Origin of the sequence: Tateyamaria sp. ANG-S1 (assembly GCF_000814025.1) — a bacterium.
GTDB lineage: Bacteria > Pseudomonadota > Alphaproteobacteria > Rhodobacterales > Rhodobacteraceae > Tateyamaria.
Genome location: NZ_JWLL01000003.1, coordinates 507,004 through 562,548, shown reverse-complemented (window position 1 = coordinate 562,548; position 55,545 = coordinate 507,004). Strand labels below are relative to the sequence as shown.

The window sequence follows — 55,545 nt, the reverse complement described above, 5'->3', positions numbered from 1 at the left end:
CGGCGATTTTGGTACGGGTCATGGGCGCCTCTCGTGCCGAAACAGAAGAAATTTTGTGAGCCAAAACAGGCCAGCACCACCCGTACACCAGCCGTGCACCATGCGTACACCCCCTATGCACCCCCACCGCGCGCTGAGGTGGGGCAAGGCGCAACGGATGCCCTTTTGTGCATCGGTGGCAGATGGCTCAGCGTCCCTGCACCGGCGTTGCCAAAGTCACGTCACACGGTAGAAAGATGCCACGCTTGAGACCGGCTTTGGGGCCGGTCTCTTTTTCACACCAAGACGCAATCACGGCGGAGGTCATCGATGCGAGACCCGGATGAGAACGGATGGCAGTCCTCGGCTCCGGCTTGGATCGACCGGATGTCGGACCGGGGGGATTTTTCGCGGTTGCATGTCCTTGATACGCCGATGCTGGCGCGGGTCACGGCGTTGCGACCCGAAACCGCGCTGGATGTCGGATGCGGTGAGGGTCGTTTTTGCCGGATGATGGCGAAGATGGGTGTGGCCGCGGTTGGTGTGGACCCGATCCCCGGAATGGTGGAGGCGGCGCGCAAACGACACCCGGATGGCGACTATCATGTGGGCTTTGCCGAAGCGCTGCCGGTTGCTGATGATGCCTTTGACCTTGTCGTATCTTATCTAACCCTGATCGACATTGATGGGTTAGAAGACGCGGTGGCCGAGATGGCGCGTGTGACGGCGCCGGGTGGCCGGATCCTTGTCGCGAACCTGACTTCATTTTCGACGTCGAGTGCGGTGATGGGGCCACGCTATTGCCGGGATACCGGCGAAAAGCTGAAACCGCTGGGCCGATACCTGTCCGAAGAAAAGCTGTGGTTCGAATGGGACGGGCTGCGGATTCAGAACTGGCACAGGCCGCTTTCGACATACATGCAGGCGTTTCTGTCCCAAGGTTTGATCCTGCGCCAGTTTGACGAGCCTGCGCCCGAGTGCGGGCCACCTGAGCGGGTACGGTCCTATGCCCGGATGCCGTATCTGATGATGATGGAGTGGGAAAAACCTGCATTGTCGTCGGTGTAAGGTCTGACTGGTGCCCTCGTGAACGCGACGTCCAACCGGGCCGGTGCGCGGATCAAGGTGCAAGGATCGTGGTCAGGGGTGCCGTAAGCGCCCGCGGCATGGGGATGGAAAAGCCAAATTCTCTCAATGGCTTGTGCATTGCCTTTTCGGCATACCGAGAAATACCGTGCCATCCTGTCCAAGCCTGCTATGTGCAGCGCACATAACAGCCCCGCGTTTGGTGCAATGGTTTTTAACCCCTTCATGGTTTAGAGGCCACCGATCGCGCGACCACGAGCAGACGGAACCCGTATGGCCTTTCTCGACAACTTCAATGCCAAGACCCGCTTTGGTGATTTTTCCATTGCGCCCGGCGACACCAAACTGACCCCGGGCCAAATCAAGACGGACCTTTTGTCCGGTCTGACCGTGGCCCTCGCGCTGGTGCCGGAGGCGGTCGCCTTTGCCTTTGTTGCCGGGGTGCATCCGTTGGTTGGGCTTTATGCAGCGTTCATGGTCGGCCTCATCACTGCGCTCTTCGGCGGTCGGCCGGGCATGATTTCGGGCGCAACCGGAGCCTTGGCGGTGGTAATGGTGGCGCTGGTGGCGCAGCACGGCGTTGAATACCTGTTTGCCACCGTGGTGCTGATGGGGCTGCTCCAGATCTTTGCGGGTGTCATGCAGTGGGGCAAGTTCATCCGGCTGGTGCCGCATCCGGTGATGCTGGGGTTCGTGAACGGCCTCGCCATCGTGATTTTCCTGGCCCAGCTGACCCAGTTCAAGGTGCCCGGCAGCGCCGAGGCGTCGGGCCATGGCATGGCGGGTGGCGACTGGTTGTCGGGCATGCCGCTTTACATGATGCTGGGGCTCGTGGGGCTGACCATGGCGATCATTTGGCTCGCACCGCGGGTGACCCGTGCGATCCCCGCGCCGCTGGCTGGCATCGGGATTGTCGCGGCGATTGTCATCTTCTTCGGCCTCGACGTGCCGCGTGTCGGCGATCTGGCCAGCATCGAAGGGGGGCTACCGCCCTTCCACATCCCCATGGTGCCGCTGACCTGGGAAACGCTTGAGATCATCCTGCCCTATGCTGTGATCCTGGCCGCTATCGGCCTGATCGAGAGCCTGTTGACCCTGAACCTTGTGGGCGATCTGACCGGCCAACGGGGTGGAGCGTCGCAAGAGTGTATCGCGCAGGGCCTTGCCAACACGGCCACCGGGTTCTTCGGTGGCATGGGCGGGTGCGCTATGATCGGGCAGTCGATGATCAACGTGAAATCCGGCGGCCGCACGCGCATCGCCGGGATCGCGGCGGCGCTGTTCCTGCTGGCCTTCATCCTCGTGGGCTCTTCCATTATCGAGCTGATCCCGCTCGCCGCCCTTGTCGGCGTGATGTTCATGGTGGTGATCGGGACGTTTGCCTGGAACAGCCTCAAGATCCTGCGGAAAGTGCCCCTGACCGACGCTTTCGTCATCGTGTTGGTGACGGTTGTGACGGTGATGGAAGACCTTGCCGTGGCCGTGGTCGTCGGTGTCATCGTGTCGGCGCTGGCCTATGCCTGGAACAACGCGCGCCGCATCCATGCCAAAAGCTACACCACGCCCGAAGGCGCACGGGTCTACCAGGTGCAGGGGCCGCTGTTTTTTGGCTCGGCCACCGGCTTTGTCGAGATGTTCAAGACCGACACCGACCCGCGTGAGGTGATCATCGACTTCGCCGACAGCCGGGTGGTGGACCAGTCCGCGCTGCAGGCGATCGAGGCGGTTGCGGCAAAGTATCAGGAGGCGGGCAAGCGCGTGCAGCTGCGCCACCTGACCCACGATTGCCACAAGCTTTTGACAAAGGCCGGGCATTTGATCGTGGATAGCGACGACGACCCGGACTACGAGATCGCCACCGATTACGGTGTGCGCACGGGTATTCTGGGCGGGCATTGACGGGGCGGACAAAGACCCGTCTTCCGGACACTCTTTGAAATGAAAAATGGGCCAACCTGCAATGCAGCTTGGCCCATATCCGAAACCGTGTCGGTTTCGACAGGATTTTCGCGCCGAAAATCGGCCTGCGGTTTAGTCGGTGATCACGCCGACACCGGCGCCCACGACAGCGCCTTCAACACAGCGCCCGTTGGCCAGCACTTCACCGGCAGCACAGCCGACGGCCCCGCCGACAACGGCGCGCTCCAACGTGCTGTCGCCGCAGGCCGCGAGGCCCAGAAATGCCGCTGCTGCGGTCAATGTAAGCAATTTGTGCATGGCCAAACTCCTGAGCCGTTGATGTCGCGAGAGCCTAGCATGCGGCGGCGTCGGTCTTGAATGGACGGCGCGATCAACAGGTCAATTGCGCGCCTATTCGCCTATGATGAGGGATTGGAGGTGCAGGCATCCCCCCAAACATCCAGCTTGCAAAGTTCGTACCGCATAGGCCATGTCGCCCGAGATGGTGGGGGATGTCGGGTATGGACGTCGGGTTTCAGCGGTCCACCAATGCGGCGACGTCGCCCGCCATCAGGTCGGGCACAGCGGTCGCCACCCGGTCGGCGGGCCAGTCCCACCAGGCCAGAGCGTTCAGCGTGGCGATATCCGCATCTGAAAAGCGCATTCGCACCACCGTTGCGGGGTTACCCGCCACAATGGCATAGTCCGGGACAGTGCCGCGCACGACGGCGCCTGCACCCACAATGACCCCGTTGCCGATGCGCGCGCCGGGGCACACGATGGCACCAAAGCCCAGCCAGACGTCATGGCCGATCACCGTATCCCGGCTGTCCGGCTGGTAGTTGGCCATCTTGGCCGGATCGAAGATCGGAAAGGGAAAGGTCGTCAGCCCGTCCATGGCATGGTTTGCCCCCGACGTGATGAAGCGCACGCCATGCGCGATCTGGCAATAGCGCCCGATCCGCAGCTTTTCGGGCCCGTATCCGAAGAGGTACGGGGCCAGATGGCTGGCCCAGTCCGCGACCGGCGAAAAGTCGGAGGCGTAGGTGTAGTCGCCCACCTCCCATGCCGGGTGGTCAATCACCTGGTTCAGAAACACCGTCCCCTGATGCGCCGACCCATCAGGCAGGGTGACCGGATAGGCGCGGCGCGCGTCGGGGAATGTCATTCGCCGGGCCGCTTGAGGCTGAACTTCTCGCGGATTACGGAATAGTCGCGATAGCCCATGCGTGTGAGCGGGTTGAACTTCAGCACGTCGAACACCCCGTCCACAACGCAATCGTCGCGCAGGTGGATGCCCACCACCTCGCCAAAGACGACATAGTTCGCCTCGCCCTCGATCTTGTGGATCTGGGTCATGCGACATTCAAGCGATGCGGGCGCTGCGGCGACGCGGGGGCAGGTGATCTCGGAACACTCGGCCTTGTCCACGGAGGCGAGAGAGAATTCATCTGTATCTGCGCTCCAATCGCCTGAGGTCTGGTTCATCACGTCCTTCATCGCGTATTCCACGATGTTCACGCAGAAGACGCCTGTGTCGCGGATGTTGGCGACCGTGTCCTTGGTCCCGTCGCGGTCGGGTTTGGCGCTGGTCGACGCAAACATGACCTGTGGCGGCACGTAGGCCGTGGCGTTGAAGAAGGAATAGGGGGCTAAGTTGTCTGACCCGTCGCTGCCGCGCGTGGCCACCCAGGCGATGGGGCGGGGGGTTACAATGGCGTTGAACGGGTTGTGCGGCAGGCCGTGGCCGTCAGCGGGGCGGTAGAACATGGGGCCTCCAATACGTGCGTTTGCGCAAGGGTTAGCGCCATGCTAGGGCGGGGGCCAGCCCTGACGAACGATATGCCCCGCACCACCCATGTACCATCTGCGCACAGAGACGCCCGAGGATCGGTGGGAGGTCGAGGCCCTCTATGATCTGTGCTTTGCGCCGGGGCGCGAGGCGCTGTCGTCCTACCGCTTGCGCGATGATGTGCCGCCCGTGGCGGGTCTGAGCCATGTGGCGCGTGATGTGGACGGCATTCTGGCGGGTGCCATCCGCTATTGGCCTGTGCTGATCGAGGCGCACTCTGCGCTCCTCTTGGGGCCTGTGGCCGTCCACCCGACCCGGCAGGGCGAGGGGTTGGGGGGCGAATTGATCGAAACATCGCTGGCCGAGGCTCAGACGTCTGGTTGGGACCGTGTCATGCTGGTGGGCGACGCGCCTTATTATTCGCGCTTCGGCTTTGTCCGTTTGGCAGATGTGGTGATGCCCCCGCCCACGAACCCCGACCGGGTGCTGGGCCGTGATCTGAAACCGGGCGCATGGGCCGGAATTGCCGGGGATGTTGTCCGTTTCAGTTGATATGGGCGGGGTATCTGCCCATCTTGAGGGTATGAACCAAATCATAGTTGTGCCCGATCCGCTGAACACCGAAGACGAGCTTGAACGCCTTGCCAGGCGCTACAAGGCCGCGGGTGGCATGGGCATCCAGGTGCTCAACACCCTTGGCACGCAGGCTGATGGATTGTTGAACCGCCTGCCTGTGTCGGTGCAGGAACAGTTGACCGACGCGACCCGCGCAGCACTAACGCAGGCGCTGGGCGCTGCCAGCCGGTCGCGCGGCGTGGTGCCGGATCAGGCGGAGTGGCTGAACGCGACCGTGAGTGCCGCGATGGGTGCTGCGGGTGGCTTTGGCGGTCTGCCCACAGCCTTGGCCGAGTTGCCTGTGACCACCACGCTGTTGTTGCGCGTGATCGAAGGCGTGGCCGAAGAACACGGCTTTGACGCCAGCGCGGAGTCGGTGCGCTTTGACTGCATTCAGGTCTTTGCCGCCGCAGGCCCGCTGGAACATGACGACGGGTCGGACATCGCCTTTCTGTCGGCGCGCATGGCGCTGAGCGGTGCGGCCATGCAGGCGCTGATCACGCGTGTTGCGCCGCGTCTCGCCGTTGTTCTGGGCCAGAAGCTGGCGGCCCAGACTGTGCCTGTGCTGGGTGCCGCTGCCGGGGCGGCGATCAACTTCAGCTACACCAAGTACTACACCGACATGGCCCATGTGCATTTCGGCCTGCGCCGCCTGTCGGTCGAAGCGGATCAGCCGCACGAGCACATGGTCGAACGCCTGCGCCGCGAGGTGCTGGCGCTCAAGTAGCACCGCCCGAGATCGCCGACTGCGCCACCGAGGTGGCCTTGATCACCGCAAAGAGTTGCTGACCTTCGACCAGCCCCAGGCTTTGTACGGCCCGGCCCGTCACACGCGCCAGCAGCGCATCCCCACCTGCATCGAGCGCAATGGCAGCCCCCGGTCCGTCGCCCGCGCGGATGGAGCGGATGGTGACGGGCAGGATGTTCTGCGCGCTCAGCCCCTGCGGCTCGGTCAGCGACAAAAGCACGTCCTGCGCCAGTACGCGCAGGCGCACCTCGGCCCCGACCGGTGCCTGCACGCCCAGAAGCTGGATAGTGCCTGCCGCGAGCTGAAGTGTACTCAGCCCATCTTCGTCATGCTCCACGACGCGCCCACGCAACACCGCGCCTGCCTCCCGCACCCCTAACAGGGGCACGGCGGCAGGGTCCGCCATCACGTCAAAGAGCGGCCCCGCCCGTGCGACACGCCCCCCCGCCAACAGCACCATGTGATCGGCCAGCCGCGCGACCTCGTCCACCGCGTGACTGACATAAAGGATCGGCACACCCGTCTCGGCCTTTAGCCGGTCGAGATAGGGCAGGATCTCGGCCTTGCGCGGGCCGTCGAGGGCGGCCAGCGGCTCGTCCATCAGCAAGAGCCGCGGGTTCGATAGCAGCGCCCGGCCGAGGGCGACACGCTGCTTCTCCCCGCCTGACAGGGTGGCGGGGTGGCGGTCAAGCAGCGCGCCGATGCCCAGCATCTCGATGATGCGGGGCCTGTCGCTGGCGCGCGCGCCGTAGCGGCTCGCATAATCGAGATTGTCAGCCACGGTCATATGAGGAAAGAGGCGTGCGTCCTGAAAGACATAGCCAACCCGGCGCTTGTGGACTGGTAACGTGTCGAACCGCGTGCCATCCAGAGTGATCTGCGCATGATCCGGTTGCAAAAGGCCAGCGACGGCGTTCACAATCGTCGTCTTGCCCGCGCCTGAGCGGCCAAACAGGGCCGTAACCCCCGGTCCAGCGTCGAACGCGACGTCCAGATCGAAATCACCAAACCGGTGGCGGATGGATACGGAAAGGCTCATGCGCCAGCAATCCTGCGGGCCACCCGGCGGGCCAGCCATTCGGACAGCGCCACGGCCCCGAGCGCGATGATGCAGGCCCAGATCACCAGCCGGATCGCCGCATCCTCGCCCCCCGGCACCTGCAACAGGGCATAGATGGCCGATGGCAGGGTCTGCGTCTCGCCGGGGATGTTTGCGACAAAAGTGATGGTGGCGCCAAACTCGCCGATGGCCTTGGCAAAGCCCATGACAGCGCCTGCCAGCACGCCCGGCAGGATCAGAGGCAGGGTGATGGAGCCGAAGACGGCCCAGCCGGGCGCGCCGAGGGTGCGGGCGGCGTCCTCGATCTTCGGATCAACCGCTTCGATGGCCAGGCGGATGGCGCGCACCATCAGGGGAAAGCCCATAACCCCAGCCGCCAGCGCGGCCCCGGTCCAGCGGAAGGCAAAGACGAGGCCGAGTGTGTCTTCCAGAAAGCGGCCCACCGTGCCGTTGCGGCCAAAGGTCAAAAGCAGCAGGTACCCGGTGACCACTGGGGGCAGCACAAGGGGCAAATGAACCAGCGCGTTCAACGCGGACTTGCCCCAGAACTCACGCCGGGCCAGCAGCCACGCGATCCAGATGGCAAGGGGCAGTGCCACCAGCGTGGCGGTCACGCCGACCAGCAGCGACAGGCGCAATGCCGTCCATCCCGCTTCGTCCAGTATCATGGGGCCCGGAACCCCGCGGCGACAAAGATGTCGATATGCGCTGCCACATGGTCAAGAAAGGCGGCGCCCAAAGGCGTCAGGGCAAGACCCGGATATGTAATCGTCGGATGCGCTTGGGTCGGCACGTCATAGACCACACTCACATCATCACTGGCCGCGGCGTCAGAGGCATAGACGATGCCAAGCGGCGTCTCGCCCCGTGCGACCAGCGCAAGGGCGGCGCGCACGTTTTCGGTTTCGGCAAGATGGGGTTGCAACGGGTCCCAGACGTCAATGCTGCCCAGCCATGCGCTTGCGTATATGCCTGCGGGCACCGACATGTGCTGTCCCATCGCAAGACGCCCGCCGTCCAAGCGCGCGAGCACCGTGTCGGCGGTCACATCGGACAGCGGCGGGGCGCCACGGGGTGCAACAACCACAAGGCTGTTCGACAGAAGGGGGCGGGCCGTCGCGACCCCGATGCCCCGATCTTCCAACCACGCCGCCCAGTCGGCGTTTGCAAGGATCGCCGCATCGGCGGGCGCGCCCTGGCTGACCTGCCGCGCCATCGCCCCGCTGCCGCCATAGCTGATCACAACATCGCCATCCCACGCTTCGGCCACCTTGTCCAATGGCCCTTGCAACGACGCGGCAGCAAAAAGGCGCACAGGGTCCGCCCACGCGCGTGTCATGCCCGATGCGGCCATGCAAACCAGCACCAAGCCCTTGATCCAGTTCAGGCTTTTCATCGCCCCGAACTATTGGGCAAGCGGCACGGTGCCTCAAGGCTAAAACGCGGCTCCAATGCGAAGGTCGGGGTGGGGCGACGTGGCGTCCCGTCAGTCTCTGGAGGTCCACAAAGCGCCCGATAACTGGTCATTAACCAAAATCAGCGTTATATTACCCATAATTACGGAGGGCAGGGCAGTGACGGCCCCGATGATCAAACAACTCCCGCTGTCGTTAGGGCGGGCAAAAAAAGCGGATGTGCGGACCCAGTTTGCGGCCCTGTGCTACCGTTTGAACAACGACAAGGTACAGGTGCTTTTGGTGACCTCGCGCAGAACGCGGCGGTGGATCATTCCCAAGGGCTGGCCGATGGACGGGCTGACCCCTGGTGACAGCGCCGCGCAGGAAGCCTGGGAAGAGGCAGGGGCCAAGGGCCGTGCCGATCAGCGCCCCTTGGGTATGTTTTCTTACAACAAAGACATGGGCGATGATGCCGGGCTGCCGGTTGTGGCGATGGTCTATGCGCTCAAGGTGAAATCGCTGGAGTCCGACTATCCCGAAGCGTCAGAACGCAAACGCAAATGGGTGAGCCGCAAGAAGGCGTCGCAGATGGTCGATTCCCCGGAACTGGCCCGCATCCTGCGCGATTTCGACCCGCGCTATCTGGCTTGAAGCTGCGGCTTTTATGCCTTTGACCTTCGCCCACTAGCCCCTATGTTCGCGCAGCAATGATCAAGTACGCGCTCAAATGTGCCGATGGGCACGGCTTCGAAAGCTGGTTCGCCAGTGCGGATGCCTTTGACAGTCTCAAGGCGGCCGGGCACGTGTCGTGCGCCGTGTGCGGGACTTCTGATGTGTCCAAGGCGATTATGGCACCGCGCGTCAGCACGACGCAGGCGGATGTCGCGGAACAACCGCTGTCCAAGCCAGCCTCCGAAGTTGAGGCCGCCATGGCCCAGATGCGCGAGGCGGTCGAGAAGAACGCAACCTATGTGGGCGGCAACTTTGCCTCCGAGGCGCTCGCGCAGCACCTTGGCGAACAGCCCGACCGCCCGATCTGGGGCGAGGCGAACCGGGAAGAGGCCAAGCAGCTGATCGAGGATGGCGTGCCCGTGGCACCATTGCCCTTTGTCCCGTCACGTAAAGCGAACTGAGGGTTTCCATGCACATTCTGATCACTGGGGCGACCCGAGGCATTGGGGCCGGGCTGGCGTCTGCCTACCGGGCGCAAGGGCACGAGGTGACGGGCACGGGCCGGTCATCGGGGGCGGAAGTGACGCTGGATGTCACCCAGCCGCAGGATCACCGCGCGATGTCCGCGCAGCTTGCGGGGCGGCCCATCGATCTACTGGTGTGCAATGCCGGCGTCTATCTGGACAAGGGCAATGATCTTGAGACCGGCTATGCCGCCGATCTCTGGGCGCAGAGCTTTGCCGCGAATGTGACGGGGGTGTTCCTGACCGTTCAGACCTTGCTGCCAAACTTGCGCGCGGCATCCGCACCCCGCATCGCGATCATCTCGTCCCAGATGGCCTCCCACACTCGCGCACCCGGCGGCAGCTATATCTACCGTGCGTCGAAGGCCGCGGCGCTGAACCTGGGCCGAAACCTTGCCACGGATCTAGCGGGGGAGGTGGCCGTGGGTATTTATCACCCCGGCTGGGTGCAGACGGATATGGGCGGCGATGCGGCCGACATCACCGTGGACGAGGCGGTGGCGGGATTGATGCAGCGTTTTGCGGCGCTGAGTCACGACACCACGGGCTGTTTCGAGACATGGGACGGGCGCGCGCACGCTTACTGATGTGCACGTGATCCAAAGGTCGCCTTCGGCGGCGCGATCTATTTCTTCTGACGAGGGGGCTGTCTGCCCCCTCGAGCTCCCCCGAAGGTATTTTGAGCCAGAAGAAAGGGAGAGGGTCAGCCCCGTCCTTGCAACTTCTGACATCGGGGGGTAAGGCCGGGCGGACTGAAAATTGGGGCCCTTCATGCCTGTTCTTGTGATGAAATTCGGTGGCACATCTGTGGCCACGCTGGACCGCATCCGCCGCGCGGCCAAGCGCGTCGGCGTTGAGGTGGCCAAGGGCTATGACGTCATCGTCATCGTGTCGGCCATGTCGGGCAAGACCAATGAACTGGTGGGCTGGGTGAATGAGACCTCGCCCCTGTTCGATGCCCGCGAATATGATGCCGTGGTGTCGAGCGGAGAGAACGTGACAGCCGGGCTGATGGCGCTGACCTTGCAGGAAATGGACGTGCCCGCACGCTCCTGGCAGGGCTGGCAGGTGCCGCTCAAGACCAACTCCTCGCACTCCTCGGCCAGGATTGAAGAAATCCCCACCGACAACATCAACGCCAAGTTTGGCGAAGGCATGCGCGTTGCCGTGGTTGCAGGGTTTCAGGGCATCAGCCCCGAGGGCCGCATCACCACGCTGGGCCGGGGCGGGTCGGATACCACTGCCGTTGCCTTTGCCGCAGCCTTCGACGCTGAGCGCTGCGACATCTACACGGATGTCGACGGCGTCTACACCACCGACCCGCGAGTCAGCCCCAAGGCGCGCAAGCTTGAAAAGATCGCGTTCGAAGAGATGCTGGAACTGGCATCGCTCGGTGCCAAGGTGCTGCAAACCCGTTCGGTTGAGCTCGCAATGCGCTACAAGGTGCGCCTGCGCGTGCTGTCGAGTTTCGAAGAACAATCCGACAATGCAGGCACGCTGGTCTGCGACGAGGAGGATATCATGGAAAGCAATGTCGTGGCCGGTGTGGCCTTTTCCCGGGACGAGGCGAAGATGACGCTTGTGTCGGTCGCGGACCGTCCGGGGATTGCCGCCACCATCTTTACCGCGCTGTCGGATGCGGGTGTGAACGTGGACATGATCGTCCAGAACATCTCGGAAGAGGGGCGGACGGACATGACCTTCTCCTGCCCCACGGATCAGGTCGCGCGCGCCGAAAAGGCGATGGACGCAGCCAAAGGCGAAGGGATCATCAATTTTCACGAACTCATCGCCGACACGGATGTTGCCAAGATCAGCGTCGTAGGCATCGGCATGCGCAGCCACACAGGCGTTGCGGCCAAGATGTTCCAATGCCTGAGCGCCGAGGGCATCAACATCAAGGTCATCACCACGTCCGAGATCAAGATCAGCGTGCTGATTGACCGCAAATACATGGAATTGGCGGTTCAGGCCCTGCACGACGCCTTTGAGTTGGACAAGGCGGCCTAAGCCCCCATCTAGAGCGCAACGCGGACGTCAGGAGACGGGTCTATGTTGCGCACGCTTTACGCTTTGCTTCTTGTGATCTGGGCGGTTCCGGCGGCAGCGACCCAGTTGCCGGAGCGGGTGGGTAATGCCCTCTTGCATGTGATTGCGCACGAGGCCGGGCATGCGGTTCTGCGCGAATTCGACCTGCCCGTCCTCGGACCCGAAGAGGACATCGCAGAGGATTTCGCGACCGCCTACATCTACCTGACCCTACCCGACCGGGCCGAAGCCATCATCGAAGCACGCGCAGCCCAGCATCGCGCCGACGGGGCAACCCCTGGCCCGTTTTCCGAATACCGGGCGGACGCGCAGCGGGCAGGGCGGATGATCTGTCTGCTTTATGGATTTGACCCGAACCGCTACTCCGCCTTGGCAGAGCGCAACATGATGAACGACGATGCGCGGGACAACTGCGCCGACCTGGCTCCCGAAATCTTGCGCAGCTGGCGGCGCACGCTTCAGCCCCTATGGATGGACCCCGATGCGCGTGTGACCGAAGTGGGCCTGCGGGTCGACCCGGAACTCGAGCTGATGGCGATGGCCAACCGCGATCTGGTCGAGACGGCGCTGGACCTTCTGACCCGGATTGACTGGCATTCGCGCGTCACGCTCGAACTGGAACAATGTGACGGAACTGCCGGGTGGCAGCGCAATGGGCGCACCATTTTCCTGTGCAGCGCCTATGTGGACAGGATGATTGCCCAATTGGCAAATTGATCCGCTTGGTGCTGCGGATTGCAGCGTATTCACTACTTTTGCGGGAGTAATCCGGTTTGCGACGTCGCTTTGTCGTTTCGCTTTGCGCCCCCCTGTGATCTAAGCTGTCGTCGCAGGATCGAATTGGGGACAGCGCGGCAATGGCCGAACGCCTTGAAACAGAAAGCCGCAAGCTGCTGGGCCGCTTGCGCGACGCCATGGCGGGGGATGACCCGGGCCAGGCGCGGCTGGACAAGATCACCCATCTGATCGCCACCAGCATCGGGTGTGAGGTCTGTTCGATCTATCTGTTCCGGGATGAAGAAACACTTGAGCTCTGCGCCACCGAAGGGCTGAACCCCGAGTCTGTGCACCAGACCCGGATGCGCCTGGGCGAGGGGCTCGTGGGTCGGGTGGCGCAACGCCGCCAGGTCGTGAACACCGCCGATGCGCCGAATGCGCGTGGCTTCCGCTTTATGCCGGAAACCGGCGAAGAAGTGTTTTCCAGTTTCCTTGGCGTGCCTGTGCAGCGTCTGGGTGAGGCGCTGGGCGTGCTGGTCGTGCAATCGAAAGAAGCGCGCGAGTTTTCCGCGGACGAGGTCTATGCCCTCGAAGTCGTCGCGATGGTCTTGGCTGAAATGGCTGAACTCGGTGCTTTTGTGGGCGAGGGCGCGGCCATGGGCGCGCGTCATTCGCAGCCCGTCATGCTGCGCGGCACGGTTGCACAGGAGGGCGTGGCCGAGGGCCATATCTGGCTGCACGAACCGCGCGTCGTCGTCACCAATCCCATCGCCGATGATCCGCACCGTGAGTTGGAGCGTCTGACCGAAGCGGTCGAGGAATTGCGCGTGGGCGTCGACAAGATGCTGGCGCTCGCCGCTGACAAGGAACAGGCGCAAGTCCTTGAAGCCTATCGCATGTTTGCCAATTCCAAGGGCTGGATGCGGCGCATGCAAGAGGATATTTCCAACGGTCTCAGCGCCGAAGCCGCGGTCGAGAAAGAGCAATCGCTCGCCCGCGCCCGCATGGGACAGGCGACCGACAGCTATCTGCGTGAACGCCTGTCGGATCTGGACGACCTGTCGAACCGCCTGCTGCGTATTCTGACGGGGCAGGGGTCCGATACCGGTGCCGAGATGCCCGCCGATCCCATCCTCGTGGCCCGCAATATCGGGCCCGCGGAACTGCTGGACTATGGCCGCAGCCTCAAGGGGATCATCCTCGAGGCCGGATCCGTCGGCAGTCACGCCGCCATCGTGGCGCGGGCGCTGGCCATACCCCTGATCGTTCATGCCGACCGCGCGACGCTTGAGGCGTTGAACGGCGATCACGTGATGGTCGATGGCGAACAGGGCATCGTGCACCTGCGCCCGGATGATACTGTCGTGACGGCCTTCCGCGACAAGATGGCGATGCAGGCGGCCGCGGTGGAACGCTATGCGTCGATCCGTGACAAACCGGCAGAAACGCTCTGCGGGTCGGTCGTGTCGCTGCATATGAATGCGGGGCTGATGGCGGATCTGCCATCGCTACAGGGGTCGGGGGCCGAGGGCGTGGGCCTGTTCCGCACCGAATTGCAGTTCCTGGTGCGCAACCAGATGCCCAAACGATCGGAACTGTCGGCGCTTTACGCCCGCGTGCTGGATGCGGCGGGTGGCAAGCCCGTGATCTTCCGCACGCTCGACATCGGGTCGGACAAGGTGCTGCCCTACATGAAGCCCAATGACGAGCCGAACCCGGCGCTGGGTTGGCGCGCGATCCGCGTCGGCCTCGACAAGCCCGGCGTGATGCGGATGCAGTTGCAGGCGTTGATCCGGGCCGCGAATGGGCGGCCGCTGACGGTGATGTTCCCCTTCGTGGCGCAATACGAAGAATACACGCAGGCCCGTGCCGAGGTGGACAAGGCCATGGAGCGCGAGGCGCGGCTGGGCCATGTGCTGCCCGAAAAGGTCGAAGTGGGTGCGATGCTCGAAACCCCCAGCCTGGCCTTTGCGCCCCGTAAATTCTTTGAAGAGGTGGGCTTCCTCTCTATCGGGGGCAACGACCTCAAGCAGTTCTTCTTCGCCGCCGACCGCGAGAATGAGCGGGTGCGGCGGCGTTACGACACCCTCAACGTGTCGTTCCTGTCCTTCATCGAACGCATCGTAGAGCGCTGCGCACAGACCGACACGGCGCTGTCTTTCTGTGGCGAAGACGCAGGCCGTCCGGTTGAAGCCTTGTGCTTTGCCGCCATCGGCCTGCGCCGCCTGTCGATGCGCCCGGCCTCAATTGGGCCGGTCAAGTCGTTGTTAAGACGCTCAAATCTGGATGAAGTCCGCAAGGTCATTGCCGATGCGCGCCACAGGGGCGATATGAACGTCCGGCCCGCGATTATGGACTATTTGCGCGATCAGAAGTGACACACTGAATCTTGGTTTGGATTCAATGCACTGCCAGACACTTCAAAAGCTTTGCTTGAGAAGATCGCCGGTCAACCTGCCTCGCAGGTTAAGCACATGCGCCGACGAGGCTCATATTGATGCGCGTTATACTGTTATGAATTTTCCATCAAAAATCAGATTTGAACACAGAAATAGCTCCAAAAACATCAAATAGCGCACCTTACCCCAATCCATCCCCAGCGCACAAAAAAGCCGCCACCTGACACACAGATGACGGCCAATCTCGCTTAAAACCTAGCTCACCGCAGCCGCTGCTCGCTTCGCGCATCAAAGAACATCACCCGGTCGTCATCAAAGGACACGGTGACCTCTGTCCCTTCCTCCATCGCCAGGTCGCCCTTCGATTCCACGATCACCCGCTCACCGGTTGGCGTGGTCAGGTAGTCATAAGCCACACCGCCCAACCGCTCGCGAATATCCAGCGTGATGGGCGACGCGCCTTCGGCCAGCGACATGTCCTGCGGACGCACACCCACGATCACCTCGGTCCCCGCCGACGGCAGTCCCACGGATGTCGGCACCAGACGGTCGCCAAGGCCCGGCACCCGCACACCGTTCCCTTCCACGATCCCCTTCACGAAATTCATTGCAGGTGAGCCGATGAAGCCAGCGACAAACTTGTTGTCGGGGTCCTGATAGAGATGCATGGGCGAACCCACCTGCTCGATATGTCCCGCGCGCAGCACCACAATCTTGTCGGCCAGCGTCATCGCCTCGACCTGATCGTGGGTCACATAGATCATCGTGGTGCCCAGCTCCTTGTGCAGCCGGGCAATCTCCACCCGCATATCCACGCGCAGCTCAGCATCAAGGTTGGACAGCGGCTCGTCAAACAGAAACACCTCCGGCCCCCGCACAATCGACCGGCCAATGGCCACGCGCTGACGCTGCCCCCCAGACAGGGCAGCAGGCTTGCGCTTCAAATACTCGTCCAGCTTCAGGATCTTGGACGCCCCATCGACCTTCTTCCGAATGGTCTCTTTGTCGACGCCATTCATCTTCAGGCCAAAGCCCATGTTCTCTTCGACCGTCATGTGCGGATACAGAGCATAGGTCTGGAACACCATCGCCACGCCGCGCTCGGCCGGGTCCATATGGGTCACGTCACGGGTGCCGATGCTGATCTGTCCGTCGCTTGTCTCCTCAAGCCCCGCAATCATGCGCAGCAGGGTGGACTTGCCGCAGCCCGACGGGCCGACAAAGACGCAGAACTCGCCATCATCAATGGTCAGGTCCACACCATGGATGACCTGTGTCGCGCCGTAGCGCTTGATGGCTTTCTGCAATGTCACACCGGTCATGGTGTCCTCCCTTTATTGACTTGGAAACTGCCAGTTGGCAGCGGCACCGGCGATATCGCGCGCGGTGGATTGAAGATGCGGCGCAAGCTGACCCAGATCGGCCAGCGACTTGCGCGCGGTGGATGTGGTGACGCTCAGCGCGCCGATGGACCGGCCCGCATCGGACAGGATCGGGGCGGCGACACAGATGATACCGGGCTCATGCTCTTCACGGTCATAGGCGACGCCCTCGGCTCGAATCGCCTCCAGTTCAGAGCACAAAGATTCGCGGCTCGTATGGGTGTGGGTCGTGTGGGCAAACCACGCCTGTTGCGAAAGGGCGGTGTCCAGCGCGTCGTCCGCCAGAAAGGCCAGCATCGCCTTGCCCACGCCCGTGCAATATCCGGGGCCGACCTTGCCCGCCTGCGAAAACATCTCCAGCGGCTCGGCGGCGTTGCGCTTGTCCACGTACAGAACCTGCCCGCCATCCATCTGGGCCAGGTGCACTGTCTCGCCCACCTGCGCGCTCAGATTGTCAATGAACGGGCGCGCAATCGGGGCCAGCGAACTCTGTCGCCACGCCGCATGGGCCAGGCGAACAAGGCGCAAACCGGGGGCATAGGTCTGGCGTTCAGAATCGTAGCGCAGCATCCCCAGCGACGTAAGCGTCTGCACCAGACGATACAGCGTGGCCTTGGGGTGGGGGGACAGGGCCAGCAATTCGGAAAACCGCACAGGACGTTCCAGCTGGGCCACGAGGTCCAGCACTTCCAACGCCTTGGCAATGGTTCCCTCCCCCGACCGGGGGGCTGCCGTGTTCATCTGTCTCCTCCCAGAGTGGCGCATGAAATCTGTTGACCTGCGCCCCGTGTCCCCGCATAGTTCCAATAGTTGGAAATCGGTTTCACTATGTGGAACTTCCACAAAGCGGGGGCCGGTGTCAAAGAAAATCTGAATTTCGTCGCCGACAGGAAAACTCAGGCTCGGCGGCGGAACGTTATGGAACCAACGGGAGGAGAACCAATGTTCCTTAATCTGAAAACCGCCGTGGCGGCCATTGCACTGTCGGCTGTTGCCGGCACGGCCTTCGCGCGCGATCTGGTCATCAACTTCGATGACCTGAACCCCGGCCCGAAAAAAGGCTTCGAAGACGCGGTCGAGAAGTTCAAAGCGGAAAACCCCGACATCAACGTCATCGTCAACATCAACGACCGCGAAGCGCACAAGACGGCGATCCGCAACTTCCTGACCGCCGACGCGCCCGACGTGACCAGCTGGTACCCCGGCAACCGCATGGCGCCCTTCGTCGATGCGGGCCTGTTCCAGCCCGTCGATGACGTCTGGGAAGAAAACGGCTTCAACGAAGATCTGGCCGCGATCAAGGCCACCATGAGCCGCGATGGCAAGATCTGGGGTGTGCCCTATTCCTACTACCAGTGGGGCATCTACTACCGCAAAGACATCTTTGACCTCTTGGAGCTGGAAGAGCCCCAGACATGGGACGAGCTGCTGGCCGCCTGCGGCAAGATGAAAGAGAACGGCGTGACGCCCTTCACCATCGGCACCAAGTTCCTTTGGACCGCTGCCGGTGTGTTCGACTACATCAACCTGCGCACCAACGGCTATGACGTGCACAACGCGCTGACCGCCGGTGAAATCAAGTACACCGATCCCCGCATCGTCGCCACGTTCGAGAACTGGGAAACCCTGATCAACGAGTGTGGCTTTGTCGACAACCACGCCTCGATGAGCTGGCAGGACGCAATTGCACCCTTTGCCAACGGTGACGCGGCCATGTACGTGATGGGCAACTTCTCGGTCGACGGCTACAAGAACGCTGGCCTGACCGAAGACCAGATCGACTTCATGCCGTTCCCGACGATCAACCCGGACGTGCCGCGGGCTGAAGAAGCGCCTGCGGACGCGTTCTTTATCCCGACGAACGCCAAGAACGTCGAAGATGCCAAGAAGTGGTTGGCTTTCGTTGCGCGCCCCGATGTGCAGACCCAGTGGAACAAGACTATCGGCCAACTGCCCATCAACTCCAAGGCGGACATCTCGGATGACAAGTTCATTCAGCAAGGCTTTGAGTTGCTGAACTCCGCCACCGGTCTGGCGCAATTCTATGACCGTGACGCACCGGCCGCGATGGCCAAGGCGGGCATGGAAGGCTTCCAGGAGTTCATGCTGGACACGTCCAAGAAGATGGACATCCTGCAGCGTCTGGATGAGGTCCAAGCCGAGGTTTACTAAGCCTTGATCAGCGATGCGCCACCCCGGCGCATCGCACGCACTCTGTAGGGTGCGCAGTCACTGCGCACCTTCGTCCAACGCACCCGTTATTGTCGATTAACCTTCTGTAAAGACAAATTAATTCTGTTTTTTCATAAGGTTAAGCAGTGTCCCAGCGTGGGACATGTTCCCTCAGCCCAGGAGGATGCCCATGGCAGACGCCGTTGCCACCGACACCCGCACCCGGTCCGAGCCGGGATTTTTCAGGCGGAACAAGCTGGCCATCGCCCCGTGGATTTTCCTGATCCCCGCGCTGATTTTCTTCGCCATCTACGTGGTCATCCCGATCTTCGAATCCCTCTGGCTCAGCCTCTACCAATGGAATGGCCTCTATGATGCGGATGGCAATTCCACAGCCGTCTGGGTGGGCTTCGACAACTATGTCAGGCTCTGGAGCGACCCCAATTTCTGGACCTCCCTGCGCAACAACATCGCGTGGCTCGTCCTCTACATGTTGGCCGTCCCCGCGGGCCTGTTCATCGCGCTGTTCCTGAACCAGACGGTCACGGGGATGCGGTTCTACAAGTCGATGTTCTTCTTCCCCTTCGTGATCTCCCAAGTGGTCGTGGGCCTGATCTTCGGCTGGTTCTACAACCCCGATTTCGGCGTCGTTGGAACGGTGTGGAAGGCGATCTTCTGCGAGGAAACCACCAACATCCTCGGCAACACCACCTTCCGCTGCGAACGCCCCGTGCCCGACATCCTGTCGAGCGAGCAATGGGCGACCTACGGCATCATCGCCGCCGGTCTTTGGCCGCAGATCGCATACTGCATGATCCTGTATCTTACTGGGCTGAACAACGTCGCCGCAGACCAGATCGAGGCCGCACGTCTGGACGGGGCCAAGGGCTGGAAGATGCTGTGGTACGTGGTTGTGCCGCAACTGAAACCGGCAACCTTCATCGCCGTGGTTGTGACCGTGATCGGGGCGCTTCGGTCCTTTGACATGATTGCCATCATGACGCAGGGCGGGCCGTTTGGCTCCACCAATGTGCTGTCGCACTACATGTTTGAGGTGGCGATCTCCGAATATGGCGAGCGCTATGGTTATGGCTCGTCCATTGCGACCGTGCTGTTCGGTATCATGCTCATCTTCATCAGCTATTTCCTGTGGCGCATGTACCAGGACGAGAAGGGAGGGCGCTGAGATGTTTCCACGTCCCATCGAGAAATCCGGCCCCGCGGCCAAGGCGGCGTACCAGGCGTTCCTACCCGTTGCCCTGATCCTGTGGCTGCTGCCGTTGCTCGCGATCTTCCTGACGTCGATCCGGTCGGCGGCGGACATCAACTCGGGTAACGTGTTTGGCTGGCCATCGGAATTCGCGCTGATTGAGAACTACGCCGCCGTCTTCACCCAGTCAGCTGCGGCGCAGTACATGCTCAATTCGGTGCTCATCACGGTGCCCAGCGTCGTCATCTCCGTGGCCCTTGCGTGCCTCGCCGGATACGCGCTGGCGATCTACCGGTTCCGGGTCGCGCTGCCTTTGTTCTTCCTGTTCGTGGCGGGCAACTTCATTCCGTTCCAAATCCTCATGGTGCCGGTGCGGGATATGTCGGTGCAAACGGGGCTCTATGACACGATCGCGGGGCAGTTCCTTTTCCACGCAGCCTTCCAGACTGGGTTCTGCACGCTCTTCATGCGCAACTTCATCAAAGCACTGCCCTTTGATCTGGTGGAGTCTGCGCGGATCGAGGGTGTCGCGGAGTGGCGCATCTTCTGGTACGTCGTGCTGCCCCTCGTGCGCCCGGCCATCGCGGCGCTTGCGGTGCTGATCTTCACCTTTGTCTGGAACGATTTTTTCTGGGCCAACGTGCTCACGCAGGGCGAAAGCGCCAAGCCAATCACGGCGGGGGTGCGGGCGCTGAATGGGCAGTTCGTGAACAACTGGCACCTCGTGTCGGCGGCGTCCTTGCTGGCGGCGATCCCACCTGTTGTGTGTTTCTTCCTGATGCAACGGCACTTCATTGCCGGTCTGACCCTGGGGGCTGTTAAGTGATAAGATGTTGGCGCCTCGATGACGGGCGTCAGACTTTGGTCCTCGGCTCCGACAGGGGTCGGTTGGCGGAGGTTGTCTATTGGGGACCGCGCCTGCCGGATGAAGAAGATCTGACGACGCTTTATGAGGCTTATACCCTTGATGTGACGGGCGGGATGCTCGATGCGAACCCCGAACTCAGCATCTGCCCGGAGGCGACGCGGTCCTTTCCCGGACAGCCGGGCCTGATCATCCGGCACGGGGACGGGACGCCGTTCCTGCCGAAGTTCTGCCTTGAGCGGTCGGACCTGGCAGAGAACGTGCTGATCCTGACCTATATGGATGAGGACCGCGTGCTGACCTACCGCGCGCGCTTTGCCATTGATCCCGACACGCACATGATCGAGGCGAGCGCGGAGCTGGACGCGCTGGAGCCGATGCACCTGCACTGGCTGTCAGCCCCGGTGTTTCCGGCACCGCAGCTTGCGGACGAGATGATCGACTTTGCCGGGCGTTGGTGTGGTGAGCTCCAGATGAACCGCACGCCCTGGTCGCCCGGTATTCGGTACCGCGAGAACCGGACGGGTCGCACGGGGCACGAGCATTTTCCGGGGCTGATCGTGCCGGTGCAGGGGGCGTCGAATGCGGCGGGTCATGCCTATGCCTTTCACTACGGATGGTCCGGTGGGCACCGTATGGTGGCCGAGGAGCTGCCGGATGGTCGGCGGCAGATCCAGTTTGGGCACGCCGCGCGGGTTGAAGGATCGGCGCAGCATAGGTTTGCGACGGGCAAGCTTTATGCCGTGTTCTCGGATGATGGTCTGAACGGTTGCGCGGTTGCGTTCCAGCGGCATTTGCGGGATCGGATCGTCACCTTTCCGCGCCCGGATGCGCCGCGGCCCGTGCACTACAATTGCTGGGAAGCCGTCTATTTCGACCACAATCTGGATGAGTTGAAAGACATCGCCGAACGCGCCGCCAAGCTGGGGGCGGAGCGGTTTGTTCTGGACGATGGCTGGTTCGGCAACCGGGATGATGACACGCAGGCCCTGAGCGATTGGGAAGTTGATCCGAGGAAGTACCCAGATGGGCTGACCCCGCTGATTGATCACGTGAAGTCGCTCGGCATGACTTTCGGCATCTGGTTCGAGCCGGAGATGATCAACCAGAACTCCGACATCTTCCGCGCCCATCCCGATTGGGCGCTGGGGGGCGAGGATCAGATCATGGGGCGTCAACAGATGGCGCTCAACATGGCGCTGCCTGCGGTGCAATCGTTCCTTTTCGAACGGATCAGCGACATTCTGGGCCGTCACGACGTCGAATATGTGAAGTGGGACCACAACCGGGTGTTGCCGATGCCAGATGCGGCGCAGACGCGGGGGTCTTACACCTTGCTGGACCGGTTGCGGCAGCGGTTCCCGGATGTGGAGATTGAAAGCTGCGCGTCGGGTGGTGGGCGCATTGATTTCGGCATCATGGAGCGGACGCAGCGCGTGTGGCTGAGCGACTCGAACGATGCTGTTGAGCGACTGCGCATCCAGCACAATGCGTCGATCTTTTTACCGATGGCAGTGACCGGGAGCCATGTGGGGCCGCGAACGTGCCATACATCTGGCCGCACGCTCGACATTCGCTTCCGCGCATGGGTCGCCGCGCAGCGGCACATGGGGTTCGAGATGGACCCGCGTGAGTTGACCGATGAAGAAGCCCAAGTGCTGACCGACGTGACTGGCTGGTGGAAGCACAACCGCGACTGGATGTATGGCGCCGATATTCTGCGTCTGGACAGTGCCGACCCTGCCGTCTTTGCCGAGCAGCATCTGGAACTGGGCGGTGGGCAGTTCGTCGTCTTTGCGGGTAAGGCGGCGACCAGCGATCAGATCGCGCCGAGGCCCCTGCGTCTGACCCGGCTGACGCCCGATGCAAAATACCGTGTCGAGCTGATCAATCGCGAGGATGCGAGCCATTTGTCGCGCGGCCAGAACGCGCTGAAGACTGGCCCTGTCGTGGTGAGCGGGGCCTATTTGATGTATCATGGCCTGACGCTGCCATGGAGTTTCCCGGAACGGATGTGGGTGATCAAAGGCGACCTTGCCTGAGCCCCGAATTGAGAGTGATGCCATGAAAGAGACAGCCACATTTCACGACCTAAAGGGCGCATCGGTGTTCATCACCGGCGGTGGCTCGGGCATTGGGGCGTCGCTGACGGATGGGTTCATGGATCAGGGCGGGCAGGTTGCTTTTGTCGGGCGGTCGGATGCGACGGCGTTCTGTGATGAGATGGAGGCGAAGCATGGCGTGCGCCCGCTGTTCATGCAGTGCGATATCACCGATACGGCGCATTTGAAGGCGTGCATTGATCAGGCGGCAGAGGCGCATGGGCCGGTGACGACGCTGGTGAACAACGCTGCCAATGACAAGCGCCACGCCACCATGGATGTGGATGAGGAACTGTGGGATTGGATGATTGCGATCAACCTCAAGGCCTATTTCTTTGCTTGTCAGGCGGTCATTCCGGGAATGCAGGCTGCGGGTGGCGGATCGATCATCAACTTTTCCTCCATCAGCTACATGATGGGGAATGCGGGTTATCCGATCTATACGGGGTCGAATAGCGGCATCAACGGGATGACGCGATCGCTGGCGCGCGAGTTTGGGCCGGATAAGATCCGGGTGAATGCGCTGGCCCCTGGTTGGGTGCTGACGCAGAAGCAGTTGGACAAGTGGGCCACGCCCGAAGGGTTGGCGGCGCATATGGAGCGGCAGTGCCTGAAGGATCATCTGGAGCCGGATGATATTGTTGGGGCCACGCTGTTTCTGGCCTCGGGCACGAGCCGGATGATGACCGGGCAATCGGTGGTCGTCGATGGCGGCGTGGTGGTGACTGGCTGATGGGGGATGTGGCCTGGATCGCTGTGGATTGGGGGACGTCGCATGTGCGCGCATGGTTGATGCGCGCCGATGGGACGGTTCTGGATCGGCGGTCGTCGGCGCAGGGCATGGGCGCGTTGGAGCGTTCCGGGTTTGAGCCTGCGTTGCGGGAACTCATTGGCGATGCTTTGCCTGCGCCTGTGCTGGCCTGCGGTATGGTCGGGTCGCGGCAGGGCTGGGCGGAGGCGCCCTATGCTGCCGTGCCTTGTGCCCCGCCTGCTGCGGCTGAGGCGGTGCGGGTGACGGGTACTGATCTGGATGTGCGCATTCTGCCCGGTGTGAAGCAGGTGAAACCCGCCGATGTGATGCGGGGGGAAGAGACGCAGATTGCGGGGTTCTTGGCCACGTCGCCAGGGTTTGATGGGGTGATCTGTTTGCCGGGAACCCATACCAAATGGGTGCAAGTGAGCGCGGGCGAGATTGTGAGTTTCCGCACAGCGATGACGGGCGAGATGTTTGCATTGCTGTCGGAGCGGTCGGTGCTGCGCCATTCCATGGGCGACGGCTGGGATGGTAACAGCTTTGCGGCGGGTGTCGATCAGTCCTTGTCCCGACCCGAGGGGCTGGCGGCGGCGCTGTTTTCCCTGCGGGCGGAGGGGTTGTTGCACGGATTGTCCGGCGACGCCGCGCGGGCGCGATTGTCGGGGTTGTTGGTTGGGGCGGAACTGGCGTCGATGCGGCCCTATTGGTTGGGACAGCAGGTTGCTTTGATCGGGGCGGAGGCTTTGTCGCAAGCCTATGCCGAAGCGTTGGGCGCGCAGGGCGTGCCGACGCAGATGGCAGGTGCGGAAGAGATGACACTGGCGGGCCTGACCGCCGCTTACACACAGATTTACGGAGAGGCTGCATGAGCCGAGAGATCATTGCCATTCTGCGTGGCATTACCCCGGACGAGGCTGTGCCGGTGGCCGACGCGCTTGTCGATGCTGGGATCACCCGGATCGAAGTGCCGCTGAACTCGCCTGATCCCTTTGACAGTATTGAGAAAATGTTGGAGACACATGGGGATCACGCCATCATCGGGGCGGGTACCGTACTGGATGTGCGGGACGTGGAGCGCCTGCACGAGATGGGCGCGCATATGGTTGTGTCGCCGGATGCCAATGCCGCCGTCATTGTTGCGACGAAACAGGCAGGCATGATGTCCTTTCCCGGTGTGATGACGCCGACGGAATGCTTTGCGGCACTTCAGGCCGGGGCCGATGGGCTGAAGCTGTTTCCGGCGTCCTTGTTGGGTGTTGATGGGCTGAAGGCAATTGGTGCGGTGCTGCCCAAGGGTACAAAGACCTATGCCGTGGGTGGCGTGGGGCCTGCGAATTTTACTGAGTGGTTCGCTGCGGGCATCACTGGCTTTGGGATTGGCTCGGCGCTCTACAAGCCCGGCATGTCGGTGGCAGATGTCACGAGCCGGGCGGCCGACATGGTGGCTGCCTACGACGCAGGCGCGTAGTGCAGGTTTTTGACGATACGGGTTGCGCATTGGGCGAGGGGCCCATGTGGCATCCGGAGCGGGGAGAGCTGTTCTGGTTCGACATCCTTGGCAAGACCATGATGTCGAAAGGTGCGCAGCGGCGAGAATGGGCGTTCGACGAGCACGTGTCAGCCTGTGGCTGGGTAGATCGTGAGACTTTATTGGTGGCGTCCGTCTCTGGCCTTTGGCGCTTTGACATTCCCACCGGGGATCGTGATCTGGTGGTGGCGCTTGAGGCGGACAATCCCCTCACTCGCTCCAATGACGGGCGGGCAGACCCGCAGGGCGGGTTCTGGATTGGGACGATGGGGTTGAATGCCGAACCCTATGCCGGGGCCATCTATCGCTACTACAAGAGCGAGCTGCGGACATTGTTTGATCGGATCACCATCTCGAACGCGATCTGCTTTGCGCCGGATGGTGGTCGCGCGTATTTTACCGACACGTTTTCGAAGCAAATTCAGAGCGTTGGGTTGGATTCAGACGGGTGGCCCGCATCAGCGCCGGAGGTGTTTGTGGACCTGACATCGGAAGGCTTGAACCCCGACGGCGCAGTTGTGGACGCGGATGGCAATCTGTGGAATGCGCAGTGGGGCGCGGGTCGGGTGGCCTGTTATGGACCCGATGGCAGCTTCAAACGTGCCGTCGGCGTGCCCGCCAGCCAATCAAGCTGCCCGGCTTTTGGCGGGCATGACGCGACAACGCTTTTCGTCACAACCGCAGCAGTCGGACAGGACGAGGCGGAGGGAGGAAAGACCTTTTACGGGCCGGCGGGCGTAACAGGCCAGCGTGAACATCAGGTGATCTTATGAAACGAACATTGGGGGTATGCTACTACCCTGAGCACTGGCCAGAGACCCAATGGGAAGAAGATGCGCGTCGCATGGCAGACCTTGGCCTCACTTGGGTGCGGATTGGTGAGTTTGCATGGAAACGGATGGAGCCGCGCGAAGGTGAATACGACTGGGGCTGGCTCGACCGGGCGATTGAGACGCTGGGGGCTGCCGGGCTGAAGGTTGTGCTGGGCACGCCGACTGCGACGCCACCCAAATGGGTGTGCAAGAAGCATCCGGACATGTTTGCCGTCGATGAGAACGGGCATGTGCGCGGCTATGGTTCGCGGCGGCATTATTGCTTTTCCCATCAGGGCTTTCTGGAAGAATGCCGCAAGATCGTACGCGCGGTCGCGGAACGGTATGGGCGCAACCCGCATGTGGCCGCATGGCAGACTGACAATGAATATGGCTGTCATGATACCGTCATCAGCTATTCCGACGCGGCGCGGACCCGGTTTCAGGATTGGCTGCGTGGGCAGTTCCCGGGGCAGGGCAATGACGGGGACATCGGAGCGCTGAACGCGGCCTGGGGCAATGTGTTTTGGTCGATGGACTATGGCGATTTCGATGAGATCGGGTTGCCGAACTTGACGGTGACCGAACCGAACCCGGCGCATGTGCATGCCTTCCGCCGGTTTTCATCGGACCAGGTGGTCCTCTTCAACCGGGCGCAGGTGGAGATCATCCGGCAGTTTTCCGACGCACCTATTGCCCACAACTACATGGGGCGTGTGACCGAGTTCGACCATTTCAAGGTGGGCGATGATCTGGAGATTGCGTCGTGGGACAGTTACCCGCTTGGCTTTCTTGAGGATCGTGTGGGCGCGGACCCCGCACATCAGCGCGCCTACGCCCAGCAGGGTGATCCGGATTTTCAGGCGTTTCACCATGATCTGTATCGTGCAGTCGGCAAGGGGCGCTGGTGGATCATGGAACAGCAGCCGGGTCCCGTGAACTGGGCGCCGTATAATCCTTCCCCATTGCCGGGCATGGTACGCTTGTGGTCTTGGGAAGCCTTTGCCCATGGGGCAGAGGCCGTGTGCTATTTCCGTTGGCGGCAGGCACCCTTTGCGCAGGAGCAGATGCACGCAGGCCTGTTGCGACCGGATTCGGTTGAGGCGGAAGCCTTTGGTGAGGCGGCTGAGGTCATGGCCGAACTGGCCGATGCGCCGGATGTGTCGCCTGCGCAAGCGCCGGTGGCCCTTCTGTTTGACTACGATGCGGATTGGGCGTGGTCGGTGCAGCCGCATGGGGAAGGGCTCAGCTACTTCGGTTTGGTCTTTGACTGGTACCGCGCGTGCCGCAAACTGGGTCTGTCCGTTGACATCCTGCGGCCCGACACGCGGGATTTTGCAGGCTATGCTCTGGTTCTGGCACCGTGCATGATGCACATGCCCGACGATTTGAAAGCGACCTTGCAAGCGGTGGATGCCGAAGTGGTTCTTGGCCCGCGCAGCGGTGCCCGCGATGCCGATTTCAACATCCCGACGCCGTTGCCGCCCGCGTGGCCGGGCAGTGATCTGGCCGTGTCCCGTGTGCAGTCTATGCGCCCTGATTTGCCCGTGCCCATGGACGGGGGCGGGTTCGTGTCGCGCTATCTTGAGCAGCTTGAGGGCGGGGGCGCAGTCGTCATGCGCACCGACGAAGGTGCTCCGGTGGCTGTGCGCTGTGCACCTCATGTGACTTACATGGGCGGCTGGGGTGATGACGCGGTGCATATGCGCCTGATCAAAACCCTTTTGCCGGGCCTTGAGACGGAGCGGATGCCTGAGGGCGTGCGCCGTCGCGACACGGGTACCGAGCGGTTCTGGTTCAATTATTCGGACCGGCCCGTGCAGGTCGAGGGGCAGGAGTTGCCTGCTGCAGGGGTTTTACGAGTCGCGCGCTGATCTTGTCATGGAACTGTCACATGGCGGTGACATAGCCCGCCGGGAAAGACGGGGAACAACATGACCACTTATGCGTTGAACGGCCTGGGCCGGATTGGAAAGCTGGCCTTGAAACCGCTGCTTGATCGCGGCTGCGAGGTTGCTTTCGTCAACGATGCCGTCGGTGATCCGACGATGCATGCGCACCTGCTGGAGTTCGACACGGTGCACGGGCGGTGGGACGCAGCCTTTGCCGCGGATGATCAGAGCATCACGATTGACGGGACGCGCATTCCGGCGTTGAACATGTGGCGCATCGAGGACCTGCCGCTAGACGGAGTGGATGTGGTCATTGATTGCACGGGCGTTTTCAAGACCGAGGCAAAACTGGCCCCTTATTTTGCGGCCGGTGTGAAGAAGGTCGTTGTGTCCGCTCCGGTAAAGGATGGGGATACCGCGAACATCGTGTATGGGGTAAATGATGACGCCTATACCGGGCAGCGCATCGTAACCGCAGCCTCGTGTACAACCAACTGTCTGGCCCCGGTTGTGAAGGTGATACACGAGGGCTTGGGCATCAAACATGGGTCCATCACCACCATCCATGACGTGACGAATACACAGACCATCGTGGACCGCCCGGCCAAGGACCTGCGCCGCGCGCGGTCGGCGTTGAACTCGCTGATCCCGACGACTACTGGATCGGCCACGGCGATCACGCTGATTTACCCCGAGTTGACGGGCAAGCTGAACGGGCATGCGGTGCGTGTGCCGCTGCTGAACGCTTCGCTAACGGATTGCGTGTTCGAAGTTGAGCGCGAAACGACCGTCGAAGAGGTGAATGGCATGTTCGAAGCGGCGGCGCATGGGCCGCTCAAGGGTATTCTGGGGTATGAGACGCGGCCCTTGGTGTCGACGGATTACACGAATGATCCGCGGTCGAGCATCGTGGATGCGCCGTCGACCATGGTCGTGAACGGGACGCAGGTGAAGATCTATGCCTGGTACGACAACGAGTGGGGCTATGCGCATCGCCTTGTTGATGTGGCCCAGATGGTGGGCGCCCGCCTGTGAGCCGACCCGAGGGCTTTGCCGCATATGTCGCTGTAACGGCGGCCTATTGGGCATTCATGCTGACAGACGGGGCCCTGCGTATGTTGGTGCTCTTGCACTTCAACACGCTTGGCTTTTCGCCGGTGCAGCTGGCCTATCTGTTTGTGCTCTACGAGATTGCGGGCGTAGTGACGAACCTGAGCGCGGGGTGGATCGCGGCGCGGTTCGGGCTGACCTCCACGCTCTATGTTGGCCTTGGCTTGCAGGTGGTGGCGCTGCTGGCGTTGGCCCAGCTTGATCCGGCGTGGTCTGTCGCGGCATCGGTTGTCTTTGTGATGGCGGTGCAGGGCCTGTCGGGCGTGGCCAAGGATCTGGCCAAGATGTCGTCGAAATCTGCCGTGAAGTTGCTGGCGCCGGCAGAGGGTGATGGCCTTTTTCGCTGGGTGGCACTGCTGACCGGGTCCAAGAATGCGGTCAAAGGCTTGGGCTTTCTGTCGGGGGCCGCGGCACTCGCGCTCTTTGGGTTTGTGCCGTCGGTGTTGGGCATGGCGGCCCTGCTGGCTGCGATCCTTCTGGCTGTGCTGCTGCGGATGCCGAGTGGGCTGCCGGGCGGTCGAAAGGATGCCAAGTTCAAAGAGGTGTTTTCAAAGAACCCGCGCGTGAACTGGTTGAGTGCGGCGCGTGTGTTCCTGTTCGGGGCCCGTGACGTCTGGTTCGTGGTCGGTATTCCGATCTACTTCTATTCGGTGCTGAGCGATGGTACCCCCGAAGGACAGCGTGCTGCGTTCTTCATGATCGGGATATTCATGGCGGTCTGGGTGATCCTGTACGGTTTCGTGCAGTCGAAGGCCCCCGCAATGCTACGGAGTGCAAAACGAACCGAGGCGGACCTGGCCGGTGCCGCGCGGTTCTGGGTGGGAACGTTGTTCTTTGTGCCGGCAATCCTTGCCCTTGCGGTCTGGGCTGTGGGCACGCCGACGCTGTCGCTGACCACCTTCGTTGTGCTTGGCCTGCTGGTCTTTGGCGTGCTTTTTGCGCTGAATTCGTCGCTGCATTCCTACCTGATCCTTGCATTCACGGATGCCAAACGGGTCACGATGGATGTGGGGTTTTACTACATGGCGAACGCTGCGGGGCGGTTGATCGGGACCGTTTTGTCCGGTTTGACTTATCAGCTGGGCGGTTTGCCTTTGTGCCTTGCAACGGCGGCGGTGATGATCCTGCTGAGCTGGCTGAGCATCGGGCGCATCACCGAAAGCGCGGCATCCAGCCCAGCGTAGCGTGCGCGACCTGTCCCTGCTGTAGCGAAGAATTGGGATTTCCATAGCGCATTGCGCCGGTGCCGGTAACGGCGGCCATGCGGGGCTTTTGGCTCACCCGTCTTTTGGAGGGGATACCCCGGCGTGCGCGCCGGGGTATTTCGTTCAAGCGAAGAACACGCCGTTGTCGTCCATCGGCAGTGACGCGATGCGGAGATCGCTTGCTGCGGCGATGGCGTTTGCGAGGGCGGGGGCCGCGGGCGGCGTCCCCGGTTCGCCCACGCCGGTGGGCGCTTCGGCAGAGGGGACGATATGCACCTCGATCTCGCCGATATCGCTGATACGCAGCGGCTCGTAGTCGGGGAAGTTGAACTGGTCCACAACCCCATTTGTCAGCGTGATCTGGTCGCGCATGTTGTGCCCTATGCCGTAGCCGATCCCTCCCTCCATCTGCGCCTTGATGATGTCCGGGTTCACGGCGATACCGCAATCTACGGCGCAGGTGACCTTTTCGATCTTGATCCCGTCCTCTGGCGTGCCAGAGATTTCCACGACCTCGGCCACGTAAGAGTTAAAGGATTTGTGGACGGCGATCCCCTGGCTGCGCCCTTCGGGCGGGTTGCCCCAGTTTGCTTTTTCGGCCACCAGTTTCAGTACACCCGCCTTGCGTGTCTGGTCGGCCTCGTCGCCCGTCAGGTAGGCAAGGCGGAATTCGACCGGGTCTATGCCCGCTGCCCGCGCGGCCATGTCCATCATCACTTCCATGACATACGCCGTGTGGGTGTGACCGACCGCGCGCCACCAAAGGGTGCTGGTCGCTTTGGGTGTGTCCGTTAGGCCAAACGAAGCGCTCGGGATCTGGTAGGGGCTGTCGAACGTCCCCTCGACCGACGCGAAGTCGATGCCGTTTTGGACCAGCATCGCCTCGAACGGTGTGCCCTTGAGGATCGACTGGCCTGCGATACGGTGTTCCCAACCGACGATGGCGCCGGATGTATCGAGGCCCACGCGGACCTTGTGACCCATGGCCGGGCGGTACTGGCCCGAGCGCAGGTCATCCTCGCGCGACCAGACCAGGTGCACCGGGCGCGACCGATCCGTCAGCGAAAACGCCATCGCGGCTTCCATCTGGTAGTCGGCCTGCGGTGTTGCGCGCCGACCAAATGACCCACCGGCGAGCACCGTCTTGATCTGCACCTTGTCGAAGGGAAGGCCGAAGAATTCGGCGATCGCCCCGTGGGGGATGGTCGGGAATTGGCAGCCATCATGCAGCAGGATTACGCCTTCGGCCGTTTCTTCGATCGTGCAATTCAGCGGCTCCATCGGCGCGTGAGCGAGGAGGGGGAAGTAAAAGGTTTCCTCGATCACCGTTTCGGCGCCATCGACGGCTGCGCGTACGGCATCCATGTCTGCTTCGTTGACGTTGTAGGTGGGCTCTGCATCAAGTGCGGCCCGGATCTCTGCCTCGATATCCGATGAACTGCGGGTTTCGGCGTTCGTTGTGTCCCATTCGACCGAGATGGCGTCGCGCGCCTGCATCGCGGCCCAGGTTGTTTCTGCGAAGACGGCGACACCTGCGGCATTGGGTAGGATCTGCGCGTCAATGAAGCCCTTGATGTCTGCCGCACCGCTGGCATCTACGCTGATGGCAGTGGCACGTTGCTGTTCCGGGCGGGCGATCATCGCGATCATCTGATTTGGGCGCACGATGTCCATGGCGAACATGGCGCTGCCGTTGCCTTTGGCTGCGCCGTCGAGCCTGCGCACATCCGGGTTGCCGATCAGGCGGAATTCCGATGGATCCTTGAGCGGTGGATCTGCGGGCGCGTCAAATTGAGCGGCGGCTTCGACGAACTCACCAAGCGGGGCTGAGTTGCCCGCACCCGAGATCACCCCGTCTTGCAGGGAGAGTGCAGAAGCCTCCGTGCCCCATGCTTGCGCTGCAGCTTGCAGAAGCATCTCGCGTGCTGCTGCACCCGCTTGCCGGTATTGCAGAAATGAGTTGGCCATGGCAGTCGAGCCGCCTGTGCCCTGCATCGGGCCAAACAGCGTGTTGTTGTAGACCTGTGGATCGGATGGCGCAAAGTCATAGCCGATCTGGTCCATGGTCAGGCCCATTTCTTCGGCAATGAGCGTTGTCAAACCGGTCGAAGGCCCCTGACCCATCTCGAAATGCTTCACTATGGCGGTGACGGAGCCGTCGCTGCCGATCTGCACGAACGGTGTCAGCATGGAGCGTGAGCCGGACGCGGCGAGTGCGCCGTCAGGACGCACGCCCACAACAAGGACTGCACCGGCAGCAGCGGCGCTTTTCAAAAAACCACGGCGGGATGTGTTGATGGTCATGATTACGCCTCCAGGATCTCGGACGCGCGCTGGATGCCCGCGCGGATACGTTGGTAGGTGGCGCAGCGGCAGGCGTTGCCCCACATGTAATCATCGATTTCCTGAGCCGAGGGCTTGGGGTTTTCAGTCAGAAGACCCACGGCGGACATGATCTGGCCCGACTGGCAATAGCCGCATTGGACCACGTCCAGCTCAATCCAGGCCTGTTGGACAGCCGCCCCGATCTTATGATCGCCCATGGCCTCGATCGTCGTGATCTCGGCCCCTTCCGCGTCTTCGATATAGGTTTGGCAGGACCGCACCGGCTCACCGTTCAGGTGCACGGTGCACGCCCCGCACGAGGCGACGCCGCAGCCGAATTTCGTGCCTGTCATCTTCAACTCGTCACGGATGACCCACAGCAGCGGTGTGCCGGGTTCCGCTTCGACCGTTTGGTCCTTGCCATTCAGTTTTAGTGAAATTGCCATGCCTACGCTCCCAGATGGACTTCGGTACTATGAAAGATAGTGGCGCGGCAGCATTGCGCCACTCCTTAAACGGTGCAGCCATTGGGACGGGTATGGCGAAGGGCAACGTATCAGGGGTGCGAGGGGCGGCCTGCCGGTCGCCAGAGCACAAGGCGCTTTAAGCCGCGCCTAGGGAACTGCGGCCAGTCATCGCCGAAGCAAACGCACTGAGCAATACGTCCATATCTTCCGTATCCTCGATGTCATTCGGGATGCTGACGCAGGCGGCCAAGGGCCGACCCAGCACGGTTTCGCACGTCGCAAAGCTGTTGCTCTGCTCTTTGGACCGACCACATGTCAGAAGCACGCCTACCGGAGCCTCCAGCGTCGCGAGACCCGCCAGAACACTGCGCAACGGAGGCGCAGGTTCGTTGGCCCAGACGGGCCCCGCGGCGACAATCCATGGTCTTTGCGCAGGGACGATGTTTCCCGTGAGTAGTGGCGGCGCAGCCTTGCGCCCGACGTCCCAGATTGCGCGTGCGATCCACAGAAGCGGAAACCGGTATCGTTCGACCTCGATTTGAACAATGTCGGCCCCGGTTCGGCATGCGAATGCATCTGCGACCCGTCTGCTGTGACCGGTCTTTGAAAAGCAGAAGATGGCAGGTCGGGGCGTGATGGGCATGGGTGCAGATCCTTCGCGGTGCAGTCTAGCGCCGCGCAGGCCCCCGCGAATTGACCAAGATCAAAAGCGGCACGCGCCGCCCGTGGCACTCAATGACCAGACCCACCGCGCAAGGAGCCTGCACATGCTTGATACATTGCCCAAGTCCATGAAAGCCGCCGTCGTCACCAAACTTGGCGATCCGCTTGATATCCGCGAGGTTCCTGTGCCCCAGATCGGTCCGCGTGATGTGTTGGTGCGGGTGCGGGCATCGGGCGTGTGCCATACGGATCTGCATGCCGCCATGGGCGATTGGCCGGTCAAGCCGACAGCCCCGTTCATTCCAGGACATGAGGGTGTCGGCGAGGTGGCCGCACTGGGCCGCGATGTGACCCATTTGAAGGAAGGGGACCGCGTCGGGGTGCCGTGGCTGCATACCGCGTGCGGCCGGTGCGAGCATTGTTCCGGCGGGTGGGAGACACTGTGCGAGAGCCAGCAAAATACCGGCTATTCCGTCGATGGTGGCTATGCCGAGTTTGTGCGCGCAGATGCCAACTATGTCGGCCTTCTTCCGAACGCGATAGACTACGGCCCTGCCTCGCCCGTGCTCTGTGCCGGTGTGACAGTCTACAAAGCGTTGAAAGAGACCGAAGTGCGTCCCGGCCAATGGGTCGCCATCAGCGGGATCGGCGGTCTGGGTCACATGGCCGTGCAATATGCAAGAGCGATGGGGATGAATGTCGTCGCCGTCGATGTCGCCGATGACAAGCTGGAATTGGCCAAAAAGCTGGGGGCCGAGGTGGCTATCAATGCGGCTGAGGTTGACCCGGTAAAAGAGGTGAATGACCACCTGGGCGGCGTGCATGGTGCGCTTGTGACGGCTGTGAACACGCAGGCTTTTGCCCAGGCCACCGGCATGTTGCGTCGCCACGGAACGATGAGCCTGGTTGGCCTGCCGCCGGGGACATTCCCGTTGCCGATCTTTGACGTGGTCTTGAAGCGCCTCACGATCCGCGGGTCCATCGTGGGCACACGGCTTGATCTGACCGAGGCGTTGAGCCTTGCCGCCGACAACCGCGTGACAACCCATTTCGAGTGGGACCGGCTGGAAAATATCAACGCCATCTTTGACCGGATGAAGGCCGGACAGATCTCGGGGCGGATTGTGCTGGAGATCTGAGTTTCGCGTCTTCGGGTTCGCGTATCAGCGCCGATATGCGTCGTTTGAGGTATGTCAAAGGGCGCATGGTCGTGCGCCGTTAGGTTTGCTTCCAAAAAACAAGGAAGCGAGCAGAATATGAGACCTCAAACCAGATTGATCGTCGCCGTTGCGACCACGGCCCTTGTCACGGCCTGTTCCCCGGAGCTGCTTGAACCGGACGTGAGCGCAGAACACGGCGAGCGGTTGTACTTGCAGAAATGCGCGGTGTGTCACGGGACCGATGGCACCGGTGCCGGTGTTGCGTCCCTTGGCCTCGGCGGGCCTCCCCCGGATCTGACGATGCTGTCGGCCCGCAATGGCGGCGTCTATCCCGAGACATTCGTGATGAGCGTGATCGACGGTTTCAACCGCCGCGACCACCCGTCCTCGGCCATGCCCGAGTTCGGTAACGAGGGGCTGGGCCCGATGGTGCAAGTTGAGGAGGACGGTATCTCGACACCGATCCCGTCGGACCTGATTGCGCTTTCCGCCTATCTGGAAGGTATCCAGCAATAGACTCGGGTTCAGCGGCGCGCCGTGCAGGCCCCTAGCAGCCAGTAGATCGGGCAGAAACGGAACACCGATGTCGCGATCAGCAGTCCACCGAGGATCGCCATGATCTGTGGGACCAGTGCGCCGGGCCATATGCCGGGGATGATTTCTGTGGCTGACAGCAGCATCAGGACGCCGACGCTTGAGCGCAGCAGCCGATCGATATGTCCGATGTTTGATTTCATCCGTTTTCTGCCTCGCACTCAATGCAAGGCCAGCGGGGACGCCGGGATAAGCGGCGCCAGATCCGTGTGGAAAAGCCGGATGCGCGCCGTCATCGCAGCAAAGAACAGATCGCGGACGCTTTTTTGCTTTGCAACGAGCGCGGCGCAGCTTTCGTAGCTCAAAGGCAGAATGGTCAGCCTGTGCACGACGCGAACTGTCGCGTCTTCGCCCTCGGATCGCATGAGGAGTGACGGGCCTGACAGTGTCAGCGCGGGCGCCCTGTTCCGTTCAATGCAGAGCTGACCCGCAATCACCAGCGCCAGATCGACACCCTCGCCCAATCGAAGGGTTTGATCCGGCAAGAGGTGCCGAGGGGTCGCGGAGCCGTGAGACAGCTTTGCCAAGTCATCCTGAAGGCGCAAGGTCGTGAAGATGTCCATGAGCCACTCCAACGTTGCATCGGGGTCAGAATATGTCGTTCCGCGCAACGGGATGTTGAGATTTGTCAACATCCACTGTGTGTTCCACGTCAGTGCATACCTCATACGCTTGCGGACTTCTGCGGTTGAGCCATGTCAAAGTATTGCAGGTACAGGCGACTAGGGTGTCGCGCGAAAGGATCGCCGTCATGTTTACCAATGCCCGCACGATCGTGACGCTGTTCGGATTCAGAATTCGGATTGATCCAAGCTGGATACTGATCGCAATCCTGATCACGTGGAGCCTTGCGCAGCACAGCTTTCCGGCCGCCGTGCCGGGGCTGTCGCAGTGGATGTACGCGCTGCTTGCCGTGTGCGGTGCAGGTCTGTTCTTTGCCTCGCTTGTCGGGCACGAATTGGCACACGCAGTGGCAGCGCGGCGGTTCGGGATTGAGACACGCAGCATCACGCTGTTCCTGTTCGGAGGTGTTGCTGAGCTGGCGCGCGAGCCCACGAAGGCGCGGCACGAGTTCTGGATTGCCATCGCCGGACCAGCCATGAGCATTGCGCTCGCTCTTGCATTCGCCGTTCTGGCAGAGGGGGCGGCGGCCGCCTTTGGTGTCGGGCCGATGTCCGCCCTGCTGTACTATCTCGCGCTCGTGAATATGGTGCTTGCCGTTTTCAACCTGTTGCCTGCCTTTCCGCTCGACGGGGGGCGGGTGCTTCGGGCCTGGCTGTGGTGGCGTCGCGGGGATATGCTATCGGCCACCAAAACAGCGGCACGCACTGGAACCGTCCTGGCATATGCGCTGATCGCACTTGGTCTGCTGGGGCTCTTTCAGGGCGCCATCGTTGTAGGCTTCTGGCAAATCCTGATCGGCCTTTTCATCCTCGGGGCAGCCAACAACGCCTTGGACGCGGAACGCACCCGCGCCTTGCTGGGCAATCGGCAGGTGTGGTCCGTTATGTCAAAACCAGCGGTCACCACCGCGCCTGACACAACGCTTGCGACGCTCGTCAATCAGGTGATGTTGGCAAAGCGCGTCAGCTTTGTGCCTGTGGTCGAGCGGGGGCAGGTGCTGGGGTACATCGACACGTCTGTTCTGCAACACATTGATCGCGAGAGCTGGGCAAACACCCCTGTTGCCGACGTTTTCATCACGGCGGACGATAAAGTCTGCGTTCCGCACGACATGCCGGTGCTCGACCTGTTCGCCCGCATTGCAGCCACCGAACAGCGCAAGTTTATCGTCATGCAGGACGACCGTATCGAGGGTGTGGTCAGCCTGTCTGATCTGACCCGTCAGCTCGGGATATTGGCAAGCATCGGCAAGGTCGAGCGGGCAGGGTCCGAGGTGCGCCCATGACCATTTCAGCAGCCAACAGCTATTGCGAGACGCGGGTCAATACGCGCGTCCTTTCACGTCATGACAAGGCTTTGACCCCGTGAACACCACCCGTGATCCTGCACTTCTGACCGCGCTGATGGAGGCCGCCGCAGACGCCGTCATCGTCGCCGACCGCACCGGCTGTATCCTGCGTGCGAACCCGGCGACCGGCAAGCTGTTCGGCTACGGGGATGGGGACCTGATCGGGCAAAAGGTGAACGTGCTTATGCCCGAGGCGTTGGCCAGCCTGCACGATACGTTCATGGAGCATCACCTGAAGACCGGCGAACGGCGGATCATTGGAAGTGGCCGCAACGTCGAAGGCAAACGTCAGGACGGCACCGTGTTCCCGCTTCACCTGTCCGTGGGGCGCGCAGACATTGATGGCCAGATCCTGTTCATCGGGATATTGCATGATCTGACAGAGCGCCACATGGCCGATGAAGTGCTGGCCCGGTCACAACGGCTGGATGCCGTTGGCCAGCTGACCGGTGGCATCGCGCACGATTTCAACAATCTGCTGACTGTGATCATTGGCAATCTTGAATTGTTGCAAATGCGGGGTGCGGATGCGCGGCAACGCGGGCTGATTGATGACGCGCTTGCCTCTGCCGAACTGGGGGCGGACCTGACCTCGCGCCTGCTGGTCTTTGCGCGCAAGGGCAATTTGAAACCCGTTCTGGTGGACTTGCGCGAGCAATGCCAGAATGCGCTCGCGCTGCTGCGGCGCACCATTGGCGCGCGCTATACAATTCGGACCGACTTTGCCGACACGGTCGGAAAGGTGATGATTGATCCGGTGCAATTGCAGTCCGCGCTGATCAACCTCGCACTCAATGCACGTGACGCGATGCCGGATGGGGGCGAGTTCCTGATCTCGATCGCCGATGTGATCATCGACGATGACTACATGGCGCAGGAAACCGATATTGTTCCCGGCTCTTACGTACGCCTGTTCATCAGCGATGATGGCGCCGGCATGACGCTTGAGGCGCAGCGCCGCGCGTTCGAGCCCTTTTTCACGACCAAGGCTGACAGGGGTGGAACGGGCCTTGGCCTTGCCATGGTCTATGGTTTTGTGCGGCAGTCGGGTGGCCACATCACGCTTTACAGCGAACTTGGCCATGGCACGAGTTTCGGTCTGTACTTCCCAATTGTTCGAGAAACACAAGATGCGGGAGAGGCGATCGCCAGCGTTATGCCCACCGCGATACCGCGCGGCAGTGCAGAGGTTGTTCTGGTGGTCGAGGACAATCCGCGCGTCCGCAAACTGTCCATCGAGCGGGTACGCGACCTGGGCTACAAAACCCTGGAGGCGGCGAACGGCGACGATGCCTATGTCCTGTTGCAATCAGGGGTTCACATCGACATCGTCTTTTCCGACCTTGTCATGCCGGGCACGCTGAACGGCTATGACCTGGCGGCTAAGATCCGCGAAGAATTTCCCGACGTGCGGGTGCTGCTGACCTCGGGCTATGCAAGCGACGTTGTGACCAGCAAGCTGGGCGGAACCAAGCGCTACGATGTTCTGCACAAGCCCTACAGGCAATCCGATCTCGCCAAACGGCTTCAGGCTCTGTTGTAGTACGTGGCAGCCAGTGCCTTGCGCTCGACCGGGCAGGCAAAGGTATAGCCCACACCGCGCACGGTCTTGATCAGGCGCGGTTCTGATGGGTTCCGTTCGATTTTCTTGCGCAACCGCGCGATCTGGTTGTCGACCGTCCGGTCTAGTGGGGACCATGTCGCCCCATGGGTCAGATCCATCAGCTGATCACGTGACAGAACCCGCATCGGTCGTTCCAGAAACACGTTGAGCAGGTTGAAATCACCGCTGGTCAATTGGCAGTCGGACCCGGCACGATCAATCACCTGCATGTGGTCGGGAATGGCGATGACGCCGTCGAAATGGTAGGCGGTGCTTCCCATGGGCTCGCGCGCAGCGGGCCTGCTCCGGTGCGCGTCCTCTTCCGCAAACTGGTGGCGGCGCAGAACGGCACGGATGCGTGCAATCACTTCTCGCACGTGAAACGGCTTGGTGATGTAGTCATCTGCTCCGACTTCCAGCCCGACAATGCGGTCGATCAGATCGTCCTTGCCGGTCACCATCACCATCGGGACGGTGGACAGCTTTCTGATCTGCCGCGCAAGGTCGAGCCCGCTTTCCGCGCCAAGATGGATATCAAGTGTGACCAGGCTCAGATCCTGCGCGGCGATACATTCGAGGGTCTCAGCCGCTGATGTGGCTTCCATGACCTGAAACCCATCATCTTCCAGCAAATTGCGTAGCACAGCGCGTACTTTGGGGTCGTCTTCCACAACCAGCGTCGATGGTCTTTGGTCCAACTTGTACTCCAGCAGATTGGTGCAGATGCACGAGCAGCCCTTCGGACCGGGATCCGTCGAGCAAAATTACAAATTGATACAAAACGCACAGGTACAACCATATGTAGGAATACACCTGCGCTTCACCAAGGGGCTTGCGAGCAATTGGGGGAGACCGGAATGTACGTCACGCTGACCGCGGAAAACCGTCCCCCTCGTGGTCTTCTGACAGAACACGGTGTAACGGCGGCCGGGTTGCCAACCGCGGTTCGGGCCGGACAGCATCTCTACCGCGAGGGAGACACAGTAGAGCGCCTTTACCAGGTCACGCGCGGGGTTGTCAGGTTGACGCGCATGCTGGAGGACGGGCGTCGGCAAGTGATCTCGTTCGGGTATCCGGGCGACATCATCGGTTTTCCATCCGACGGGCGACATCATACCGATTGCGACGCGCTGGTGGACGCGACCCTTTTTGCATACCGGCGGTCGGCATTGGACAGCGGGGACGGTGATCCCGCATTGCACCGCGCCTTGCTTGAGGCCGCGTTGCGCGAGATCAGCGCCATGCAGGACCATGTGATGATGCTGGGCCGCAAGTCGGCGCTTGAACGTGTCGCATCCTTCCTGAACGTATTGACCACCTGCTATGGTGAAGATTTCGACCTCGGGCGCAGGATAGAACTGCCGATGTCACGCAGCGACATTGCGGATTTTCTGGGACTGACAACCGAAACTGTAAGCCGTGCGTTCACGACGTTGCGCAAATCCGGCGTAATGTCGCTTGATGGCGCACAAACCATCGTCGTGCACGACCCCGGCGCATTGGCTGACATGGCGGCGGGCGACGACTGAGCTACCGAACGCTGCCGGTTTCGGTACAGTATGCCCATCGCTTTATTGTCGCCGCTGACAGGTAAACATGAAGCCAACGAATTCGTATGTCCGTTCGTTTTTATAGCTAACTAAGCACGGGCACTCGGGTGTGACCCGCATCAAACCGATGTAACGTTTATATCTGGGAAGGCTTTGGCAAAAGCCGCCTCAGACATCCCCAAAAAGCTGTATGCGGTTCAAGGTGGGCGAGACGATCCGAGCCCGCGATATCAGAAAACGAACGCGCTAAATCAGGACTTCCTTTTTGTCTCCATATGGAAGTCATGAAGAGCGGCAGGAATACGGCTCCCAAAAGTGCCGCAATAAAAACCGCCCATACCCTCAATTGCGTGCCTTGCGCACTGAAGATCTCCGGCAGCAAAAAAACCACTGTAATCGTGCAAAGGCAGGTGAGTGCGCCTAGGGCAAGGCGCCAGACAATACCCCACAGCACCATTCCGATACGCTTCATCGACTTAGATCCGGATCATTGGGTAGGTTTTCGAGCGCATTGTGAAGTGAAATGAAATACAGGTCGACCAGATACCTACGATGGTCATGAGCACATATTCGCGTCATCGATCTGGACCGCTTCGAAGTCGGCCCGCAAACGCTTAACCATCTAGGCACAGCCAACTGCTTCCATCTTAGGCGTACCGACAATGATAGCATGATCCTAGCGTACGCAGGAGCGCCGTTGATCAAAAGCCAGCTGCGCCCCCGAAAGCCGGAATGCGCTCACGTTCAAACGGGAACACTCAGGTGGGGCCAACCACAAGGGCAGGACCGCCGCACAAACGCAATGGCCAAAGATGACAACAGCATTGCACGTCTGAGCTTCGATCCGATCCTTGTTCACCAAAGCTTTGCTGCACAGAAGCGACGCGCTCCCCAGGTGCCGCGCACCATCAGCCCCCCTTTAAGTGACCGCGCTCATGGTCTATGTGCACGGCTTGATCTGTCGGATACGCACCCCATGACCATGACCCTCGCCATTGTCGGACGGCCCAACGTGGGCAAGTCGACGCTGTTCAACCGCCTTGTGGGCAAACGCCTTGCGCTGGTCGATGACCAACCGGGCGTGACGCGCGACCTGCGCGAAGGGCCGGGCAAACTGGCGGACCTGCGGTTCACGGTGATCGACACCGCCGGTCTCGAAGAGGCGACGGATGACAGTCTGCAGGGCCGGATGCGCAAGCTGACGGAACGCGCCGTGGATATGGCCGATGTGTGCCTGTTCATGATCGATGCGCGGGCAGGGGTCACGCCCACGGATGAGATCTTTGCCGACATCCTGCGCAAGCGCGCCGACCACGTGCTGCTGGCTGCGAATAAGGGCGAGGGTGCCGCTGCCGATGCGGGCGTGCTCGAAGCCTTCTCGCTGGGTCTGGGCGAACCCATTCGCCTGTCTGCCGAACATGGCGAGGGCCTCACGGACCTCTACGCCCAATTGCAGCCCCTCGCTGACCTCTTTGCCGAGAAAAACGCGCATGAAGATCCCGAAACCGACGTGAGCGTGGACGAGGAGGACACCGACGAGGTCCCCCAACCCACTGCTGCAAAACCCTTGCAAGTCGCCGTCGTCGGCCGCCCCAACGCTGGCAAATCCACCCTCATCAACCGCATCATCGGCGAAGATCGCCTTCTGACGGGACCCGAGGCTGGGATCACCCGTGACGCGATCAGCCTGCGCACCGATTGGGCGGGGTCGGATGGCGTGGGCACGCCCATGCGCATTTTTGACACCGCTGGCATGCGTAAGCGGGCCAAGGTGCAGGAAAAGCTGGAAAAACTTTCGGTCTCCGACGGTCTGCGCGCCGTAAAATTTGCCGAGGTTGTGGTCGTTCTGCTCGACGCGGCTATCCCCTTCGAACAGCAGGACCTGCGCATCGCTGACCTCGCCGAACGCGAAGGGCGCGCTGTCGTCATCGCCATCAACAAGTGGGATGTCGAGGATGACAAGCAGGCCAAGCTGAAAGAGCTGAAAGAGAGCTTTGAACGGCTCTTGCCCCAACTCAAGGGCGCGCCGCTTGTGACCGTTTCGGCCAAGACGGGCCGGGGCCTTGACCGTCTGCACGGCGCGATCCTGCGCGCCTATGACGTCTGGAACCGTCGTGTGCCGACCGCCGCGCTGAACCGCTGGCTGACGGGGATGCTTGAACAACACCCGCCGCCTGCACCGCAGGGCAAACGGATCAAGCTGCGCTATATGACCCAGGCCAAGACCCGGCCGCCAGGCTTCGTCGTCATGTGCTCACACCCCGACAAGGTGCCCGAGAGCTACAACCGCTATCTGGTCAACGGCCTGCGTCTCGACTTCGATATGCCCGGCACACCCATCCGCCTCTTCATGCGCGGCCAAAGCGACGCCAACCCTTACAAGGGCCGGAAAAAGGCAGGGCCGTCCAAGCTGCGCAAACACACCGAGGGACGGCGCGGTTAACCTTGGTTAACCGATTTTAACGAAAAAAGCGTTTGGAATCAGCGTTGTCCCCGCGGGGACAAATCCTCACCTCGCAAGGCGCTGATGGTCGGGCGGAGCATGACGAGCGCTCCCACGACCGCCAGCGCACCGACAGACCGCAGATCAAACCCGTTCTGCACGCCAATCGCGACCAACGCCCAGATCACCGCGATCCCATAGGTCGGTGCCCGCCCCAACGCCCGCTGAATGACCAGCGCGAGGACAACAGCCGCTGTCACCATCACCCACGCCGCCGTCTGCTTGGACGTGAACCCGTAGCCCGCGAGCATTAGGCCCAAAGCCACACAACTCGCCGCGCTCAGCCAGCCCGCATAAAGCCCCACCGGCCACGCCGCGACCCAGGGCTCCAATCGCGGACTGCGCCACAAAGCGACCAGCGCGCTAATCAGCATCACCCAGATCAAAATGGTTGCCCAGACTGCGCTTTGCACTGCCACGGGCAACCAGACGCTGCCCACGGCGAGCGAAACGGCCAGTGGCGCGCGCACGGGCGCCCAATCCGGCGTGGACCAGCGCTTGAGCACGCCAAAAGCCGCGCCGACAATCAACCACAGATAAATCGGCCCCCAAATCGCAAAGGCATACCCGGCCGGTTGGACCGGGGGATCGTTCTGGGGAATGGGAAACTGATCGCTCTCGAACCCGCCGAAATCCGGCACCCAGAACGGCGACGCTGCAAAGGTCACAGCAAGGATCAGAACGAGCAAAGGCATGGTTTTCCACCGTTTACAAAATTTTGCGTCGAGATCATCATTTCAACAATCCGAAATTTCAGCCAGCCAAAACCTAGTCTGGCACATTGTATTTCAAGGACTTGGCCCACGATGACCCGCATTGCAATCTTCTGTGACGGCACATGGAACTCGCCTGATATCCCCGAACCTACGAGCGTCCACAAACTCGCCCAGGCGCTCGTGAACGACCCGGCCAAGGGGCAGGTCGTTGCCTATTTCAAAGGGATCGGGACCGACCGGCGGTTTGATGGTCCTGTTATGAAAATGCTGAACAGATACGCTGGCGGTGCCTTTGGTTGGGGGCTGGATGCGAAGGTCAAGCAGGCCTATCAGTTTCTGGCGCAAGCCTACCAAGACGGGGACGAGATTTACCTCTTCGGCTTTTCGCGCGGGGCCTATACTGCGCGGTCCGTGGCCGGGATGATCCGCAAATGCGGGATCGTGCAGGACACCAGTACGGACGGGATCAACAAGGCCTTCCAACTTTACCGCAAGCGGGGCAAACGCAACCACCCGGATGCGCCGCACATCCGCGAAGCACGGCGCGAGATGTCGCCGAAATTTGGCACATCTGTCAGTGACTTGGCGTGGCGGAACGACACATCGCGTATGGTTGCCATCCCCTATCTTGGCGTGTGGGACACCGTGGGCGCGCGGGGCATTCCGCCATCGCTTTTGGGGCCCGTCGCAACAGTTTGGAACCTGCAATACGCCTTCCACGACATGGCGCTGTCGAGCCTTGTGCAATCCGCCCGCCACGCGCTGGCGCTGGACGAATTGCGCGTCATGTACAAACCCGCCAAGTGGGACAATCTGGACGGGGACCAAGGGTTGAACAACGGCGATACAGGGCCGCTGCGCCCGTATCAGCAGATGTGGTTTGCCGGGAACCATGGCATTGTTGGCGGCTCTGGCACGTCTCAGGGCCTGTCGGCCATCACGTTGGACTGGGTGGTGCAGGGGGCGGGGCGGTTGACCATTGAGCCAGAGGCGGTCTTTCCGCCAACCAAACCTGACCCTCTGGCCGAGGCGGAGATGGATATCAGCCTGTCTTGGTTGAGGAAATGGCGGCAAGGGCCGCTTTCGGATCTCGAGCTCCACCCTTCGGTGACGGAGCGGAAGTCGGGGCGGCCGGACTACCGCCCCGGGTCCTTGCGTTTCTAGGTCAGTGCGCCGTCCGCCGTCAGCGTGGTCTTGCCACCGAGATAGGGTGCAATCGCTGCGGGCAGTTTGACCGATCCGTCGGCCTGTTGGCCGTTTTCCAGCACCGCGATCAGGCAGCGGCCCACGGCGAGGCCGGAGCCGTTAAGTGTATGAACGAATTGCGGTTTTCCGCCGTCTGCGGGTTTGAACCGAGCGTTCATGCGGCGGGCCTGGAAGTCGCCCGTGGTCGAGACCGAGCTGATCTCGCGGTAGGTGTTCTGGCCCGGCAGCCATGCCTCGATGTCATAAGTGCGGCGTGCACCAAAGCCCATGTCACCCGTGCAGAGAACGACGGTTCTGTAAGGGATTTCAAGGGCTTCCAGGAGACCCTGGGCGCAGCCAAGCATCCGCTTCTGTTCATCCTCCGAGGCGTCGGGGTGGGTGATCGAGACCATCTCGACCTTTTCGAACTGGTGCTGACGCAGCATGCCCGCCGTGTCGCGGCCTGCGCTGCCCGCTTCGGACCGGAAGCACAGGGTGTGGGCCGTGTAGCGGCGGGGCAGGTCGCTTTCGTCGATCACATGGCCCGCGGGGATGTAGGTCAGGGGCACTTCGGAGGTGGGAACGAGCCACATGCCGTCCTCGGTCCTGTAGCTGTCTTCGCCAAATTTGGGAAGTTTATCAGTACCATACATGGCATCATCGCGCACGAGGACGGGCGGGTTGACCTCGGTCAGGCCGTTTTCGTCGACGTGGGTGTTGATCATGAACTGGGCGAGGGCGCGGTGGATGCGCGCGACGGCGCCGGAGAGCAAAACGAAGCGGCTGCCGGAGATTTTGGCGGCTGTTTCGAAGTCCATGGAGGCGGCGACGCCTGCGATGTCGAAATGCTCTTTTGCTTCGAAATCAAAGGCTTGTGGTTCACCCCACTTGTGGATTTCCACATTGTCATCCTCGTCCCCGCCGTCCGGCACGTCCTCGGCGGGCAGGTTGGGGATGCGCGCGAGGGCGTCGGTCAACTCGGCGTCGAGCGCCTTGGCCTCCTCCTGCATCTGCGCGATTTCTGCTTTCTTTTCAGCGACTAAGGCGCGGAGGCGTTGGAATTCATCCTCGTCCCCGCGGCCCTTGGCTGCGCCCACTTCCTTGCTGGCCTTGTTCTGTTCGGCCTGCGCGGTTTCGGCGGCGAGGATCTTGGCACGGCGTGCTTCGTCGAGGGCCAGAAGGGACGACGACATCGCAGCGTCCCCACGGCGCGCAAGGGCGGCGTCGAAAGCGGCGGGATTGGCGCGGATGGCGCGGATGTCGTGCATTGGTCTAATCCTCGGGACAGATTTTACAGTGCCGCCCCTATGCCCGATCAGGGGGCAGGGGCCAAGAGGTTAAGGCAGCGTGCGGTGGTGCTGTGGCGGGGTGTTGCGGGCAAACTGCGATGTTTAGGGGTGAAACTGCGTGTTTTGGTGGGCTGGAAATGCGGGATTTTGAGGGGGGATTGGGGAAGTTGCACATTTTGCTGGGGAAAGTGCGTGTTTTGGGCGGTGGTGGGGCGGTGAGGTTTGGTTAACTTTTTGGGGGCGTTAAGGTTTGAGGTGAGAGGTTAGGGATTGGGAAAGATTTGAGCCAATCAAACCCAAAACGGAAAACCGCGCAGTCCTACCTTGTCCATCAGCTTTTGATAGTAGTGATTGGTAGCGAGATCATTGGCGTCGTTTGGCGACCAATATTCAAACCCTGTCTCGCGAAGAGACTGGCGGGCCACGTGCAACCGCTCTCTATCCCCTTCGCGCTCTGCTTTCCTCACCGCGATTATCTTTTTGCGCAAACCGTCCCGCCTATCTTCATACTCGTCTAATAGTTTCGTGTCCTTGGTGCCAAAGGTTTTGTTCATCACATCCGGCTCGTCAAAGTATTGGACAGCGGTCAGGTCGGCGCCGTCAAATCGTGTTCCAACGATTGACTTGGCCATATTGAATGTCTCCGTCATCCCTCCTGAAACTGGCGTCGGTTTGTTGAGTGTTGTGTGTCGAAAGCTGGCTCCGGTCAAATCCGCGTCGAACCAACGCGCGTGGTTCAACAAAGAGCCATCAAACAACGTGCCTCTCAACGAAGCTCGGCTGAGGTTTGCCGCTTCAAACCGGCAGTTCACAAAGACTGCTCCGTCGAAACTCCCATATGCAAAGTTCACACCGTCCAAATTGGAATTTTGAAGGTTTAGTCGGAACTCTTTCGCCGCTTCCAGATTTCGCTGATCCACGCTTCGCCTGCCGATTACGTCAATTGCAGTCTGGATATCGAAACGCGGTTCCGCTGGTTTCTTGATGTCTTCGGTTGGTGAAAGCTCATGCTGGGCGCTGTTGTGCCGTACATATGCACAGAGAATCTCCATTGCTTGAAAGTGATCTCGCAAACTGTCTTGTGCGATGCGCTCTAGTGCGAAGATCGCCCCGATGCGTACTTCGATGTTAGGGGTCGTGACCTCAAACTCTTCATACTCCGCATCCATTAGTGTGGTGAAGTTCGGCTTCAGCCGTCTGGTTCGTTCGTTGCGAACGGCCCCTAAGCCTTCAGTTGCCTTATTTATCCTTTCTGTGATTTGTCCCTGCAGTGCTGTGTCGTTTGCCTCAGATGTCAATTGCAGCCGGATCAGTGTAAAGGGCAATGCGATGACAGCGCCAAGCACTGCTGTGAGGCCACCGATGCGCAGGACATAGAAAAGGTAGTCGTTGGTACGTCCGGTTGCCTCAAGCGTGGCGATGATCAGGCCGAAGAGTCCCAGTAAAAGAACACCCACCAGCGCGATGTAGAGGGTGAGTGCGACAATCATCACCACCGGGTGGATGTGTCCCAGCCCCAAGGAGGCGCTGAACGCGCTAAGCGCGCCTTTTTCTTTTTTCGCCTCGGGCAGGGTGACGTAGACCAGCCAAGATGCCGCAAGCACGCAAATCAGGGTTAAAAGCCCCAGTGCCAGAGGGCGCGGCAGGGTCAGTGAGAGAGTGAGTGGTTCGTCCATCCCGCCATTCTGACGCGAATGTGCGTCGGGCAAAAGGTCTTTGATCCCGCCCCTGTGATCTGTGACCGCTCAATCCCCTGTTTGTGCCCCCTTTGTGCCTTGCGCTAACACGCCCCCGCCCATAGGTTCTGCCAAACTCTGAAGCGGGCCAGTTGCCGCCCCAAGACCAAGGACAATTCCCATGGAAGCCATCGGCCAGTTCATTCCCCTGATCCTGATCTTTGCGATCATGTATTTCCTGCTGATCCGGCCTCAGCAAAAGAAGGTCAAGGAGCATGCCGCCATGGTTGAAGCCCTGCGCCGGGGCGATCAGGTGGTGACCCAAGGGGGGCTGATCGGGAAGGTCTCCAAGGTCAAGGAAGACAATGAGGTCGAGGTGGAAGTGGCCGAGGGCGTGAAGGTGCGCGTCGTGAAGTCCACCATCGCGCAGGTGCTCAATAAAACCGAGCCTGCGAAGTAATGCTTCAGATTGATGCGTGGAAACGGGTACTGATTTGGTCCTTATGTGCGCTGGGCCTGATGCTTGCCCTGCCCAACGGGTTCTATACCCGCGTTGAGCAGCACAATGATGCGGCCCAGGCCATTGAGTTGGGCGCTGATACCCCCGAGAACCAGGCCCTGTTTGCGCAGTGGCCGGATTTTATGCCCTCTGCGCTCGTGAACCTTGGCTTGGACCTGCGGGGCGGCGCGCATCTGCTGGCCGAGGTGCAGGTCGAGGATGTCTATGCCAGCCGGATCGAGGCGATGTGGCCCGAGGTGCGTGACATCTTGCGCGCAGAGCGGGCGACCATTGGCACCATTCGGTTGCAGCCCTCGGACCCTGATGTGCTGCGCATTCGGATTGGCGAGCCTGCGGGGATGCAGCGGGCGTTGCAGCTTGTGCGGACCTTGCAGCAACCTGTGCAGACGCTGACCGGGGTGGGTGCGAACGACATTGTTGTCAGTGCCGATGGGCCGGATGTGGTCGTTGTGCAGTTGAGTGACGAGGAGAAGCTCGCCTCGGACGAGCGGACGGTGCAGCAGTCGCTTGAGATCGTGCGCCGCCGGATTGACGAGGTGGGCACGCGGGAGCCGACCATTCAGCGGCAGGGCGCGCAGAGGATCCTTATTCAGGTGCCGGGCATCGGGTCGGCGGCTGAGTTGAAGGAGATCATCGGGACGACGGCGCAGTTGACTTTTAACCCGGTTGTGAACCGGACGTCGGACGAGAACGCCTCGGCCGGTGTGGGCAACAAGTTGGTGCCGTCGCTGGATGAGCCGGGGCTGTTTTATGTGATCGAGAGCGCGCCTGTGGTGACGGGTGAGGATCTGGTCGATGCGCAGCCGAGCTTTGACCAGAACGGCAACCCGGCGGTGTCTTTCCGGTTTAACACGACAGGCGCGCGGCGCTTTGGCGATTATACGGCTGAGAATATCGGGTCGCCCTTTGCCATTGTGCTGGATGATGAGGTGGTGTCTGCCCCTGTGATCCAGAGCCATATTCCGGGCGGGTCGGGGATTATCACCGGTCGGTTCTCGGTCGAGGAGTCGACCAACCTGGCCGTGCTGTTGCGTGCTGGGGCGTTGCCTGCGGAGCTGACGTTTCTTGAGGAACGAACCATTGGGCCGGAGCTGGGGCAGGACAGTATTGATGCGGGCAAGGTTGCGACCATGGTCGCCTTTGCCGCTGTGCTGGTGTTCATGGGGCTGAGCTATGGCCTGTTTGGGCTGTTTGCCAACATTGCGCTGATCATCAATATCGGGCTGATTTTTGGCTTGCTGAGTATGATCGGGGCGACCCTGACCTTGCCGGGGATTGCGGGGATTGTGTTGACCGTGGGTATGGCGGTGGACGCCAATGTGCTGGTGTTCGAGCGCATCCGCGAGGAGTTGAAGTCGTCGCGGGGGCCGGCGCGGGCCATTGAACTTGGCTATGAGAAGGCGTTGTCGGCTATTCTGGATGCGAACATCACGACCTTCATTACTGCTGTGATCCTGTTTGCGATGGGCTCTGGTCCTGTGCGCGGGTTTGCGATCACGCTGGGTCTGGGCATTCTGACGTCCGTGTTTACCGCGATCTTCGTGACGCGGCTGATGGTGGTGATGTGGTTCGAACGCCGCCGCCCCAAGACAATCGAGGTGTAAGATGCGACTGAAGCTGGTCAAACAGGGCACCAATTTCGATTTCTTCAGCCGGTGGAGGCTGTGGTTGGGGCTATCGGGCCTGCTGATCGTGCTGGCGGGGGTGTCGTTTGTACTGCAGGGGCTGAACTACGGTATCGACTTCCGTGGCGGCACGACCGTGCGGACCGAAAGCGCGCAGCCGGTGGATATTGGTCTGTATCGCGATGCCATGGCGCCGTTGGAGTTGGGGGACATCTCGATCACCGAGGTGTTTGATCCGACTTTTGACGCCGATCAGAACGTGGCGATGATCCGTATCCAGGCGCAGGAAGGGCAGGAGGCGGTGACGCCCGAGACCATCCGTGACGTGCAGGCAGCGTTGAGTGCGTCGGTGCCGGATATTCAGTTCGTGTCAGTGGAATCCGTTGGGCCGAAAGTATCCGGAGAGTTGATCCAGACGGCGGCCATTGCGGTGATCTTGGCCATCGGGGCGGTGCTGATCTACATCTGGTTGCGCTTTGAATGGCAGTTTGCGTTGGGGGCTGTGGCCGCCCTTGTGCATGACGTGATCCTGACCATTGGTGTGTTTTCCGAACTGCAGATCAAGTTTGATCTGGCCATCATTGCGGCGCTTTTGACCATCGTGGGCTATTCGTTGAACGACACAGTGGTTGTCTTTGACCGGGTGCGGGAGAACTTGCGCAAGTACAAGAAGAAGCCGCTGAACGAGGTGCTGAACATCTCGATCAACGAGACGTTGAGCCGGACTGTGATGACATCCGTGACCACGCTGCTGGCGTTGATTTCGCTTTATGTGCTGGGTGGGGACGTGATCCGTGGGTTCGTCTTTGCGATGATCTGGGGCGTGATCGTGGGGACGTATTCCTCGGTCTTTGTCGCCTCGACCGTTCTGTTGTGGCTGGGCGTGAAGCGCGACTGGTCGAAGCCCGATGCGAATGCGGGCAACCAGTTTGCGAATGTGGATGCGTAACGCGCTGGCCTAGCGCTGGCGCTGAACTGGCCCTTGCTTGCAGGCGTGCAGCCTGCAAGCTGGGCGCATCATGACAGCAATGATTGCGGATACGCTGGCGTTGCCGGGCTTTGTCTGGGTGCTGGTCGTCACGGTGGTGGCGGGCGTCGTCTATGGCTTTGCGGGCTTTGGCGCGGCGTTGGTCTATATGCCGGTGGCGACGGCGTTTGTTCCGGTTGAGATGGCGATTGCGGCCTTTGGTGTGACGGCGCTGGCGTCGCTTGTTTCTGTGGTGCCGCGCGCGTGGGGGCAGGCGGATCGGCGCAATGTGGTGTTAATGATTGTGGTGGCGACCCTTGCCTTGCCGCTTGGGATTGCGGTTTTGCGGCTGAATGATGTCACGACCATGCGTTGGGCGGTGCTGGCTGTGACCACGCTGACGCTGGTCGCGTTGGTTCTGGGCTGGCGGTACAAGGCGGCGCCGACCCGTGTGGCGCGTGTGTCGGTGGCAGCGGCCACGGGTGTGGTCGGTGGGGCGACGGGCCTTGTGGGGCCGATCATGGTGCTGTTTCAGTTGAGCGGGCAGGAGGGTGTGGCGCGGGCGCGGGCCAATACGCTGGTGTTTCTGACCATCACCGGGCTTTTGACGGTGCCGTTGATGGCGATGCAGGGGCTGCTGACTGTCGAGGCCGTGGTGCTGGGCCTGATTTTGATCGTGCCCTATGGCGTGGCTTCGCGCATCGGGCAGGCGCTGTTCGATCCGGACATGCAGGTGCTTTATCGCTGGGTCGCCTACGTCATCATTGCGGCGGCCATCGTCATGGGGCTGCCGGTGTTCGGGGAATGAGTGCGGTGGTGACCGAGGCGCTGGCGTTGCCGGGGATCTGGTGGCTCGTCACTGCGATCCTCGCGGCTGGGCTGGTGCGTGGGTTTGCAGGCTTTGGGTCGGGCATGATCATCATGGCGGCGGCAAGCTCGGTTCTTTCGCCCTTTGCTGCGCTTGCCTTTCTGACCGTGGTGGAGCTGTGGGGGCCGCTTCCGAACCTGCGTCCGGCCTTGCGTAATGGGAATTTGCGGGAGACCGGTTGGTTGTTGCTGGGCGTCGCGATTGGTTTGCCCGTGGGGCTGTGGACGTTGTCCTTTGTCAACCCGGTGGCCTTTGGCTGGGGGGTGTCGATTGCCATTCTGATCTTGCTAGGTGCGCTGATGTCCGGCTGGCGCTACCGGGGGCCGATGGGCTCGCGCACGACTGTAGGTGTGGGCACGTTTGGCGGGTTCCTCGGTGGTTTGGCGGGTATTCCCGGGCCGCCAGTCATTCTGCTCTACATGGCGTCCGCCAAGGCCATTGCGGTGATCCGGGCGAATTTCCTGCTGTATCTGTTGGGGGTCGACATGATGAAGCTGGGTATCTTCCTGGCTTTCGGTCTGCTTGACGCGCAGGCGGTCATCATTGGGCTGGTGTTGGTGCCGCTTTACATGCTTGCGAACGTGGTGGGTGCGTGGTTGTTCGACCCCAACGCGGAGCGACTTTTTCGCACGGTGGCCTATATCGTCATTGCGGCATCCGCTATTCTGGGCCTGCCGATTTGGGAGATGGGTCATGCGCCTGAATGAGATCACTTACACCGATGCGCAGCCGGTTGAAGGCTATGGGCCGGGGTTTTTTCGTATTGGTGGTGAGGTGGTTGAAGGCGGCTTGCTGACCGGGCCTGCGGGTACGCGGGGGTGGGGCGGATATGACGACCGTGCGCCCCTTTTGGCGCTGGTGGGGCAGGTGGATGTGCTGTTCATGGGCACGGGCGCTGATGTTGCCCATATCCCTGCCGATCTGCGGTCTGTGCTGGAAGAGGCGGGATTGGGTGTTGAGGTGATGTCGTCGCCGTCTGCGGCGCGGACCTACAACGTGCTTTTGAGCGAAGGGCGGCGCATTGCGTTGGCGGTGCTGCCTGTCTGAGAGGGTGGAGGGGGCCAGCCCCCCGCGCGTTGCGCGTCCCCCGGAGTTTATTTGGCAAGATGAAGGAGCGGGGGCTTTTGGCAAGCCGCTCAATCGGTTAGCCATGTTTCATGGAATTGACTGTCACTGATCTGGCCGTGGGCCGTGGTGGGGTGCCCGTTCTGGCCGGTGTGGGTTTTACGCTGCGGGCGGGGCAGGCGCTGGTGCTGCGGGGGCCGAACGGGTCCGGTAAGACGACATTGCTGCGCACGGTGGCGGGGTTGCAACTGCCGATGGCCGGGACCGTGGCGGGGGCTGACGACCGGATTGCCTATGCCGCCCATGCGGATGGGTTGAAGGCGGCATTGACGGTGGCAGAGAATTTGCGGTTCTGGGCGTCCGTCTTTGGGCAGTCGGATATTGCGCCTGCGCTGGCTGCCTTTGATCTGGAGGAGTTGGTGGATCGGCCTGCGGGTCGGTTGTCGGCGGGGCAGAAACGTCGCTTGGGCCTCGCGCGGTTGATGGTGACGGGGCGCGATGTGTGGGTGCTGGATGAGCCGACCGTGTCGCTGGATGCGGCATCGGTTGCGTTGTTTGCCGAGGCTGTGCGGGGGCATTTGGCGCGGGGTGGGGCGGCGTTGATGGCGACGCATATTGATCTGGGGATTGAGGCCGAGACGCTGGATGTGTCGGGCTTTCGTGCGGCGGCGGCTGAGATGGATGCCGCGGACGAGGCGTTTCTATGAGGGCGTTGTTTTTCCGTGATCTGGCGCTGGCCTTGCGGGCTGGGGGTGGTTTTGGCCTTGGGCTCGCGTTTTTCCTGATTGTCGTCGTGCTCGTGCCATTCAGTGTCGGGCCGCAATCGGCGCTGTTGACGCAGATTGCGCCGGGGGTGCTGTGGTTGGGGGCACTGCTTGCGTGCTTGTTGTCGCTGGACCGGCTTTTGGCCGTCGATTGGGAGGATGGTGCGCTGGATTTGCTGGCGACCTCACCCCTGCCGCTGGAGGGGATCGTGGCGGTGAAGGCGGCAGCGCATTGGGTGACGACGGGCTTGCCGTTGGTGTTGGCGGCACCTGTGTTGGGCGTTCTGCTGAATTTGGCGCCGTCTGGGTATGGTGTGCTGGTGTTGAGCCTTGCCCTCGGGACGCCTGCGCTGTCGATGATTGGGGCCTTTGGTGCGGCGCTGACTGTCGGGATTAAGCGTGGGGGGCTCTTGCTGTCGCTCCTGGTTTTGCCGCTTTATGTGCCGACGTTGATCTTTGGGGCGGAGGCGGCGCGGCGGGCGGCGGAGGGCCTGGACTCTGGTACGCCGCTGCTGCTTTTGGCGGGGATCACGCTTGCCGTGCTGGCGGCGATGCCATTTGCCGCAGGGGCTGTGCTGCGGGTGAACCTGAGATAACGCGGATGTCGATTGAGATGGGGCCTGCGAGGGGTTAGATATCAGACATGTCACTTTGGGAATACGCCAACCCTGTCAAGTTTCTGCGTCTGAGCGAGCGCGTGCAGCCGTGGCTGTGGTGGGGGTCCGGGATATGCCTGGTCGTGGGGCTGATCTGGGGGTTCTTCTTTACCCCGGATGACTTCCGGCAAGGCTCGACCGTCAAGATCATCTACCTGCATGTGCCGTCAGCGCTGATGGCGATCAATGCGTGGTTCATGATGCTGGTGGCCTCGCTGATCTGGATCGTGCGGCGGCACCATGTGTCGGCCCTTGCGGCCCGTGCGGCGGCACCCGTGGGCATTGTGATGACGTTGATTGCGCTGTTTACCGGTGCCATCTGGGGGCAGCCGATGTGGGGGACGTGGTGGGCGTGGGATCCGCGGCTGACCTCGTTCCTGATCCTTTTTCTGTTTTATCTGGGCTATGTGGCCTTATGGGAGGCGATTGAGGATCCCGATACGGCGGCGGATTTGACCTCGATCCTGTGTCTGGTCGGCACCGTTTTTGCTGTGCTGAGCCGTTATGCGGTGCTGTTCTGGAACCAGGGGCTGCATCAGGGGGCGTCGCTGAGCCTCGATAAGGAAGAGAATGTGGCGGACGTGTTCTACTTCCCGCTGCTGGTCTGCATTGCCGGGTTTGTCCTGCTGTTCCTGGCGCTGGTTCTGTACCGGACGGGGACCGAGATACGGGTGCGTCGGACGCGTGCGTTGATGGCGCGTGAGACGCGGGGCGCGGGCTTGCGGGCGGAGGAGGCGTGATGCCTGATCTTGGGAAATATGCCGAAGCGGTGCTGTCGGCCTATGCGGTGTCGATTGTGCTGTTGGTCGCTATCGTTGTGCTGACCGTCTGGCGTGGGCGTAAGGTGCGCGCCGAGATGGAGGCCGTGGAGCGGCGGAGTGGTCGCAATGGCTAAGCTGTCGCCGTTGATGCTGGCCCCCATCGGGATTTTTGCGGGCTTCGTCGCGCTGGCCGCCGTGGGCATGTTTCGCGAGAATCCGGATGAGTTGCCCTCAACCCGGATTGGTGCGCCTGCGCCGCCGCTGACGGAGGCGCAGCTTGCCGATTATACGCCTGTGGCCGAGGGCGATCTGGTGCGGGGTGAGGTCACGCTTGTGAACTTCTGGGCGTCCTGGTGCCCGCCCTGCCGGGCTGAGCATCCGAAGCTCTTGGAGATGGCGGCCGAGGGTATGCCGATCATCGGGGTGAATTTCCGGGATACCGAGGGTCCTGCGTCAAAGTATCTGGATGAGGATGGCAATCCGTTTGTGGCCGTCGCTTTTGATCCGGCTGCGCGGTCGGCCATTGACTGGGGTGTGACCGCACCGCCGGAGACTTTCATTCTGGATGCGGACGGGACCGTTCTTTTCCGTTTTCAGGGGCCGTTAGTTGGGGCGGACTACGAGAACCGGTTCCTGCCCGCGCTGGA

58 protein-coding genes (2 of these 58 cut by a window edge) are annotated in these 55,545 nt (G+C 61.5%); 39 read left to right on the top strand and 19 right to left on the bottom strand.

Annotation, left to right across the window (positions count from 1 at the left end):
• A protein-coding gene (locus RA29_RS04610; protein WP_039683311.1) for an S-methyl-5'-thioadenosine phosphorylase crosses the window boundary here: on the bottom strand, positions 1-22 show its beginning. 851 nt of this gene lie to the left of the window's left edge; the window shows 22 of its 873 coding nt (coding positions 1-22); it begins with the start codon at positions 20-22; the stop codon falls past the left edge of the window.
• 287 nt (positions 23-309) lie between these two features.
• Between RA29_RS04610 and RA29_RS04605 the strand changes: the two genes are divergently transcribed.
• Together RA29_RS04605 and RA29_RS04600 are read left to right on the top strand one after the other, a co-directional pair.
• A complete protein-coding gene (locus tag RA29_RS04605) occupies positions 310-1,047 on the top strand; it encodes a class I SAM-dependent methyltransferase (protein ID WP_039683309.1) in 738 nt (245 codons plus the stop codon).
• Between the two features lie 291 nt (positions 1,048-1,338).
• Positions 1,339-2,964: a SulP family inorganic anion transporter gene (locus RA29_RS04600; protein WP_039683307.1), complete on the top strand. Its 1,626-nt coding sequence runs from the start codon at positions 1,339-1,341 to the stop codon at positions 2,962-2,964.
• Between the two features lie 132 nt (positions 2,965-3,096).
• On the opposite strand, the gene RA29_RS04595 is transcribed toward RA29_RS04600, so the two are convergent.
• The 3 genes from RA29_RS04595 to RA29_RS04585 all read right to left on the bottom strand — a co-directional run bounded on the left by RA29_RS04595 (position 3,097) and on the right by RA29_RS04585 (position 4,734).
• Complete coding sequence (locus RA29_RS04595; protein WP_039683305.1) at positions 3,097-3,282, bottom strand: hypothetical protein; 186 nt, start codon at positions 3,280-3,282, stop codon at positions 3,097-3,099.
• A gap of 217 nt (positions 3,283-3,499) precedes the next feature.
• Positions 3,500-4,132 (bottom strand): CatB-related O-acetyltransferase, encoded by a 633-nt coding sequence (locus tag RA29_RS04590; RefSeq protein ID WP_039683303.1) that lies wholly within the window; start codon positions 4,130-4,132, stop codon positions 3,500-3,502.
• On the bottom strand, positions 4,129-4,734 hold the full coding sequence (locus tag RA29_RS04585; protein WP_039683301.1) for a flavin reductase family protein: 606 nt from the start codon (positions 4,732-4,734) through the stop codon (positions 4,129-4,131). The genes RA29_RS04590 and RA29_RS04585 overlap by 4 nt, the downstream gene beginning before the upstream one ends.
• Positions 4,735-4,822: 88 nt before the next feature.
• Here RA29_RS04585 and RA29_RS04580 point away from each other — a divergent pair, with 88 nt between their 5' ends.
• Both RA29_RS04580 and RA29_RS04575 read left to right on the top strand, forming a co-directional pair.
• Positions 4,823-5,308: an N-acetyltransferase gene (locus RA29_RS04580; RefSeq protein ID WP_039683299.1), complete on the top strand. Its 486-nt coding sequence runs from the start codon at positions 4,823-4,825 to the stop codon at positions 5,306-5,308.
• Positions 5,309-5,339: 31 nt separating this feature from the next.
• Positions 5,340-6,098, top strand: coding sequence for an EcsC family protein (locus RA29_RS04575; protein ID WP_039683968.1), 759 nt, complete (start codon positions 5,340-5,342; stop codon positions 6,096-6,098).
• On the opposite strand, the gene modC is transcribed toward RA29_RS04575, so the two are convergent.
• From modC to modA, 3 genes are read right to left on the bottom strand one after another with little or no spacing between them, the layout of a single operon-like run.
• Positions 6,091-7,158 (bottom strand): molybdenum ABC transporter ATP-binding protein, encoded by a 1,068-nt coding sequence (gene modC / locus RA29_RS04570; protein ID WP_039683966.1) that lies wholly within the window; start codon positions 7,156-7,158, stop codon positions 6,091-6,093. The two genes, RA29_RS04575 and modC, sit on opposite strands and share 8 nt — an antisense overlap.
• A complete protein-coding gene (modB, locus tag RA29_RS04565) occupies positions 7,155-7,847 on the bottom strand; it encodes a molybdate ABC transporter permease subunit (RefSeq protein WP_039683297.1) in 693 nt (230 codons plus the stop codon). The genes modC and modB overlap by 4 nt, the downstream gene beginning before the upstream one ends.
• Positions 7,844-8,575, bottom strand: coding sequence for a molybdate ABC transporter substrate-binding protein (gene modA, locus RA29_RS04560; RefSeq protein WP_039683295.1), 732 nt, complete (start codon positions 8,573-8,575; stop codon positions 7,844-7,846). Before modA ends, modB begins: the two co-directional genes overlap by 4 nt.
• 190 nt (positions 8,576-8,765) lie before the next feature.
• Here modA and RA29_RS04555 point away from each other — a divergent pair, with 190 nt between their 5' ends.
• The 6 genes from RA29_RS04555 to ptsP all read left to right on the top strand — a co-directional run bounded on the left by RA29_RS04555 (position 8,766) and on the right by ptsP (position 14,916).
• Positions 8,766-9,227 carry an NUDIX hydrolase gene (locus tag RA29_RS04555; RefSeq protein ID WP_039683293.1) on the top strand — a complete coding sequence of 154 codons (462 nt, stop codon included), beginning with the start codon at positions 8,766-8,768 and terminating at the stop codon, positions 9,225-9,227.
• 56 nt (positions 9,228-9,283) lie between these two features.
• Positions 9,284-9,709: a DUF1178 family protein gene (locus RA29_RS04550; RefSeq protein ID WP_039683291.1), complete on the top strand. Its 426-nt coding sequence runs from the start codon at positions 9,284-9,286 to the stop codon at positions 9,707-9,709.
• Positions 9,710-9,717: 8 nt separating this feature from the next.
• Positions 9,718-10,359, top strand: coding sequence for an SDR family NAD(P)-dependent oxidoreductase (locus RA29_RS04545; protein ID WP_039683290.1), 642 nt, complete (start codon positions 9,718-9,720; stop codon positions 10,357-10,359).
• A 184-nt stretch (positions 10,360-10,543) separates the two neighbouring features.
• The gene (locus RA29_RS04540) at positions 10,544-11,782 is read left to right on the top strand and encodes an aspartate kinase (protein ID WP_039683288.1); all 1,239 of its coding nucleotides are present in this window, start codon (positions 10,544-10,546) and stop codon (positions 11,780-11,782) included.
• Positions 11,783-11,824: 42 nt separating this feature from the next.
• Positions 11,825-12,538 carry a DUF4344 domain-containing metallopeptidase gene (locus RA29_RS04535; protein ID WP_039683286.1) on the top strand — a complete coding sequence of 238 codons (714 nt, stop codon included), beginning with the start codon at positions 11,825-11,827 and terminating at the stop codon, positions 12,536-12,538.
• A 140-nt stretch (positions 12,539-12,678) separates the two neighbouring features.
• Entirely contained in the window at positions 12,679-14,916 is a 2,238-nt protein-coding gene (gene ptsP / locus RA29_RS04530; RefSeq protein ID WP_039683284.1) for a phosphoenolpyruvate--protein phosphotransferase, read from the top strand.
• Positions 14,917-15,197: 281 nt separating this feature from the next.
• Here the strand turns inward: ptsP and ugpC are convergent, their stop codons facing one another.
• A complete protein-coding gene (gene ugpC, locus RA29_RS04525; protein ID WP_039683282.1) occupies positions 15,198-16,259 on the bottom strand; it encodes a sn-glycerol-3-phosphate ABC transporter ATP-binding protein UgpC in 1,062 nt (353 codons plus the stop codon).
• Positions 16,260-16,271: 12 nt separating this feature from the next.
• Positions 16,272-17,060, bottom strand: a complete 789-nt coding sequence (locus RA29_RS04520; protein WP_039683280.1) for an IclR family transcriptional regulator — start codon at positions 17,058-17,060, stop codon at positions 16,272-16,274.
• A 201-nt stretch (positions 17,061-17,261) separates the two neighbouring features.
• Here RA29_RS04520 and RA29_RS04515 point away from each other — a divergent pair, with 201 nt between their 5' ends.
• From RA29_RS04515 to arsJ, 11 genes are all read left to right on the top strand, one after another.
• Positions 17,262-18,491 carry an extracellular solute-binding protein gene (locus RA29_RS04515; protein ID WP_039683279.1) on the top strand — a complete coding sequence of 410 codons (1,230 nt, stop codon included), beginning with the start codon at positions 17,262-17,264 and terminating at the stop codon, positions 18,489-18,491.
• 190 nt (positions 18,492-18,681) lie between these two features.
• The gene (locus RA29_RS04510) at positions 18,682-19,677 is read left to right on the top strand and encodes a sugar ABC transporter permease (RefSeq protein ID WP_206540136.1); all 996 of its coding nucleotides are present in this window, start codon (positions 18,682-18,684) and stop codon (positions 19,675-19,677) included.
• 1 nt (position 19,678) lies between these two features.
• Positions 19,679-20,527 (top strand): carbohydrate ABC transporter permease, encoded by an 849-nt coding sequence (locus RA29_RS04505; protein ID WP_039683275.1) that lies wholly within the window; start codon positions 19,679-19,681, stop codon positions 20,525-20,527.
• A complete protein-coding gene (locus tag RA29_RS04500; RefSeq protein WP_039683273.1) occupies positions 20,524-22,608 on the top strand; it encodes an alpha-galactosidase in 2,085 nt (694 codons plus the stop codon). The genes RA29_RS04505 and RA29_RS04500 overlap by 4 nt, the downstream gene beginning before the upstream one ends.
• 22 nt (positions 22,609-22,630) lie before the next feature.
• Positions 22,631-23,401: an SDR family oxidoreductase gene (locus RA29_RS04495; RefSeq protein ID WP_039683271.1), complete on the top strand. Its 771-nt coding sequence runs from the start codon at positions 22,631-22,633 to the stop codon at positions 23,399-23,401.
• Complete coding sequence (locus tag RA29_RS04490; protein WP_039683269.1) at positions 23,401-24,291, top strand: 2-dehydro-3-deoxygalactonokinase; 891 nt, start codon at positions 23,401-23,403, stop codon at positions 24,289-24,291. The genes RA29_RS04495 and RA29_RS04490 overlap by 1 nt, the downstream gene beginning before the upstream one ends.
• On the top strand, positions 24,288-24,890 hold the full coding sequence (locus tag RA29_RS04485; protein WP_039683267.1) for a 2-dehydro-3-deoxy-6-phosphogalactonate aldolase: 603 nt from the start codon (positions 24,288-24,290) through the stop codon (positions 24,888-24,890). The genes RA29_RS04490 and RA29_RS04485 overlap by 4 nt, the downstream gene beginning before the upstream one ends.
• Complete coding sequence (locus RA29_RS04480) at positions 24,890-25,723, top strand: SMP-30/gluconolactonase/LRE family protein (RefSeq protein WP_039683265.1); 834 nt, start codon at positions 24,890-24,892, stop codon at positions 25,721-25,723. Before RA29_RS04485 ends, RA29_RS04480 begins: the two co-directional genes overlap by 1 nt.
• On the top strand, positions 25,720-27,636 hold the full coding sequence (locus RA29_RS04475) for a beta-galactosidase (protein ID WP_039683263.1): 1,917 nt from the start codon (positions 25,720-25,722) through the stop codon (positions 27,634-27,636). Before RA29_RS04480 ends, RA29_RS04475 begins: the two co-directional genes overlap by 4 nt.
• A gap of 60 nt (positions 27,637-27,696) precedes the next feature.
• On the top strand, positions 27,697-28,689 hold the full coding sequence (locus tag RA29_RS04470) for an ArsJ-associated glyceraldehyde-3-phosphate dehydrogenase (protein ID WP_039683261.1): 993 nt from the start codon (positions 27,697-27,699) through the stop codon (positions 28,687-28,689).
• Complete coding sequence (gene arsJ, locus RA29_RS04465) at positions 28,686-29,948, top strand: organoarsenical effux MFS transporter ArsJ (protein WP_039683260.1); 1,263 nt, start codon at positions 28,686-28,688, stop codon at positions 29,946-29,948. Before RA29_RS04470 ends, arsJ begins: the two co-directional genes overlap by 4 nt.
• A 144-nt stretch (positions 29,949-30,092) precedes the next feature.
• Here the strand turns inward: arsJ and RA29_RS04460 are convergent, their stop codons facing one another.
• The 3 genes from RA29_RS04460 to RA29_RS04450 form a co-directional block, all read right to left on the bottom strand.
• Positions 30,093-32,273, bottom strand: coding sequence for a molybdopterin cofactor-binding domain-containing protein (locus RA29_RS04460; protein ID WP_039683258.1), 2,181 nt, complete (start codon positions 32,271-32,273; stop codon positions 30,093-30,095).
• 2 nt (positions 32,274-32,275) lie between these two features.
• A complete protein-coding gene (locus RA29_RS04455; protein WP_039683256.1) occupies positions 32,276-32,740 on the bottom strand; it encodes a (2Fe-2S)-binding protein in 465 nt (154 codons plus the stop codon).
• A gap of 157 nt (positions 32,741-32,897) precedes the next feature.
• Entirely contained in the window at positions 32,898-33,404 is a 507-nt protein-coding gene (locus tag RA29_RS04450) for a hypothetical protein (RefSeq protein ID WP_039683254.1), read from the bottom strand.
• A gap of 124 nt (positions 33,405-33,528) precedes the next feature.
• On the opposite strand from RA29_RS04450, the gene adhP reads away from it, so the two are divergent.
• On the top strand, positions 33,529-34,563 hold the full coding sequence (gene adhP / locus RA29_RS04445) for an alcohol dehydrogenase AdhP (RefSeq protein WP_241462544.1): 1,035 nt from the start codon (positions 33,529-33,531) through the stop codon (positions 34,561-34,563).
• 117 nt (positions 34,564-34,680) lie between these two features.
• A complete protein-coding gene (locus tag RA29_RS04440; protein ID WP_039683252.1) occupies positions 34,681-35,100 on the top strand; it encodes a c-type cytochrome in 420 nt (139 codons plus the stop codon).
• Positions 35,101-35,108: 8 nt separating this feature from the next.
• Here the strand turns inward: RA29_RS04440 and RA29_RS04435 are convergent, their stop codons facing one another.
• Positions 35,109-35,321, bottom strand: coding sequence for a DUF2892 domain-containing protein (locus RA29_RS04435; RefSeq protein ID WP_039683250.1), 213 nt, complete (start codon positions 35,319-35,321; stop codon positions 35,109-35,111).
• Between the two features lie 18 nt (positions 35,322-35,339).
• Positions 35,340-35,741 carry a hypothetical protein gene (locus RA29_RS04430; protein ID WP_193743458.1) on the bottom strand — a complete coding sequence of 134 codons (402 nt, stop codon included), beginning with the start codon at positions 35,739-35,741 and terminating at the stop codon, positions 35,340-35,342.
• Between the two features lie 188 nt (positions 35,742-35,929).
• On the opposite strand from RA29_RS04430, the gene RA29_RS04425 reads away from it, so the two are divergent.
• Both RA29_RS04425 and RA29_RS04420 read left to right on the top strand, forming a co-directional pair.
• A complete protein-coding gene (locus RA29_RS04425; RefSeq protein ID WP_039683962.1) occupies positions 35,930-37,087 on the top strand; it encodes a site-2 protease family protein in 1,158 nt (385 codons plus the stop codon).
• A 79-nt stretch (positions 37,088-37,166) separates the two neighbouring features.
• Positions 37,167-38,693, top strand: a complete 1,527-nt coding sequence (locus tag RA29_RS04420) for a PAS domain S-box protein (protein WP_039683247.1) — start codon at positions 37,167-37,169, stop codon at positions 38,691-38,693.
• Here RA29_RS04420 and RA29_RS04415 read toward each other — a convergent pair.
• Entirely contained in the window at positions 38,678-39,451 is a 774-nt protein-coding gene (locus RA29_RS04415) for a response regulator transcription factor (protein WP_039683245.1), read from the bottom strand. The two genes, RA29_RS04420 and RA29_RS04415, sit on opposite strands and share 16 nt — an antisense overlap.
• A gap of 159 nt (positions 39,452-39,610) precedes the next feature.
• Between RA29_RS04415 and RA29_RS04410 the strand changes: the two genes are divergently transcribed.
• Complete coding sequence (locus RA29_RS04410; RefSeq protein WP_039683243.1) at positions 39,611-40,282, top strand: helix-turn-helix domain-containing protein; 672 nt, start codon at positions 39,611-39,613, stop codon at positions 40,280-40,282.
• A gap of 157 nt (positions 40,283-40,439) precedes the next feature.
• On the opposite strand, the gene RA29_RS22755 is transcribed toward RA29_RS04410, so the two are convergent.
• Positions 40,440-40,775 (bottom strand): hypothetical protein, encoded by a 336-nt coding sequence (locus tag RA29_RS22755; RefSeq protein WP_152612929.1) that lies wholly within the window; start codon positions 40,773-40,775, stop codon positions 40,440-40,442.
• Between the two features lie 504 nt (positions 40,776-41,279).
• On the opposite strand from RA29_RS22755, the gene der reads away from it, so the two are divergent.
• Complete coding sequence (gene der, locus RA29_RS04405; protein WP_039683960.1) at positions 41,280-42,746, top strand: ribosome biogenesis GTPase Der; 1,467 nt, start codon at positions 41,280-41,282, stop codon at positions 42,744-42,746.
• Between the two features lie 38 nt (positions 42,747-42,784).
• Here the strand turns inward: der and RA29_RS04400 are convergent, their stop codons facing one another.
• Positions 42,785-43,501, bottom strand: a complete 717-nt coding sequence (locus RA29_RS04400) for a tryptophan-rich sensory protein (RefSeq protein ID WP_039683241.1) — start codon at positions 43,499-43,501, stop codon at positions 42,785-42,787.
• A 111-nt stretch (positions 43,502-43,612) separates the two neighbouring features.
• On the opposite strand from RA29_RS04400, the gene RA29_RS04395 reads away from it, so the two are divergent.
• A complete protein-coding gene (locus tag RA29_RS04395; RefSeq protein ID WP_039683240.1) occupies positions 43,613-44,686 on the top strand; it encodes a DUF2235 domain-containing protein in 1,074 nt (357 codons plus the stop codon).
• Here the strand turns inward: RA29_RS04395 and serS are convergent.
• Entirely contained in the window at positions 44,683-45,975 is a 1,293-nt protein-coding gene (gene serS, locus RA29_RS04390; RefSeq protein WP_039683238.1) for a serine--tRNA ligase, read from the bottom strand. The genes RA29_RS04395 and serS overlap by 4 nt on opposite strands.
• Before the next feature lie 311 nt (positions 45,976-46,286).
• Positions 46,287-47,672 (bottom strand): pentapeptide repeat-containing protein, encoded by a 1,386-nt coding sequence (locus tag RA29_RS04385; protein WP_052249460.1) that lies wholly within the window; start codon positions 47,670-47,672, stop codon positions 46,287-46,289.
• Positions 47,673-47,853: 181 nt separating this feature from the next.
• Between RA29_RS04385 and yajC the strand changes: the two genes are divergently transcribed.
• From yajC to RA29_RS04330, 11 genes are all read left to right on the top strand, one after another.
• Entirely contained in the window at positions 47,854-48,132 is a 279-nt protein-coding gene (gene yajC / locus RA29_RS04380; protein WP_039683235.1) for a preprotein translocase subunit YajC, read from the top strand.
• Positions 48,132-49,796 carry a protein translocase subunit SecD gene (secD, locus tag RA29_RS04375; RefSeq protein ID WP_039683233.1) on the top strand — a complete coding sequence of 555 codons (1,665 nt, stop codon included), beginning with the start codon at positions 48,132-48,134 and terminating at the stop codon, positions 49,794-49,796. Before yajC ends, secD begins: the two co-directional genes overlap by 1 nt.
• 1 nt (position 49,797) lies before the next feature.
• A complete protein-coding gene (gene secF / locus RA29_RS04370) occupies positions 49,798-50,766 on the top strand; it encodes a protein translocase subunit SecF (protein WP_039683232.1) in 969 nt (322 codons plus the stop codon).
• A gap of 70 nt (positions 50,767-50,836) precedes the next feature.
• Positions 50,837-51,592, top strand: a complete 756-nt coding sequence (locus RA29_RS04365) for a sulfite exporter TauE/SafE family protein (RefSeq protein ID WP_039683230.1) — start codon at positions 50,837-50,839, stop codon at positions 51,590-51,592.
• Positions 51,589-52,359, top strand: coding sequence for a sulfite exporter TauE/SafE family protein (locus RA29_RS04360; RefSeq protein ID WP_039683228.1), 771 nt, complete (start codon positions 51,589-51,591; stop codon positions 52,357-52,359). The genes RA29_RS04365 and RA29_RS04360 overlap by 4 nt, the downstream gene beginning before the upstream one ends.
• Positions 52,346-52,699 (top strand): Mth938-like domain-containing protein, encoded by a 354-nt coding sequence (locus tag RA29_RS04355; RefSeq protein WP_039683226.1) that lies wholly within the window; start codon positions 52,346-52,348, stop codon positions 52,697-52,699. Before RA29_RS04360 ends, RA29_RS04355 begins: the two co-directional genes overlap by 14 nt.
• A gap of 110 nt (positions 52,700-52,809) precedes the next feature.
• Entirely contained in the window at positions 52,810-53,424 is a 615-nt protein-coding gene (gene ccmA / locus RA29_RS04350; RefSeq protein WP_039683224.1) for a heme ABC exporter ATP-binding protein CcmA, read from the top strand.
• A complete protein-coding gene (ccmB, locus tag RA29_RS04345; protein ID WP_039683222.1) occupies positions 53,421-54,077 on the top strand; it encodes a heme exporter protein CcmB in 657 nt (218 codons plus the stop codon). Before ccmA ends, ccmB begins: the two co-directional genes overlap by 4 nt.
• 47 nt (positions 54,078-54,124) lie before the next feature.
• Positions 54,125-54,877: a heme ABC transporter permease gene (locus RA29_RS04340; protein ID WP_039683220.1), complete on the top strand. Its 753-nt coding sequence runs from the start codon at positions 54,125-54,127 to the stop codon at positions 54,875-54,877.
• Positions 54,877-55,032 carry a heme exporter protein CcmD gene (gene ccmD, locus RA29_RS04335; RefSeq protein ID WP_039683218.1) on the top strand — a complete coding sequence of 52 codons (156 nt, stop codon included), beginning with the start codon at positions 54,877-54,879 and terminating at the stop codon, positions 55,030-55,032. Before RA29_RS04340 ends, ccmD begins: the two co-directional genes overlap by 1 nt.
• Positions 55,025-55,545, top strand: partial view of a DsbE family thiol:disulfide interchange protein gene (locus RA29_RS04330; RefSeq protein ID WP_039683216.1) — the 5' portion only. Its footprint extends 19 nt past the window's final position; the window shows 521 of its 540 coding nt (coding positions 1-521); its start codon is at positions 55,025-55,027; its stop codon lies off the right edge, out of view. Before ccmD ends, RA29_RS04330 begins: the two co-directional genes overlap by 8 nt.

Bases quoted from the DNA above. Each gene is read 5' to 3' on its own strand.
- RA29_RS04605 (WP_039683309.1), top strand. From the start codon at position 310: ATGCGAGACCCGGATGAGAACGGATGGCAGTCCTCGGCTCCGGCTTGG.
- RA29_RS04600 (WP_039683307.1), top strand. From the start codon at position 1,339: ATGGCCTTTCTCGACAACTTCAATGCCAAGACCCGCTTTGGTGATTTT.
- RA29_RS04595 (WP_039683305.1), bottom strand. From the start codon at position 3,282: ATGCACAAATTGCTTACATTGACCGCAGCAGCGGCATTTCTGGGCCTC.
- RA29_RS04590 (WP_039683303.1), bottom strand. From the start codon at position 4,132: ATGACATTCCCCGACGCGCGCCGCGCCTATCCGGTCACCCTGCCTGAT.
- RA29_RS04585 (WP_039683301.1), bottom strand. From the start codon at position 4,734: ATGTTCTACCGCCCCGCTGACGGCCACGGCCTGCCGCACAACCCGTTC.
- RA29_RS04580 (WP_039683299.1), top strand. From the start codon at position 4,823: ATGTACCATCTGCGCACAGAGACGCCCGAGGATCGGTGGGAGGTCGAG.
- RA29_RS04575 (WP_039683968.1), top strand. From the start codon at position 5,340: ATGAACCAAATCATAGTTGTGCCCGATCCGCTGAACACCGAAGACGAG.
- modC (WP_039683966.1), bottom strand. From the start codon at position 7,158: ATGAGCCTTTCCGTATCCATCCGCCACCGGTTTGGTGATTTCGATCTG.
- modB (WP_039683297.1), bottom strand. From the start codon at position 7,847: ATGATACTGGACGAAGCGGGATGGACGGCATTGCGCCTGTCGCTGCTG.
- modA (WP_039683295.1), bottom strand. From the start codon at position 8,575: ATGAAAAGCCTGAACTGGATCAAGGGCTTGGTGCTGGTTTGCATGGCC.
- RA29_RS04555 (WP_039683293.1), top strand. From the start codon at position 8,766: ATGATCAAACAACTCCCGCTGTCGTTAGGGCGGGCAAAAAAAGCGGAT.
- RA29_RS04550 (WP_039683291.1), top strand. From the start codon at position 9,284: ATGATCAAGTACGCGCTCAAATGTGCCGATGGGCACGGCTTCGAAAGC.
- RA29_RS04545 (WP_039683290.1), top strand. From the start codon at position 9,718: ATGCACATTCTGATCACTGGGGCGACCCGAGGCATTGGGGCCGGGCTG.
- RA29_RS04540 (WP_039683288.1), top strand. From the start codon at position 10,544: ATGCCTGTTCTTGTGATGAAATTCGGTGGCACATCTGTGGCCACGCTG.
- RA29_RS04535 (WP_039683286.1), top strand. From the start codon at position 11,825: ATGTTGCGCACGCTTTACGCTTTGCTTCTTGTGATCTGGGCGGTTCCG.
- ptsP (WP_039683284.1), top strand. From the start codon at position 12,679: ATGGCCGAACGCCTTGAAACAGAAAGCCGCAAGCTGCTGGGCCGCTTG.
- ugpC (WP_039683282.1), bottom strand. From the start codon at position 16,259: ATGACCGGTGTGACATTGCAGAAAGCCATCAAGCGCTACGGCGCGACA.
- RA29_RS04520 (WP_039683280.1), bottom strand. From the start codon at position 17,060: ATGAACACGGCAGCCCCCCGGTCGGGGGAGGGAACCATTGCCAAGGCG.
- RA29_RS04515 (WP_039683279.1), top strand. From the start codon at position 17,262: ATGTTCCTTAATCTGAAAACCGCCGTGGCGGCCATTGCACTGTCGGCT.
- RA29_RS04510 (WP_206540136.1), top strand. From the start codon at position 18,682: ATGGCAGACGCCGTTGCCACCGACACCCGCACCCGGTCCGAGCCGGGA.
- RA29_RS04505 (WP_039683275.1), top strand. From the start codon at position 19,679: ATGTTTCCACGTCCCATCGAGAAATCCGGCCCCGCGGCCAAGGCGGCG.
- RA29_RS04495 (WP_039683271.1), top strand. From the start codon at position 22,631: ATGAAAGAGACAGCCACATTTCACGACCTAAAGGGCGCATCGGTGTTC.
- RA29_RS04490 (WP_039683269.1), top strand. From the start codon at position 23,401: ATGGGGGATGTGGCCTGGATCGCTGTGGATTGGGGGACGTCGCATGTG.
- RA29_RS04485 (WP_039683267.1), top strand. From the start codon at position 24,288: ATGAGCCGAGAGATCATTGCCATTCTGCGTGGCATTACCCCGGACGAG.
- RA29_RS04475 (WP_039683263.1), top strand. From the start codon at position 25,720: ATGAAACGAACATTGGGGGTATGCTACTACCCTGAGCACTGGCCAGAG.
- RA29_RS04470 (WP_039683261.1), top strand. From the start codon at position 27,697: ATGACCACTTATGCGTTGAACGGCCTGGGCCGGATTGGAAAGCTGGCC.
- RA29_RS04460 (WP_039683258.1), bottom strand. From the start codon at position 32,273: ATGACCATCAACACATCCCGCCGTGGTTTTTTGAAAAGCGCCGCTGCT.
- RA29_RS04455 (WP_039683256.1), bottom strand. From the start codon at position 32,740: ATGGCAATTTCACTAAAACTGAATGGCAAGGACCAAACGGTCGAAGCG.
- RA29_RS04450 (WP_039683254.1), bottom strand. From the start codon at position 33,404: ATGCCCATCACGCCCCGACCTGCCATCTTCTGCTTTTCAAAGACCGGT.
- adhP (WP_241462544.1), top strand. From the start codon at position 33,529: ATGCTTGATACATTGCCCAAGTCCATGAAAGCCGCCGTCGTCACCAAA.
- RA29_RS04440 (WP_039683252.1), top strand. From the start codon at position 34,681: ATGAGACCTCAAACCAGATTGATCGTCGCCGTTGCGACCACGGCCCTT.
- RA29_RS04435 (WP_039683250.1), bottom strand. From the start codon at position 35,321: ATGAAATCAAACATCGGACATATCGATCGGCTGCTGCGCTCAAGCGTC.
- RA29_RS04430 (WP_193743458.1), bottom strand. From the start codon at position 35,741: ATGGACATCTTCACGACCTTGCGCCTTCAGGATGACTTGGCAAAGCTG.
- RA29_RS04425 (WP_039683962.1), top strand. From the start codon at position 35,930: ATGTTTACCAATGCCCGCACGATCGTGACGCTGTTCGGATTCAGAATT.
- RA29_RS04410 (WP_039683243.1), top strand. From the start codon at position 39,611: ATGTACGTCACGCTGACCGCGGAAAACCGTCCCCCTCGTGGTCTTCTG.
- RA29_RS22755 (WP_152612929.1), bottom strand. From the start codon at position 40,775: ATGAAGCGTATCGGAATGGTGCTGTGGGGTATTGTCTGGCGCCTTGCC.
- der (WP_039683960.1), top strand. From the start codon at position 41,280: ATGACCATGACCCTCGCCATTGTCGGACGGCCCAACGTGGGCAAGTCG.
- RA29_RS04400 (WP_039683241.1), bottom strand. From the start codon at position 43,501: ATGCCTTTGCTCGTTCTGATCCTTGCTGTGACCTTTGCAGCGTCGCCG.
- RA29_RS04395 (WP_039683240.1), top strand. From the start codon at position 43,613: ATGACCCGCATTGCAATCTTCTGTGACGGCACATGGAACTCGCCTGAT.
- serS (WP_039683238.1), bottom strand. From the start codon at position 45,975: ATGCACGACATCCGCGCCATCCGCGCCAATCCCGCCGCTTTCGACGCC.
- RA29_RS04385 (WP_052249460.1), bottom strand. From the start codon at position 47,672: ATGGACGAACCACTCACTCTCTCACTGACCCTGCCGCGCCCTCTGGCA.
- yajC (WP_039683235.1), top strand. From the start codon at position 47,854: ATGGAAGCCATCGGCCAGTTCATTCCCCTGATCCTGATCTTTGCGATC.
- secD (WP_039683233.1), top strand. From the start codon at position 48,132: ATGCTTCAGATTGATGCGTGGAAACGGGTACTGATTTGGTCCTTATGT.
- secF (WP_039683232.1), top strand. From the start codon at position 49,798: ATGCGACTGAAGCTGGTCAAACAGGGCACCAATTTCGATTTCTTCAGC.
- RA29_RS04365 (WP_039683230.1), top strand. From the start codon at position 50,837: ATGACAGCAATGATTGCGGATACGCTGGCGTTGCCGGGCTTTGTCTGG.
- RA29_RS04360 (WP_039683228.1), top strand. From the start codon at position 51,589: ATGAGTGCGGTGGTGACCGAGGCGCTGGCGTTGCCGGGGATCTGGTGG.
- RA29_RS04355 (WP_039683226.1), top strand. From the start codon at position 52,346: ATGCGCCTGAATGAGATCACTTACACCGATGCGCAGCCGGTTGAAGGC.
- ccmA (WP_039683224.1), top strand. From the start codon at position 52,810: ATGGAATTGACTGTCACTGATCTGGCCGTGGGCCGTGGTGGGGTGCCC.
- ccmB (WP_039683222.1), top strand. From the start codon at position 53,421: ATGAGGGCGTTGTTTTTCCGTGATCTGGCGCTGGCCTTGCGGGCTGGG.
- RA29_RS04340 (WP_039683220.1), top strand. From the start codon at position 54,125: ATGTCACTTTGGGAATACGCCAACCCTGTCAAGTTTCTGCGTCTGAGC.
- ccmD (WP_039683218.1), top strand. From the start codon at position 54,877: ATGCCTGATCTTGGGAAATATGCCGAAGCGGTGCTGTCGGCCTATGCG.